General features: G+C 41.1%; 53 protein-coding genes (1 of these 53 cut by a window edge). 31 read left to right on the top strand and 22 right to left on the bottom strand.

Annotation, left to right across the window (positions count from 1 at the left end; all coding sequences use genetic code 11):
- The 7 genes from J4E06_RS12030 to J4E06_RS12000 all read right to left on the bottom strand — a co-directional run.
- A protein-coding gene (locus J4E06_RS12030; RefSeq protein ID WP_349524169.1) for a peptidylprolyl isomerase crosses the window boundary here: on the bottom strand, nt 1-774 show its 5' portion. Its footprint begins 159 nt before the window's first position; the window shows 774 of its 933 coding nt (coding positions 1-774); the start codon lies at nt 772-774; the stop codon falls past the left edge of the window.
- Nucleotides 775-968: 194 nt separating this feature from the next.
- Entirely contained in the window at nt 969-1346 is a 378-nt protein-coding gene (locus tag J4E06_RS12025) for a DUF302 domain-containing protein (protein ID WP_349524168.1), read from the bottom strand.
- A 9-nt stretch (nt 1347-1355) separates the two neighbouring features.
- Nucleotides 1356-2240: a helix-turn-helix domain-containing protein gene (locus J4E06_RS12020; RefSeq protein WP_349524167.1), complete on the bottom strand. Its 885-nt coding sequence runs from the start codon at nt 2238-2240 to the stop codon at nt 1356-1358.
- Nucleotides 2241-2524: 284 nt separating this feature from the next.
- Entirely contained in the window at nt 2525-2941 is a 417-nt protein-coding gene (locus tag J4E06_RS12015) for a DUF1348 family protein (protein WP_349524166.1), read from the bottom strand.
- Between the two features lie 71 nt (nt 2942-3012).
- The gene (locus J4E06_RS12010) at nt 3013-3480 is read right to left on the bottom strand and encodes a YHS domain-containing (seleno)protein (RefSeq protein ID WP_349524165.1); all 468 of its coding nucleotides are present in this window, start codon (nt 3478-3480) and stop codon (nt 3013-3015) included.
- A 23-nt stretch (nt 3481-3503) separates the two neighbouring features.
- Nucleotides 3504-4049, bottom strand: coding sequence for a carboxymuconolactone decarboxylase family protein (locus J4E06_RS12005; protein ID WP_349524164.1), 546 nt, complete (start codon nt 4047-4049; stop codon nt 3504-3506).
- A 364-nt stretch (nt 4050-4413) separates the two neighbouring features.
- Nucleotides 4414-5148 carry a cysteine hydrolase family protein gene (locus tag J4E06_RS12000; RefSeq protein WP_349524163.1) on the bottom strand — a complete coding sequence of 245 codons (735 nt, stop codon included), beginning with the start codon at nt 5146-5148 and terminating at the stop codon, nt 4414-4416.
- Nucleotides 5149-5554: 406 nt separating this feature from the next.
- Here J4E06_RS12000 and J4E06_RS11995 point away from each other — a divergent pair, with 406 nt between their 5' ends.
- Nucleotides 5555-5917, top strand: coding sequence for a hypothetical protein (locus J4E06_RS11995; protein ID WP_349524162.1), 363 nt, complete (start codon nt 5555-5557; stop codon nt 5915-5917).
- Between the two features lie 15 nt (nt 5918-5932).
- Here the strand turns inward: J4E06_RS11995 and J4E06_RS11990 are convergent, their stop codons facing one another.
- From J4E06_RS11990 to J4E06_RS11960, 7 genes are all read right to left on the bottom strand, one after another.
- Nucleotides 5933-7123 (bottom strand): PQQ-dependent sugar dehydrogenase, encoded by a 1191-nt coding sequence (locus J4E06_RS11990; protein ID WP_349524161.1) that lies wholly within the window; start codon nt 7121-7123, stop codon nt 5933-5935.
- A 193-nt stretch (nt 7124-7316) separates the two neighbouring features.
- A complete protein-coding gene (locus J4E06_RS11985) occupies nt 7317-7877 on the bottom strand; it encodes a DUF4251 domain-containing protein (RefSeq protein ID WP_349524160.1) in 561 nt (186 codons plus the stop codon).
- A gap of 67 nt (nt 7878-7944) precedes the next feature.
- Nucleotides 7945-8862: an EamA family transporter gene (locus J4E06_RS11980; protein ID WP_349524159.1), complete on the bottom strand. Its 918-nt coding sequence runs from the start codon at nt 8860-8862 to the stop codon at nt 7945-7947.
- A gap of 89 nt (nt 8863-8951) precedes the next feature.
- Nucleotides 8952-9284: a hypothetical protein gene (locus J4E06_RS11975; protein WP_349524158.1), complete on the bottom strand. Its 333-nt coding sequence runs from the start codon at nt 9282-9284 to the stop codon at nt 8952-8954.
- Nucleotides 9285-9447: 163 nt separating this feature from the next.
- Nucleotides 9448-10143, bottom strand: a complete 696-nt coding sequence (locus J4E06_RS11970; protein WP_349524157.1) for a YiaD family glycine zipper/OmpA-like lipoprotein — start codon at nt 10141-10143, stop codon at nt 9448-9450.
- Nucleotides 10144-10147: 4 nt separating this feature from the next.
- The gene (locus J4E06_RS11965; RefSeq protein ID WP_349524156.1) at nt 10148-10633 is read right to left on the bottom strand and encodes a lipocalin-like domain-containing protein; all 486 of its coding nucleotides are present in this window, start codon (nt 10631-10633) and stop codon (nt 10148-10150) included.
- A gap of 89 nt (nt 10634-10722) precedes the next feature.
- On the bottom strand, nt 10723-12702 hold the full coding sequence (locus J4E06_RS11960; RefSeq protein WP_349524155.1) for an alpha-ketoacid dehydrogenase subunit alpha/beta: 1980 nt from the start codon (nt 12700-12702) through the stop codon (nt 10723-10725).
- A 110-nt stretch (nt 12703-12812) separates the two neighbouring features.
- Here J4E06_RS11960 and J4E06_RS11955 point away from each other — a divergent pair, with 110 nt between their 5' ends.
- The 5 genes from J4E06_RS11955 (at nt 12813) to J4E06_RS11935 (ending at nt 16985) form a co-directional block, all read left to right on the top strand.
- Nucleotides 12813-13763 (top strand): isopenicillin N synthase family dioxygenase, encoded by a 951-nt coding sequence (locus J4E06_RS11955; RefSeq protein ID WP_349524238.1) that lies wholly within the window; start codon nt 12813-12815, stop codon nt 13761-13763.
- 7 nt (nt 13764-13770) lie between these two features.
- Entirely contained in the window at nt 13771-14100 is a 330-nt protein-coding gene (locus J4E06_RS11950; RefSeq protein ID WP_349524154.1) for a translation initiation factor, read from the top strand.
- A 143-nt stretch (nt 14101-14243) separates the two neighbouring features.
- The gene (locus tag J4E06_RS11945) at nt 14244-15176 is read left to right on the top strand and encodes a DUF1835 domain-containing protein (RefSeq protein ID WP_349524153.1); all 933 of its coding nucleotides are present in this window, start codon (nt 14244-14246) and stop codon (nt 15174-15176) included.
- Nucleotides 15177-15178: 2 nt separating this feature from the next.
- Nucleotides 15179-16066: a nucleoside phosphorylase gene (locus J4E06_RS11940; protein WP_349524152.1), complete on the top strand. Its 888-nt coding sequence runs from the start codon at nt 15179-15181 to the stop codon at nt 16064-16066.
- A 70-nt stretch (nt 16067-16136) separates the two neighbouring features.
- Complete coding sequence (locus J4E06_RS11935; RefSeq protein WP_349524151.1) at nt 16137-16985, top strand: substrate-binding domain-containing protein; 849 nt, start codon at nt 16137-16139, stop codon at nt 16983-16985.
- A gap of 81 nt (nt 16986-17066) precedes the next feature.
- On the opposite strand, the gene ung is transcribed toward J4E06_RS11935, so the two are convergent.
- Complete coding sequence (gene ung / locus J4E06_RS11930) at nt 17067-17732, bottom strand: uracil-DNA glycosylase (RefSeq protein WP_349524150.1); 666 nt, start codon at nt 17730-17732, stop codon at nt 17067-17069.
- Nucleotides 17733-17971: 239 nt separating this feature from the next.
- Here ung and J4E06_RS11925 point away from each other — a divergent pair, with 239 nt between their 5' ends.
- The 3 genes from J4E06_RS11925 (at nt 17972) to J4E06_RS11915 (ending at nt 24996) form a co-directional block, all read left to right on the top strand.
- The gene (locus tag J4E06_RS11925) at nt 17972-20143 is read left to right on the top strand and encodes an endonuclease MutS2 (RefSeq protein ID WP_349524149.1); all 2172 of its coding nucleotides are present in this window, start codon (nt 17972-17974) and stop codon (nt 20141-20143) included.
- A 631-nt stretch (nt 20144-20774) separates the two neighbouring features.
- Nucleotides 20775-23297, top strand: coding sequence for a cation-translocating P-type ATPase (locus J4E06_RS11920; RefSeq protein WP_349524148.1), 2523 nt, complete (start codon nt 20775-20777; stop codon nt 23295-23297).
- A gap of 241 nt (nt 23298-23538) precedes the next feature.
- Entirely contained in the window at nt 23539-24996 is a 1458-nt protein-coding gene (locus J4E06_RS11915; protein WP_349524147.1) for a Gfo/Idh/MocA family protein, read from the top strand.
- A 196-nt stretch (nt 24997-25192) separates the two neighbouring features.
- Here the strand turns inward: J4E06_RS11915 and J4E06_RS11910 are convergent, their stop codons facing one another.
- Entirely contained in the window at nt 25193-26755 is a 1563-nt protein-coding gene (locus tag J4E06_RS11910) for a thiol-activated cytolysin family protein (protein ID WP_349524145.1), read from the bottom strand.
- Between the two features lie 311 nt (nt 26756-27066).
- Here J4E06_RS11910 and J4E06_RS11905 point away from each other — a divergent pair, with 311 nt between their 5' ends.
- The 12 genes from J4E06_RS11905 (at nt 27067) to J4E06_RS11850 (ending at nt 38266) form a co-directional block, all read left to right on the top strand.
- A complete protein-coding gene (locus J4E06_RS11905) occupies nt 27067-28944 on the top strand; it encodes a tetratricopeptide repeat protein (protein ID WP_349524144.1) in 1878 nt (625 codons plus the stop codon).
- Between the two features lie 78 nt (nt 28945-29022).
- Nucleotides 29023-29928 (top strand): leucine-rich repeat domain-containing protein, encoded by a 906-nt coding sequence (locus tag J4E06_RS11900; RefSeq protein WP_349524142.1) that lies wholly within the window; start codon nt 29023-29025, stop codon nt 29926-29928.
- 94 nt (nt 29929-30022) lie between these two features.
- Nucleotides 30023-30157 carry a hypothetical protein gene (locus J4E06_RS11895; protein ID WP_349524141.1) on the top strand — a complete coding sequence of 45 codons (135 nt, stop codon included), beginning with the start codon at nt 30023-30025 and terminating at the stop codon, nt 30155-30157.
- 574 nt (nt 30158-30731) lie between these two features.
- Nucleotides 30732-31904, top strand: coding sequence for a Shedu anti-phage system protein SduA domain-containing protein (locus tag J4E06_RS11890; RefSeq protein ID WP_349524140.1), 1173 nt, complete (start codon nt 30732-30734; stop codon nt 31902-31904).
- A 155-nt stretch (nt 31905-32059) separates the two neighbouring features.
- Nucleotides 32060-32776 carry a putative endonuclease domain-containing protein gene (locus J4E06_RS11885; RefSeq protein WP_349524139.1) on the top strand — a complete coding sequence of 239 codons (717 nt, stop codon included), beginning with the start codon at nt 32060-32062 and terminating at the stop codon, nt 32774-32776.
- A 106-nt stretch (nt 32777-32882) separates the two neighbouring features.
- Entirely contained in the window at nt 32883-33470 is a 588-nt protein-coding gene (locus tag J4E06_RS11880) for a Crp/Fnr family transcriptional regulator (RefSeq protein WP_349524138.1), read from the top strand.
- Between the two features lie 65 nt (nt 33471-33535).
- A complete protein-coding gene (locus J4E06_RS11875; RefSeq protein ID WP_349524137.1) occupies nt 33536-34159 on the top strand; it encodes an FMN-dependent NADH-azoreductase in 624 nt (207 codons plus the stop codon).
- A 142-nt stretch (nt 34160-34301) separates the two neighbouring features.
- On the top strand, nt 34302-35045 hold the full coding sequence (locus tag J4E06_RS11870) for a DUF2268 domain-containing putative Zn-dependent protease (protein ID WP_349524136.1): 744 nt from the start codon (nt 34302-34304) through the stop codon (nt 35043-35045).
- Between the two features lie 29 nt (nt 35046-35074).
- Nucleotides 35075-36013, top strand: coding sequence for an MBL fold metallo-hydrolase (locus J4E06_RS11865; RefSeq protein WP_349524135.1), 939 nt, complete (start codon nt 35075-35077; stop codon nt 36011-36013).
- Between the two features lie 167 nt (nt 36014-36180).
- A complete protein-coding gene (locus J4E06_RS11860; protein ID WP_349524134.1) occupies nt 36181-37353 on the top strand; it encodes an alpha/beta hydrolase-fold protein in 1173 nt (390 codons plus the stop codon).
- Nucleotides 37354-37477: 124 nt separating this feature from the next.
- Nucleotides 37478-37753 carry a hypothetical protein gene (locus tag J4E06_RS11855; protein ID WP_349524132.1) on the top strand — a complete coding sequence of 92 codons (276 nt, stop codon included), beginning with the start codon at nt 37478-37480 and terminating at the stop codon, nt 37751-37753.
- A 105-nt stretch (nt 37754-37858) separates the two neighbouring features.
- Nucleotides 37859-38266, top strand: coding sequence for a thiol-disulfide oxidoreductase DCC family protein (locus J4E06_RS11850; RefSeq protein ID WP_349524131.1), 408 nt, complete (start codon nt 37859-37861; stop codon nt 38264-38266).
- 239 nt (nt 38267-38505) lie between these two features.
- On the opposite strand, the gene J4E06_RS11845 is transcribed toward J4E06_RS11850, so the two are convergent.
- Together J4E06_RS11845 and aroC are read right to left on the bottom strand one after the other, a co-directional pair.
- Nucleotides 38506-39831, bottom strand: coding sequence for a dicarboxylate/amino acid:cation symporter (locus J4E06_RS11845; protein WP_349524130.1), 1326 nt, complete (start codon nt 39829-39831; stop codon nt 38506-38508).
- Between the two features lie 56 nt (nt 39832-39887).
- Nucleotides 39888-40952 carry a chorismate synthase gene (gene aroC / locus J4E06_RS11840; protein ID WP_349524129.1) on the bottom strand — a complete coding sequence of 355 codons (1065 nt, stop codon included), beginning with the start codon at nt 40950-40952 and terminating at the stop codon, nt 39888-39890.
- A gap of 193 nt (nt 40953-41145) precedes the next feature.
- Here aroC and J4E06_RS11835 point away from each other — a divergent pair, with 193 nt between their 5' ends.
- Nucleotides 41146-42066 carry a UDP-2,3-diacylglucosamine diphosphatase gene (locus J4E06_RS11835; RefSeq protein WP_349524128.1) on the top strand — a complete coding sequence of 307 codons (921 nt, stop codon included), beginning with the start codon at nt 41146-41148 and terminating at the stop codon, nt 42064-42066.
- On the opposite strand, the gene J4E06_RS11830 is transcribed toward J4E06_RS11835, so the two are convergent.
- A complete protein-coding gene (locus J4E06_RS11830) occupies nt 42037-44952 on the bottom strand; it encodes an FAD-binding and (Fe-S)-binding domain-containing protein (RefSeq protein ID WP_349524127.1) in 2916 nt (971 codons plus the stop codon). The two genes, J4E06_RS11835 and J4E06_RS11830, sit on opposite strands and share 30 nt — an antisense overlap.
- 88 nt (nt 44953-45040) lie before the next feature.
- Here J4E06_RS11830 and J4E06_RS11825 point away from each other — a divergent pair, with 88 nt between their 5' ends.
- Nucleotides 45041-45538, top strand: coding sequence for a hypothetical protein (locus J4E06_RS11825; protein WP_349524126.1), 498 nt, complete (start codon nt 45041-45043; stop codon nt 45536-45538).
- 97 nt (nt 45539-45635) lie between these two features.
- Nucleotides 45636-46757 carry a DUF4369 domain-containing protein gene (locus J4E06_RS11820; RefSeq protein WP_349524125.1) on the top strand — a complete coding sequence of 374 codons (1122 nt, stop codon included), beginning with the start codon at nt 45636-45638 and terminating at the stop codon, nt 46755-46757.
- A gap of 184 nt (nt 46758-46941) precedes the next feature.
- Here the strand turns inward: J4E06_RS11820 and J4E06_RS11815 are convergent, their stop codons facing one another.
- On the bottom strand, nt 46942-47592 hold the full coding sequence (locus J4E06_RS11815) for a rhomboid family intramembrane serine protease (RefSeq protein WP_349524124.1): 651 nt from the start codon (nt 47590-47592) through the stop codon (nt 46942-46944).
- 52 nt (nt 47593-47644) lie between these two features.
- On the opposite strand from J4E06_RS11815, the gene J4E06_RS11810 reads away from it, so the two are divergent.
- The gene (locus J4E06_RS11810; RefSeq protein ID WP_349524123.1) at nt 47645-48562 is read left to right on the top strand and encodes a lysophospholipid acyltransferase family protein; all 918 of its coding nucleotides are present in this window, start codon (nt 47645-47647) and stop codon (nt 48560-48562) included.
- On the opposite strand, the gene glmM is transcribed toward J4E06_RS11810, so the two are convergent.
- The gene (gene glmM, locus J4E06_RS11805) at nt 48559-49947 is read right to left on the bottom strand and encodes a phosphoglucosamine mutase (protein ID WP_349524122.1); all 1389 of its coding nucleotides are present in this window, start codon (nt 49945-49947) and stop codon (nt 48559-48561) included. The two genes, J4E06_RS11810 and glmM, sit on opposite strands and share 4 nt — an antisense overlap.
- Before the next feature lie 91 nt (nt 49948-50038).
- Between glmM and J4E06_RS11800 the strand changes: the two genes are divergently transcribed.
- The 4 genes from J4E06_RS11800 to J4E06_RS11785 are packed head-to-tail and all read left to right on the top strand — an operon-like array spanning nt 50039 to nt 54280.
- Nucleotides 50039-50632 carry an acyl carrier protein phosphodiesterase gene (locus J4E06_RS11800; RefSeq protein ID WP_349524121.1) on the top strand — a complete coding sequence of 198 codons (594 nt, stop codon included), beginning with the start codon at nt 50039-50041 and terminating at the stop codon, nt 50630-50632.
- Entirely contained in the window at nt 50620-52302 is a 1683-nt protein-coding gene (gene ggt, locus J4E06_RS11795) for a gamma-glutamyltransferase (RefSeq protein WP_349524120.1), read from the top strand. Before J4E06_RS11800 ends, ggt begins: the two co-directional genes overlap by 13 nt.
- Before the next feature lie 12 nt (nt 52303-52314).
- A complete protein-coding gene (locus J4E06_RS11790; protein WP_349524119.1) occupies nt 52315-53232 on the top strand; it encodes an ATP-grasp domain-containing protein in 918 nt (305 codons plus the stop codon).
- A 52-nt stretch (nt 53233-53284) separates the two neighbouring features.
- Nucleotides 53285-54280, top strand: coding sequence for an SMP-30/gluconolactonase/LRE family protein (locus J4E06_RS11785; protein WP_349524118.1), 996 nt, complete (start codon nt 53285-53287; stop codon nt 54278-54280).
- 6 nt (nt 54281-54286) lie between these two features.
- Here J4E06_RS11785 and J4E06_RS11780 read toward each other — a convergent pair whose 3' ends face one another.
- Nucleotides 54287-55039, bottom strand: coding sequence for an XRE family transcriptional regulator (locus tag J4E06_RS11780; RefSeq protein ID WP_349524237.1), 753 nt, complete (start codon nt 55037-55039; stop codon nt 54287-54289).
- 183 nt (nt 55040-55222) lie between these two features.
- Here J4E06_RS11780 and J4E06_RS11775 point away from each other — a divergent pair, with 183 nt between their 5' ends.
- Together J4E06_RS11775 and J4E06_RS11770 are read left to right on the top strand one after the other, a co-directional pair.
- Nucleotides 55223-56485 carry a putative DNA modification/repair radical SAM protein gene (locus J4E06_RS11775; RefSeq protein ID WP_349524117.1) on the top strand — a complete coding sequence of 421 codons (1263 nt, stop codon included), beginning with the start codon at nt 55223-55225 and terminating at the stop codon, nt 56483-56485.
- A gap of 86 nt (nt 56486-56571) precedes the next feature.
- Entirely contained in the window at nt 56572-57348 is a 777-nt protein-coding gene (locus J4E06_RS11770) for a TIGR03915 family putative DNA repair protein (RefSeq protein WP_349524116.1), read from the top strand.
- Nucleotides 57349-57671 lie beyond the last annotated feature (323 nt).

Here is a 57671-nt window from a genome sequence, read left to right as displayed (position 1 = left end):
TACCTGTCCAACGCCCAATGCAAAATCTATGGGCTGGTTTCTTTTGTAGGAGGAATCAAAAATTTGACCGTTGGTCAATGCACCTTCATAATGTACGGAAACCGTTTTGCCCTTTTCCGCTTTGGCACCACTTCCCTTTTGAATGATTTTATAACGCAGTCCACTATCGGTCTTTTCAAAACCAGCGGCCAATTTTTCCATTTCAGCTTCAGCAGCAGCCTTTTGTTCGGCAATTCGCTTTTCCCTTGCTCCTTCAAAAACCCGAAAAGCTTCGATGGCGTTCCAGTTTTTGGCTTCGTCCCCTACCCTAACAATTTCCAAAGTTTCAATGGTATCGCCTTGGGCAATGGCATCTACAATGTCTTGTCCTTCTTCTACACGACCAAAGATGGTGTGTTTGTTGTCCAACCAGGGCGTTGCTCCATGAGTGATAAAAAACTGGCTTCCGTTGGTCCCCGGTCCAGCATTGGCCATGGACAGTACTCCGGGACCATCGTGCACCAAATCCGGATGAAACTCATCGTCGAACTTATAACCTGGATCACCAGTCCCGGTCCCGGTCGGGCAACCACCTTGAATCATAAAATCGGCGATTACCCTATGAAATTTAAGCCCATCGTAGTATGGTTTTCCTTGTGGTTTTACACTGTTTTCCATATCTCCCTCGGCCAGGGCAACAAAGTTGCCTACCGTGCCCGGTGTTTTATCGTAAGTAAGCTTTACCAGTATTTCTCCTTTGGTAGTATTGAACTTGGCGTAGATTCCGTCTTGCATTGTATTTGATTAATAGATTATTATAAAGCGATTTCTCGATTTTTCAAGGGTGCAAAGATACGGGATAAAGCGTAAGGTTAAAAGCTAGAATAAGGAGTATGGGCAAACTAATCATTAAAGAAAACCATAACCCACCAAAAAAAGCCTAAAAGCCTTTCTCCAACTTACATAAATATCCTATAAATTTTTAGCCTCTAAAAAGTAACGATCCCTTGAACCCGATCCAACAACTCGGCTGCTATGGAAGGGTCCAAATTATAATCCTGTAGACTGCCCACAGGGTTTTTAAAGCTCAGTTGGGTGGTTTGGGCATCAATTTCTTGTACTACCAATTTTAAGGGGATATCGTTTATGGCCAAGGGGTCGTTTTCCATGATCTGGGCAATGTATTTGGGCTCAAAAAAGAGCAATTGCCGCAATTGGGGTATGGTTACGCCATGTTTGGTCACAATGGCTTGGGTATCTATCTCGTGCAAGAGCAAAAAGCTATGCTCCACTATGCGCTGTTGTAAAGTTTTGAATACCTGACCAAAGGGCAAGGCCAGTATTTTGCTTATTACATGTGTTTTCATAAGTAAAGGTTACGCCATGGCAGCACGGGCAAAGCCCACGGTTTCGCGATAGGTTTTGGGAGAAATATCGGCATTGTTCTTAAAAAAACGGCTAAAATAGTGCTCGTCGTCATACCCGAGGTCGTAGGCAATCTCCTTTACCGTTTTGTTGGTGAGGTACAGCTCGCGCTTGGCCTCAATTATGATCCGTTCGCTGATCAGGTTGGTCATGGTCTTGTTAAAATGGTTTTTGGTCATTTTGGCCAAGGCCTTGGGGCTAATGTTAAGTAGATCGGCATACTCTCCGGCGGAGTGCTTGGTCTTGTAATGGGTCTCTATCAGGTTTTTGAGCTTCTGGAGGATAAAGGGTTCCTTTTCGTCCGGGGTGCCCTCCAAGGCTTCGGGCTGTTGCTTGGCCTTGGCGCGGGAGGCCGTGATCAAAAATATTTTAAGATAAGAGACCAATAGCTCGTATTGCGCCAGTTCCGATTTTTGAACCTCGGTGTACATCTGCTGCAATAGCAATTCAAAATTTTGGCACATATCCTCCGTAACACAGAGCATGGGTGGGCTGTAAATATTGTTAAAGAGCACCCCGTTGCAGGCCACTTGTTCGTGGTGCTTGTGAATACAGAAAAAATCGGGATGAAAATTCAACACCACGCCCTCCAACGGTTCTTCCTCGTCGAATGCAAAAGGTTGGTAGGGCGTTACGGCAAATAGGGTGTTTGGCGTAAACGTGTACTCCGTAAAGTCCACTTGCGCGGTACCCCTCCCCTTTTTTATCCAGATCAAGGAATAATAATTAAACCGGTGCGTATCGCAAAACTGGCAGCTATCCTCAAAAGTGGAAAGCTTAAATGCCAGGTTTCCGGTTTGTTCGTCGATGAGCGTGTTGGTGTTGTAGATGTTCATATATATATGTTATAAATCGAATACAAGCAATCAAAACTTGTCATTTCGAGTGTTTTTTTGAGCTCTAGGTCAAAAAATTGTATCGAGAAATCATTTTTGCGAACCAAAACCTTGTTCTCGATACTTTTTCCTTTTGAAAAAACTCGAAATGACGGTTTTCATCATACATTGTCAGGTCGATTCTTTCGACGGCGCTCAAGATAAACTCAAGTCGTGACCCCATTTATGCTATTTGGATTCAAGACTTCTCGACTGCGCTCGAAGTGACATAACTTCAAAATTAACTAAAGTCTTCTCACCGATTCATCTATCGGCAGATCGTTGATACTGGCATAGCGTTTTTGCATAAGCCCATGCTCGTTGAATTCCCAATTTTCATTTCCATACGCGCGAATCCACGCTCCTTTGGCATTCTGGTATTCGTATTCAAAACGAACTGCAATCTTATTGTCGGTAAAGGCCCATAGTTCCTTTCTTAATTTGTAGTTTTTTTCTTTTTGCCACTTTTCCGTCAAAAAGGAAACTACCTCCTCACGACCGTTCACAAACTGGGAACGATTGCGCCATTCGGTGTCCACCGTATAGGCTTTGCTTACTTTTTCAGGGTCTTGGCTGTTCCAGGCATCTTCTGCCAATTGTACTTTTTCCTTTGCAGTTTCCTCGGTAAAGGGAGGCAACGGGAATTTTTTTTCTATTTCCATGGTTGTGCTTTTTTTAAATTGAAAAAGGGCAGGACCTATGGCGGGGCCCTACCCTTATCAGCTAATTAAAACTACTTGCTGTTTTTTACTTTGGGCCATTTAGCATGTGCAGCTGTTTTAAGCTCCGTAGTGCGTTGTGCCCAGTCTTCGTAGGTATTGAAAGGCTCCCCGTTGAAGGGCCCGTTAAAGAACAGGTACAATTTTCCGTCGATTACCGTATATGTTTCCGGGTTGATGGGAAACTTGGCATCCTTTGCTCCTACACCCCAAGCGCAGTAGCCATCAAACTGAGGCAAATAGCTCTTAGGAGATTTTTTAAAGGCATTTTGATTCGCTTTGCTGGCAAAGTAATAGGTTGCCCCATGATGCTTTACCGCATAGCTTTTGCTGCCTTTTTGAGCTTCTCCAGAAAAATAGGAGACTACATCGTAACCACCAATGGCAAGACCATTATCGTCTACCGGTGGAGTCTGTGCCTGCACGCTGATCGCAGCAAACAACATCATTCCAAAAAGAAATAAATTTCTAAACGTTTTCATTTGTAATTGAATTTAAGGGTTAATTATACCGTAGCGGCTTCCACTACTGGGAAATCGATATCGGTGTTGGCCGTATTATTAAAATAGTTTGTGAAGATGTTCAAGGCTACGTGTGCCACGATCTCACCTACGGCGCCATCGGTGTATCCAGCGTCTTTAACAGCTGCTACGTCTTCTGTAGAAACGCGTCCGTTTTTAGCGATCAATGCTTTTGCAAAGTTTAAGGCAGCAGCAATTTTTGGATCTGCGTTCTCACCATCTCTTGCAGCACGCAAGGTATCCGTATCGATACCTACCAATTTTTCACCGATAAACGAATGAGCGGATAGGCAATAGTTACAGGCGTTGGATTCTGCTACGGTCAAAGCCAATAGCTCTCCCAATTTTCCACCTAAAGATCCTTTGCCCAAAATATCGCTTAGGTTCAAGTAACCTTCCAAAACCACTGAGGAGTTACCCATAGTTCTCATCATGTTGGGAACCATACCCAATTTACCTTGGATGCCTTCAAATAATTCTTTTGATCTTCCAGTTGCTTCCTTTGGATCTAATGCTTGTAAACGTGTCATAACTTTCTGTTTTATATTACTAATTCGTTTGTCAATTTTTGACATTACAAAGGTGCTGCGATGTAGGCTGGAATAAAATGGACAGATGTCGCAACTCCTTGGACAATTTTCCCTTTGGGAATTCAAAGCATTGAATAGCAAGCAAAAACATTGAAATGCGTCATTCTGAATTTATTTTAGAATCCCATCGAGTGGGGACCCAATCATTATGAGAACCTGAAACAAGTTCAGGTTGACGAAAACAGGCTTCTTGGACAATTTTCCCTGTGGATGTTAACCACCTGACCATCAATAAAAAAAACAAGGAGTCAAACCTAAGTTCGACCCCTTGTCACTCAACTGCAACATCACAAACACTTAAGTTTTACTTCATGTCGTGCATTTTCAATTCTTTCACCAATTCTTTTGTGGTGAAGACACGGCTTGAAATCATTTTATAGTTGGTTTGGGCAGCTGCATTACCATCCAATCCAGGTAGTTTGGCAGAAGCTGTAGCGTCACCCACTACGGCTACTTCAAAACCATTTTCTACCAATTCCCTCATATGTGATTCAGCACAAAGATTACCGGACATTCCTGCCAAGATTACTTTGTCCACACCTTGTTTTCTCAACTGTAAGGCCAAATCGTTGGACTCGGAACCGAACACTTTGTGAGGACTTGTAACCACTACTCTATCCTTGTTAATGTACTTTTTGTAACGAGGCAACCAATCGGCACCGGAACCTTTAAAACCTTTTACGTTCAATTGGTCCCCACGGTCGAACATGCTGATGTTGTGCATCAATTTTTCGAGGGTACCCTCAAACTTCCACACGTGATCGTGCTCGTAGTAGTAGTGGGGAGAAATAAATACGGGAATGTTGTATTCTTCGCCCAACTTAAAAATAGTCTCCAGGTTCTCTATGGTGTTGTTCTCCTGAACGCTCTCCCCCACGGCACCCCAGGCCACACCGTCGGGGCTAAGGAAATCGTTTTGTGGATCGGTAATTACAATGGCGGTAGTTCCGTCAATGATAAAACCTGGTTCTGGTAATTGAGCATGGAGCCCTGAAATGGTAATCATGAACACGGTAAGTGTTCGCATCAAATTTTTCATGGTATTTTTCTTTAACTGATTAAACTTAAATTTTGATGGGACAAAGTTGCGGCAATACCAAGCATGAAAAAATGGATAAAGTACGCCAGTGAATGGACAATTTTCCTTCAATTTGATTGCTTGTAAAATTTTGGTTGCTTCAAAAAGGGCATCCCTCAATTCAAATGGGGCATTCGTCAATTGAGTGCGCAAAATAATTGCGCATTGTGTAGATTGATCAAAAATAAGAGTATGACTACACTAGAAACGATAAACGCCTTACAGATATTTTGTTTGATTATGGTCGGCATCATTATTTTTATTGCTGGTTGGTTTGCCGGTGCGGAATGGTGGAAAAGAAAAACATTTTAATACAATACAGTAGCGGTATCAACGTTGGACAAACACCGAACCTACTTAAACGTACTTGACCATTTTTTGGAGCCACCCTAACATTGAAGCCGTTCTGGCCTATTTTGGCGATAGCCAGTACACCGTTAAAATAGATCGGTTGTGTACGGGTGAGATACGCTATCTCTGCTGGCACAAGAGCAACAGCATTTTGGCCAAACCCAACTTGATTCTTCGGAACGGAAAAATAAGGGAATCCCAAAACGGTGAAAGCGTGGAATATACCTTTTTGTGCGATGACCGGGTTTTTACCGTAGAATACATCGCCTCTAAACTAAAAGGTGGTACAGCTTACTACTTTATAGAGGTTATGGACAAGGACCAAAAAAAAAGTACCTGGAAAATGGAACATATGTCCATCCCCAAGTACCTTCGTTAATTATGCTGGAGTAATTTATCCTTTGTAGGTCACCCTGTAAATGGCATTGCCTTCATCATCTGAGATAAGCAAGGAACCGTCTTCAAGGAAGAGCAAATCCACAGGTCTGCCAAATGCTTCTTGCGACTCTTCGTCCAACCAACCATCGATAAAGGGTTCGTAACTCACGGCTTCGCCATTTTCTAGTTTTACCATGGTAATCCTGTAGCCCACTTTAGAGGAACGGTTCCACGAACCATGTTCTGCCAAAAATGCATGCCCTCGATAGGCTTCTGGAAACATGGGGCCTTTACCAAACTTAACACCAAGAGCCGCTACGTGCGCGCCCAATGGCTGTACGGGAGGTACAAAATCGGAACAGGGACGTTGGTCGCCATATTCGGGGTCCTTTACGGTTCCGCCGTGGCAATAGGGATAACCAAAATGCTGACCTGCTTCGGTAAGCTTGTTCAATTCCCCCGGAGGTATATCATCGCCCATCATATCCCTGCCATTGTCTGTAAACCACAATTCATCGGTATCGGGATGCCATGTAAAGCCTACGGTATTTCGTACGCCATGCGCCACAATCTCCCTATTTTTGCCTTCAAGGTCCATTCTGGTAATGGAAGCATAACGTTTGTCCACGGTTGCGCTATCGCAAATATTGCAGGGTGCTCCAACGGGCACGTACAATTTATCATCGGGTCCAAAAGCAATGTATTTCCAACCATGGTGGAACTCGGTCGGGTAATCATCATAAATTAGTTCAGGGTCCTGTGGATTTTCCAACTGGGATTCAATATCGGTATATTTGAACATCTTGCTCACTGCGGCCACATATAGATCACCATTTTTAAAAGCTACGCCGTTGGGCTGGTCCAAGTCGGAGGCAATGGTATAGTTTTCGTCCACCTTGTAATCACCATCCGTATCTTTTAGCGCATATACCTTGCCCTCGTTACGAGTGCCCACGAACAGCGTTCCATCGGCCCCCATGGCCATGGAGCGAGCACCCTCAACATTTTCGGCATAGAGTGCTATGCTAAATCCTTCCGGGAGGTTAAGGCGGTCCAAATATAATTGGGTGGAATCCTGTGATACCTCCGCATTATCCGTCACTTCTTCAGTAGATTCTTCTTCTTGATTTTCTTTTTTTCCGTTGCATGCCAAAATGCTTACTGAAAGCACCAGCATAACTATTGACCTAAAGGTCAAAGCGTACATTTTCATCGTTTTTATAGGTGTTTTGGTTTCTGAGACAATAAAGCTATAATAAAATATGGAAAGAACAGGATGATTGAGGGATGATGTCAATTTTCAGAACTCGAAAGTCAGATACTTTTACAGGTATCCCTTGAAGTTTAATCTTAACTTTGAGCTTTGACCTTGATTCTTACCCTTGCACCCCTTGCACGCACTATTCCTCCTCTTTGGTGTATTCGGAATAATCCCCCTGATACCAAATATTGTTTCGATGGGTACTGGAAATGCTCAATCTTGCCATTCCACCGGGATATAACTGCGCAATTACCTGAAACCCTTCGGTTTCGTGTTCGATATTGAATTGAATGGTTTTTCCCGTACCTTTTTTGTTGGGTTCAATGGAAAGGTCTTTGGGGACTCCCTCAAAATTGATTCCTGTATTATTTTGGTTGTACCCTCCTCCCATTTGGCGTTCCCCAAAATAAGGAAGGTCGGCTTTGACGCTATCGCCCATCATACGTAAATAACCGCCTGTACCGGTGATGTCTATACGGCTTACGGAACTGCCGGGAGGCAACATTCCAGCTGCGGCTATACTATTTAGGCTTTGGCTCGCCAAAGGCTGTGCCCATTTGGCTTTGATTTCGAACTGCTTATCAGAAATCATCTTTTCCATTGCAGCTATTTCCTCTGGAGTTGCAGAACTTTTAGTTGATGAGCATGCTAAGGAGGTCAGCAATAACATAAAAATACCAATGTTCAGTAAAGGCTTCATAGTTTTGAATATTAGCATCTTACAAGATACGAAATACATAAGTCAAATCGAGGTAAATAACGAGGTATTAACGTTTAAAGCGTTCAAAGATGGCCAAGGTCTTTTTGGTATTGATGAAATAGACCCCCGTTAAAAGAATGGCAGCGGCCACGATGGATTGTAGGGTGATTTTCTCATCCAAAAAATACCAACCCAACAGCAATGCCACAATAGGATTCACATAGGTAGATGTTGCTACCTTTTCGGGGGACACAGCTTTTAGCAAATAGTTAAAAGAGGTAAAGGCGACTATACTCCCCAAAAATATGAGCAACAGCATAGATAACTGCACCTTACCGCTCCAGACCGAGGGAGAAGTCCACTCTTCCCCAAAACCCAAACTCATCAAACTTAAAACAAGCCCGGCAAAAAACATTTGATATCCGGTGTTCACAAAATAATTATTGGGCAGGTCGGCATTGGCCACAAAAAGACTAGCGTAGGCCCAACAGAGCATGCAAAAGAATATCATGATCATACCGACAATGGATTCTTCCTGGGCAATAATTTGTTTTTGACTGACCAACAAATAAATACCGATAATGCCCAAAATCACCCCTACCACGGACATGGGTTGTATTTTTTTACCTTGTAAAATGCGCATCATTAAAAGAATAATGAGCGGTTGAGATGATATTTCCAGGGCGGCAAATCCTGTATCCACGTAGCGTAAGGCCCAGACCACCAATCCATTCCCAATGCTCAAAAAGAGTATTCCGGCAATTAAGGTGTTCAGTAGCTGTTTTTTAGTAATGCGAAGGGAAGTGCCCATGGCTTTGGCCAACAGAAAAATGCAAAGACCGGCCAAAGTAAACCTAAAACTGGCCAACATAAAGGGCTCCAGTTCCAACACTGCTATTTTATTCAATAAATACGTTGAGCCCCATATCACGTAAATGGCAAAAAAGGCCATGATCACCAGAGCAGAGTTTGAGGATTTTGCCATTTTATGGACCGTTTAGCTGCCCTGCAATATTACGTATGTTTTAGGTAAGTGTGTATCAAAATTTAGGCAATTTTCTTCAGTGGAATAACTTACCGTGGTTTTTGTAAATCTAATAAGTAGGAAGCAAAGTCACTTTCCAATTGTTTGAAAAGATTTAAATGATGGTTTAGCTCGTTGTGGTGCGCATCTGCCATATCCAATTCACGCTGCTTTATTTTGGACATCACTTTTTTTTGATGGCTTTTATAGTTTTGGATGCTTTTGTGTAATTCATAAAACTTTTCGAATCGCCGGGGACATTTGGGTTCGTAGGTGTAAGAACTCAGTTTTTCCAACAGGCGTTGAACCATTCTATTGTTTCTTTCCACCCGCACCAGTAGTTCTTGCTGCTTTTCTATATTATTTTGGGTGATATGTTCCATAGGTTTAAAGGAAATTGTAGAAGTAACAGATTGACGTCCTTTAAGTTAAATAAAATCTTGCAAAGGTTTACAGCTTAACCCATATTTAATGGTTTATTTAACATATCTGAACAAAAAGGCCCAGCAAAAGCCGGGCCACATCATTTATGTCTGTTAGTGACTTTTAGTTTCCAGTCTGCTCGCGAGCTTCCTCTTTAAGCTCTTCACTGGCTACAATAGCCAACTCTACACGTCGGTTCGCTGCTTTGCCCGAAGCTGTTTCATTGCTTTCCACAGGCTGTACTTCGCCGTACCATTTGGTGGTAAATCTTCCGCTGGAAATACCTTTGGAAACCAAATAGCTGGTCACCGCCTTTGCCCGGCGTTCGGAAAGACCCATATTGTATTCAGCAGCACCATCGCTATCCGTATGTCCTTCCACAAGGATATTGGATTTTGGGTACTCCTTAAAAATTCCGGCCAACTTGTCCAAGGTAGTGGCAGAAGCTCCTTTGATGTCAGATTTGTTGGTATCAAAATAAACACCGTTTTCTCCACTAAAGGTAACATTGATGCCTTCGCCTACCCTTTGCACTTCAGCTCCTGGGATTTCTTGTTCGATTTGTTCAGCTTGTCGGTCCATGCGGTTTCCAATGTAACCTCCGGCAGCACCACCCACTACGGCACCGATAATGGCTCCAAGGGCTGTATTGTTTCCGTCACCTACATTATTTCCGATAACGCCACCGATAACAGCACCGCTCCCAGCACCAATCGCAGCGCCTTTTTGGGTATTGTTTGCATTTTTGACAGCATCGCAACTAATTATAATCGTCAACGCCAAAAAAGCCGTTGCTCCTTTTAAAACTATATTTTTCATGAAATTATTTTTTTGAGAATTCGTAAACTATGGTCACAGGTTGACCATCAACCGATACATTGGAATTGAGCGTCATGGATTGTTCGGATAAACTAACAATATTCAAACGGTATCCGTACCCCCCAGAAATATCTTTTCGGTTTTCATCAATAAACTTGAATTGAAGTTGGCTTTGGTAATTCTGTTGTGGCTCTACCACAGACCATCTAAAATAGCGGTCCCCTCCTTGACAGAGTGAACTTTGGGCTATGGTATAGCGCCCAGTACTATTGTTGTCCCTGAAAAACCATTCGCTGTCTTCGAAGCAGATATCTTCCGCATCATTGAAGATGGTCGATTTAAAGTTTCCAGAGGCATTCTCGTAATACACGTTGTCCAAATTCCAAGTGCCGCTGAACAAATTTCGCTGTGCTCTAGCGTTTTTGGAGATGGAACATGATGAGACCAAAAGCCCCATCACTGTAATAAATAAAAGTGATCGTTTCATCATAAGTATTTAAGTTAATGTTCAAAACATATACGATTGGGGACGTATTTAAAGTTGTTAAAGTATCAAAAAATAGTTAATCCAAATAGTTTTCAATATTTAAATAGTGTTATCAATTCCGATTCAAATCGCTGCTTTGGCAAAAAATTTTCTTCCAATGATTTAGCAAAGGGCACCGGGGTTTCCAAACTGCCCACTCTTTTTACGGGAGCATCCAAGTATTCAAAGCAGTTTTCCATCACCATGGCCGATATATCGCTGGCCACACCTCCAAACAAAGTATCTTCTTGCAATATGATCAGTTTTCCGGTCTTTTTGACCGAATCATAAATTGCTTCGGTGTCCAAAGGTTGAAGCGTCCGTAAATCAATCAAATCCACATCGATTTCTGGATGCTTGTCCAGTGTTTCCATGGCCCAATGCACTCCTGCACCATAGGTGACCACGGATATGGAATTCCCTTCCCTTAAAATTTTCGCCTTGCCAAAAGGCAAGGTGTAATAATCGGTGGGCACATCGCCTTTAATACTTCGGTACAGTCCCTTGTGCTCAAAAAACAATACCGGGTTCGGGTCGTTAATGGCTGTGTTCAACAGTCCTTTGGCATCATATGGAAATGCGGGATATACTACTTTTAGGCCAGGCGTTTTGGTAAACCAGGCCTCATTGGTCTGCGAATGAAAGGGCCCCGCCCCTACACCACCACCGCAGGGCATTCGGATGACCACATCAGCTTTTTCGTTCCAACGGTAATGTATTTTGCCCAAATAGTTTACAATGGGGTTGAAGCCCGAGCTCACAAAATCGGCAAACTGCATCTCTACGACAGCCTTCATTCCATTGATGGACAATCCCATAGCTGCAGAAACTATGGCAGACTCACAGATGGGGGTGTTGCGTACTCGGCTCTTCCCAAATTTGGGAACAAACCCTTCGGTAATTTTAAAAACACCACCATAGTCGGCAACATCTTGCCCCATGATAATGAGCTCGTTGTGGCGAAACATGGATTGCTCCAAGCCTTGGGAAATGGCATCTACAAAACGTATATTTTCTGCTTGATTTGATTTAGATTCAATATTTTGATAATCAAAACCTTGATACACTTCTTTTAATTCTTTACTTTCAATCGAGGACACTCCGGGCTCATCAAAGGCCAACTGCAGATTCGTATTGATTTCATCGCTAAAATCAGCTTTGATTTCCGCAACCATTTCCTCCGTTAACATTCCTTCTTCCAACAAAAAACTTTCATAATTGGAAATCGGGTCTTTCTTCTCCCACTCTTTCATCAACTTGTCCGGAACGTATTTGGTGCCACTCGCTTCTTCGTGCCCCCTCATCCGAAAAGTTTTAAATTCCAACAGCACAGGTCGCGGCCTTCTTCGAATGGCTTTGCATAATTCATCCACTTTGGCATATACCTCCAAAATGTTGTTCCCGTCAATGATTCTGGATTCGATGCCGTAGCCCTTGGCCCTATCCGCCAAATGCTCGCAATTGTATTGCTCGTTCGTGGGCGTGGAAAGTCCGTAGCCGTTGTTTTCAATACAGAACAACACAGGTAAGTTCCAGACGGAAGCCACGTTCAGTGCTTCATGAAAATCCCCTTCGCTGGTTGCACCTTCACCCGTAAAAACGGCGGTCACTCGTTTTTTTCTGCGTAACATATCGGCCAAGGCAATGCCATCGGCAACCCCAAGTTGAGGCCCCAAATGGGAAATCATCCCCACAATTTTGTATTCCTGGGTACCAAAATGAAAACTTCGGTCCCTACCTTGTGTAAACCCGCTTTTTTTTCCCTGCCATTGGGCAAATAGTCGGTTCAATGGAATGTTTCTGGATGTGAATACCCCTAGGTTTCGGTGCATGGGAAGTATATATTCACTTTCCTTGAGCGCCTTGGTGACCCCCACGGAAATGGCCTCCTGCCCTATCCCGCTAAACCATTTGGAAATTTTGCCCTGCCTCAGAAGAATCAGCATTTTTTCTTCTATCATTCTGGGCTTCAGCATTGCCTTGTACAAATCCAACAACTTTTCCTGTTCCAAGCTGCCAACATGATACCTCATACCATAATTTTCTGTTGGATAAATGTAGTAAAAAGGCCTTCAAAACACCTTAAAATTTGAAAAGCTTCGCCTTTATTCCCTATTTTTGGTCTAACATCAAAGATGACGATATGAGTGCTATCCCAAGTGTGGACCTGAAAGATTTTGTTTCGGGCGACCCAAAAAGAAAAGAAAAGTTTGTCAAAGAAATAGGTGCTGCTTTCGAGGAAATCGGCTTTGTGGCGCTGAGCGGACATTTTTTATCGGATGAATTGGTGGAAAACCTGTATGATGAAATAAAAAAGTTCTTCAAACTGCCACAGGAAGTCAAAAATAAGTATGAGATTGAAGGCATTGGAGGGCAACGCGGGTACACTTCCTTTGGAAAGGAACACGCCAAAGGCAAAAAAGAGGGCGACTTGAAGGAGTTTTGGCATTTTGGTCAATATGTGGAAGGTAATCCGGCGTTGGAAGCCGAATACCCAGATAATGTGACGGTGGATGAGTTGCCCGATTTTAACCGTATTGGCAAAGAAACTTATAAAATGTTGGAGAAAACCGCGAAATATGTACTTCGTGCACTTGCCTTGCACCTGGGCCTGAAGGAAACCTATTTTGACGATTATATCAAAAACGGGAACTCCATTTTAAGACCTATCCATTACCCGCCCATTACCGAAGAACCCAAAAATGCAGTAAGGGCAGCGGCACATGGCGATATCAATTTGATTACGCTGTTGATGGGCGCCCATGGAAAGGGGCTTCAAGTAAAAGACCACGAGGGCAATTGGGTGGATGCCATTGCAAGACCCGACCAGTTGATGATCAATGTTGGCGATATGCTCTCCAGACTATCAAACAACCAGTTAAAATCGACGATTCACCAAGTGGTAAACCCACCAAAGGAGCTTTGGGGCACATCACGCTACTCCATTCCGTTTTTTATGCACCCTATAAGCGATATGCCGTTGAACTGTTTGGAAAACTGCATTGACGAAACGCACCCCAAAGCGTTCGATGACATTACCGCAGGAGAATATCTGCACGAACGATTGATAGAACTCGGACTGATCAAAAAATAAGCTACGCATGGATTTAGGAGACCAGCTCAAAAATTTATTTCCCGACCACGTTCCTGAAGACGAACCCAACAAGGAAAAGGAAAAACCTCCTTATTGGCTTCAAGAAGATCCCATTATCTGCAAATACGAGAAACGAAAGGGCAAGCCTATTACCATACTCGAAGGGTACAACGGAGCTGACAGTGATTTTAAAAAATTGACAAAAGACTTGAAAACGCTATTGGGCGTGGGGGGCAGCTTTAAAAATGAAACCATATTGATCCAAGGGGATTATCGGGACAAAATCATGGAATTCCTAAAGAAAAAAGGGTTTGCCGTTAAGCGCGTTGGCGGGTAATTTTCAATTGGGTAAAAACCGATCCGGTTTCCCCTTACATGTTAAAAACTCGCCCTGAATACCAATGTTTTGCGAAAAAATTTTTGTGTTGTTGCTTTAAACATTACTTTTATTCTTCCTAATCAACGAAAACTGAGCTGAAAATGAAATCACTGTTGCACATTACCAACGGGGACAGTTTCACGTCCAGATTACAGTCTTTACAATTAAAAGGGGATGTAATTACATGGAGAGAAATGCTTTGCGAAGGCAAAACTCTTTCCACTGTAGGAAGCGAATCTTTCTGGAAAACAAGGTTCGAGTTCCTGAACAAAAATTACAAAGTCTCCAAATCCTGGTTCATAGAAAAAACTTTAAAGGAATATAGGTCGTTATGCAACCACAAGCAACAAGATCAAATTGTACTTTGGTTTGAATATGACCTCTTTTGCCAAATAAATATGCTTGCCGTACTCAGTTGGCTAAAGCAACACCGAAGACACGCAGAAATCTCTTTGGTCTGCAGTGGTAAAATTGAAGGCTCCGACAAACTGTATGGCTTAAATGAACTCAGTGATGAAAAATTACTGGAGCTATACGACAACAAAAAGGCGCTTTCGCAGGACGATATCGAATACGCAGACTACATTTGGCAATTGTATTGCAGCGACAACCCTATTCGCTTGGAAAACCAGATTGCCAACAACGATTTTCAGTTCGAATACTTATCGGACGCCCTAAAAACCCATTTAAAGCGATTCCCGACCATAAAAAATGGACTTAACGACTTGGAGAATCATATTTTGGAAGTCGCCAAGAAAGAAAAGCCAAAGTCCAAAAAAGAATTGATGGGAAGTTTATTGAGCGACCAAGGTTTTTACGGTTTTGGAGATACACAGTACGATCGTATGATTTCCTCCCTGAAACCCCTTTTTAGTTCATTTGACCCCGTTAAGTTGACCAAAAAAGGGTTGCACGTATTAAAGCAAGAAACAAATTACTATTCGGAACTTCGTGATAATCAAATGTATTTGGGAGGCTCTTTAAAATATAACTTCCTATATAATACTGATTCCGACAGAATCCTTAAATTATAATAATGGACGCTTCCTTGGGCAGTTCAGAGCTTATTCTGAACCCTGATGGGAGCATCTACCATCTCAACCTTCTTCCAGAAGACATTGCCACGACCATTATCACGGTGGGAGACCAAGGTCGTGTGCAGGAAGTAACCAAGTACTTCGATTCCGTTGAGATAAGGAAAAGCAAACGAGAATTTACAACCCACACGGGTCATTATTCCGGTAAACGCCTTACCGTTATCTCCACAGGAATAGGAACGGACAATATAGACATTGTTTTTAATGAATTGGATGCGCTTGCAAACATCGATTTCACTTCTAGGCAAATTAAATCCCAAAAGACACGGCTCAATTTTATACGGGTCGGTACATCCGGTTCTCTTCAACCAGACATCCCGGTAGATACTTTCTTAATCAGTTCCGCCGGCATTGGGTTTGACAATCTATTGCATTTTTATGAGGCTGGACAAATCAAAAACAAAGAACTGGAACAAGCGCTGACAGAATACTTGGGTTGGGGAAAATATAACATCCACCCTTATGTTGTTGATTTTGATAAGGAGTTGGGTGCCGTTTTTGATTCAAATCATATACGATTTGGCATAACAGGTACAAATTCAGGTTTTTATGCTCCACAGGGAAGGAAATTAAGATTAACGCCTTCTATAACAGATTTTAACGAAAAGCTTGCGGGGTTTTCTTATCAAGGTACACGAATAACAAACCTTGAGATGGAGACAGCAGCCATTTACGGCATAGCAAAATTGCATGGACACCAAGCTGTTTCACTTAATGCCATATTGGCCAATCGGGCAACAGGGGAGTTTTCCAAGCAGGGGCATCGAACCATTGACAGGTTGATTCAATACACCTTGGAACGTATGGCCCAAAGTCAATTGGTATAATTTTTCAAAGCATTTTTTTTGAAGGATACCAAATGGAATCATAATTTTAAGACATAAAGTAGCAAGGTAAATGAAAACAGTGCAAATAATTGGAGTCCCCGAACATTTTAACCTTCCCTGGCACTTGGCCATGGAAGACAATGCCTTTGAGGACCGGGGCATACAATTGGAATGGAGTGATGTTCCGGAAGGAACCGGAAAAATGACCCAAATGCTTCAAAACAACGAAGCAGATTTGGGCATTATCCTTACCGAAGGCATGATCAAAAGTATTTCACAGGGAAACCCCAGCAAAATTGTTCAAGAATATGTCTCCTCTCCCCTTCTTTGGGGCATCCATGTAGATGCAAATAGCGAAAGAAATTCCATTGAGTCTTTAAAAGATGATAAAGTGGCCATCAGTAGAATAGGTAGTGGAAGCCATTTAATGGCCTATATCAATGCGCAGAACCAAGGATGGGACACAGAAAACCTAGAGTTTGAAATCATAAATAACCTCGATGGTGCCGTGGAAAATCTATCAAGTGGTTCCAATGCTTATTTTATGTGGGAACATTTTACCACCAAACCGCTTGTGGACAGCGGAATTTTTAAACGGGTGGGTGACTGCCCTACCCCTTGGCCTTGTTTTGTGATTGTCGCTTCGGAAGCATTTTTAAAAGAAAACGAAGGGGTACTCAAACACATTTTGGAAGTGATTAACACCTATACTTCAGAATTTAAGCAAATCCCGAGTATTGATAGAACGCTTTCCAACAGATACGAGCAAAAGCTGGAAGATATTCAGGAATGGCTGTCCAAAACCACTTGGGGACAAGAGCAACTTTCTGAAGCAACCATTAACGAAGTGCAATCCAGGTTGCTCGCCCTTAATTTAATTAGCGACATCAAAGACGCTTCGCATTTTCTTTGGAAATAGTTTTAAACATTATGAATGTCAGGTCGGCTTATGCCTAAACCACACCACAACAAGCTCTCGACTGCGCTCGAGATGACATTTTCACCAATCAATAGGCTCCTTGCCCATCTGCGCCAGCAACTTGTTTGTTTTGCTGAAGTGTTGATTACCAAACCACAATCCACGGTTGGCGCTCAAGGGTGAAGGATGGCCAGAGGTTAAAATATGGTGTTTGCTTTTATCGATCAAGGATGATTTTTTCTTGGCAAACCCGCCCCAAAGCAGAAAAACAACTCCTTCCAGCTCGTTGGACACCGTTTTGATCACCGCATCGGTAAATTGTTCCCATCCCATATTCTGGTGGCTGCCCGCTTGGTGAGCACGAACGGTAAGCGTAGCGTTCAATAAAAGAACACCTTGGTCTGCCCAGCGCTCCAGATTACCACTATCGGGATACGGTTTTCCAACATCGGTTTTAATTTCCTTGAAAATATTGACCAAGGATGGCGGATGAGGAATACCATCTTTAACGGAGAAACAAAGTCCGTTTGCCTGATTGGCCCCATGGTACGGGTCTTGCCCTATGATTACAACTTTGATTTCTTGGAACGGGCAATGGTCAAAAGCAGAAAAAATATCCTTACCCTTTGGGTAACAGGTGTTCTTTTGGTATTCCTTTTTTACAAATGTTGCTAATTCTTGGAAATAAGGCATTTCAAACTCATCGTTCAGCTGGATTCTCCAACTTGGCTCAATATTCACTTCCATGTGCTGACTTTACTTCTTTTTGGTCAATTTATAGATCAAGTACCCAATGCCTACAACAAAATGTAGTAAAATAACGCCGGCGATAATATAAATTACGGTGTTGTCGCTCCTCATAGGATATCGGTTTAAAGGAATAAATCAGGTATGCATCAAAAGTACGCATTGCAAATTGTTTTTGCCAGAGCGGTACACTTCAAAAACACTTCAAAATCCTATCTTTGCGCTGCTAGTAGAAAAAGATGCAAAACATTCACCCCAAAACACTTCAAGACTTAGAGTTCCCGGCAGTATTGACCCAAATCGCAGCGCGATGCAATACAGATTTGGGCAAAGAAGATGCGTTGACCATAAAACCGTTCCAACACAAAGAGGAACTGATGAAGGTTTTAGGGCAAACGTCGGAATATTTAGCCTCTTTTTCCAACGACAACCGTATTCCCAATCATGGTTTCGACCAAATCAATAGTGAACTGGGGTTGTTAAAGATTGACAACAGCACCTTGGAGATAGCCGGTTTCCGAAAAATCGGGGGAATCTGCAAAACCGTAGCGATTCATCAAAAATTCTTTAAAAAATTCAAGGAATACTACCCATTGCTTTTTGATAAAGTGAATGCTTTGGAACTTCATCCAGAAATTCCCGAGGCCATTGATGATGTCATCGATAAATTTGGGGAAATCAAAGATTCTGCATCGGATGAACTCATGTATATCCGCCGACAAATCAATGAAGTGCGCAGCAAGATCAATCAAAGCTTTAGCGCTGCATTGGGCCGCTATCAATCTTCGGACTTTTTGGATGAAATCCGAGAATCCGTTGTGGAGAATCGCAGGGTATTGGCAGTTAAGGCGATGCACCGAAAAAAAGTGAAGGGTACCGTTATGGGGACCTCCAAAACGGGCAGCATTGTTTACATTGTTCCCGAAGTCACGCTATCCTACACACGAGAACTCAATAATTTGGAGTTTGAGGAAAAAGAAGAGATTCAGCGCATTCTAAACAAACTCACCGACGAAATTCGACCCTATCGGGAGTTACTGCAAGAGTATCAAAAGCATCTTTCCGATACCGATATTACAGCAGCCAAAGCAAGATATGCCAATGAGACGAATGGTTTGTTGCCAGAAATCAATGAGGAACGCGAAATGTACCTTCGTGATGCATACCACCCATTGCTCTACCTTTCCAACCAACGAAAGAACGAAAAAACCTGGCCGCAGACTATAAAACTGCACAAAGAGAACCGAATTATTGTGATTTCGGGGCCCAACGCAGGTGGAAAAAGTATAACACTGAAAACGATTGGGCTGCTTCAAGTGATGCTTCAAAGCGGTATGCTCATCCCTGTGCACGAACGTAGTTCCGTTTGTTTCTTTGATAAGATATTGACAGATATTGGAGATAATCAATCCATTGAAAATCATCTTAGTACGTATAGTTACCGACTCAAGAACATGAACTACTTTTTAAAGAAGTGCAACGATAAAACATTGTTCTTGATTGATGAATTTGGTACGGGTAGTGATCCCGAATTGGGTGGTGCATTGGCAGAAGCCTTTTTAGAAGTTTTCTATGATCGTGAAGCCTATGGAGTCATCACAACGCACTATGCCAATTTAAAGGCTTTGGCCAACGAACTTCCTCACACCACCAATGCCAATATGCTATTCAACGCTAAAACATTGGAGCCCACTTTTCAATTGGTTTTAGGTGAAGCGGGGAGTTCCTTTACGTTTGAAGTGGCCCAAAAGAACGGCATCCCCTACTCCTTGATCAACAAGGCCAAAAAGAAGATTGAACGCGGAAAGGTCCGTTTTGATGCTACCATTGCCAAACTACAAAAGGAGCGTAGCAAAATGGCGGAAACAGGCTCCAAACTTAAAGATGAGGAAGCCAAGGCTCGTGAGGAAAACGAACGATTGGAGAAACTCAATTCCAAGATAAAATCCAAGTTGGAGAGTTACCAAGAAATGTACGACCACAACCAACGGATGATTCAACTGGGGAACAAATTGAACACAGCTGCGGAAAAATACTTTATAGACAAGAAAAAACGTCCGTTGATTTCGGAAATGCTCCGTATAGTGGAAACCGAGAACAGCAAACGTAAAAAAACAACCGCTAAAAAGGCAAAGGCCAAGCAACAGGAGAAAAAACAAGTGGCCGAAGAGCTGGAGCAAAAAATCAAGAAGGTTCGGGTAGAGAAGAAAATAAAAAAGAAAAAGGAAGTCCAGGCCGAAAAGAACAAACCCAGACCTGTTTTTAAAATCGGGGACCGCGTTCGCCTCATGGATGGTAAAGCCGTAGGGAGTATAGACACGCTTGAAAAAGGTAAGGCTGTAGTCAACTACGGTATGTTCACCACCAATGTAAGCGTGGATCAATTGGAGTTGGTGGAAGCTAAGAAATAACTCCATTGTCATTCCTGCGCCCCGTTCTGCAACGGGATAAAAAAGCAGGAATCCAAACGCATCCATATGTTGGCAACTTTTTATAAGTCAATGGGTTATCTTGTTGTTTTTGAAAGAATTTTCATCGAAATTTAGCCTTATGCCGAATTGGATTCGGTACTTGTTGCTAAAAATCAAATGGTACTGAACACAGTCGAAGTTTTGAAACGATATTTAGCTTATCGTTGTGAGCATGCCTAAATAACATATCCAACTAAGAATCATTTTTATAGTAACATAGATTATCTTTTCATTTAAAAATAAATATGACCTTTAAAGAGTAAATACAACGTATCAAACAAATATTCACCTAGTAATTGCCCATCTACTGATATTCGGTCCAATTTTGGAAGGATTTGTCCTTGCTTATGGTTTGGACAAAAAGCAATGAGATGAAAATTGCCGCTTATTGCTTATTTATTATTTCCTCAACTAGCGTAGGCATTGCTTACAGGTAAGTACAGGCTATTTGGGCTGACAAATAAGACATTCAGAAATTGTGAAAGGTGCAACTGCCCCAATAGATAATACAGAAAATGAAGGTGATGATGACAGCCAAATCAATTTCTAAACAATATAGCTAGCTTTAAAGATGTCTATAAAACAATTTAACATAAAAGGATTAGATAGCGAACAGGTCAACTTATCAAGAGAAAAGTTTGGAAGCAACGAGCTCGACTACAAGAAAGAAAGCAGCTTTTTAGATGTTTTACTTCGGATAGTAAAAGAACCAATGACCATTTTGTTATTGGTGGCCTCTTCTATCTATTTTATTAGTGGCGAGACGGGAAATGGCATTTTTATGGTCGTGGCCATCTTGTTTATCGTTTCCATTTCTTTATACCAGGACTCCCGTAGCAAAAATGCACTCGAAAAATTAAAAGATTTGTCGCAACCCCATTGCAAGGTCATTCGAGGTGGCACCCTTATTGAAATAAAAAGTGAAGAATTGGTGGTGGGTGATTTTCTGTTGGTAGAAGAAGGTACCTCAATAACCGCTGACGGAACCATAGTGCAATCCAACGATTTCTCTGTCAATGAATCCATACTTACAGGCGAATCGCTTGCCGTTTTTAAGGATAAAGACAAAGAGGATAACTTTATTTATAGTGGAACAATTGTAGCCAGTGGATTAGCCATTGCTGAAATTTCCGCTATTGGCAACGAAACCAAATTAGGCAAAATTGGAAAGAGCTTAGAGAGTATCCATGAAGAAAAAACACCTTTAGAAATTCAGGTGTCAAATTTTGTGAAATGGATGGCAATCGTTGGAGCTATCGTTTTTGTTCTTGTTTGGGTGATAAATTATTGGCAATCACAAAATGTATTAGAGAGTTTGCTTCATTCGCTTACTTTGGCAATGAGTATTTTGCCCGAAGAAATTCCTGTGGCATTCACCACCTTTATGGCACTCGGGGCTTGGCGTTTAATGAAGTTGGGCATTGTAGTTAAGCAAACCAAAACAGTAGAAACCCTTGGCAGTGCTACAGTAATTTGCACAGATAAAACAGGAACAATTACCGAAAACAAAATGAGTTTGGCCAAACTGTTTGTGTTTAAAAACAATAAAATTGTAAGCCCTGAGTCAACATTAAACGAAAGCGGTAAAGAGTTGATTGAGTTATCGATGTGGGCAAGTGAACCCATTCCATTCGACCCGATGGAATTGGCATTGCATCAAGCCTACAAAGACCTAAAACTAAATGATGAACGACATCATTATAAGCTCGTTCACGAATATCCCTTGGGGGGTAAACCTCCAATGATGACGCACATCTTTTCGGGAAGTAAGGGTCGCAAAATAATTGCTGCCAAAGGCGCACCCGAAGCTTTAATCAATGTATCTAATCTTAACGAGACGGAAATACAACAAATTCATTCAGCGATTGAGATTTTAGCAACAGAAGGATATAGAGTTTTAGGTGTAGGCGTTTCAAATTTTGTGGGTGAAGATTATCCTGATCAACAACAAGATTTGCCTTTTCAATTTAAGGGAATAGTTGCTTTCTATGACCCTCCAAAAAAGAACATTCAACGAGTAATGGAAGATTTTTATACCGCAGGCATACAAGTGAAAATTATTACGGGTGATAATGCAGCCACAACAGCTTCTATTGCAAAGCAAATTGGTTTTAAAGATTATGATAAAACCATTTCGGGTGATGAGTTGATGGCACTATCGGACAAAGAGTTGCAGAATCGGGTGATGGATACTGCTATTTTCACCCGAATGTTTCCTGAAGCCAAGCTGAAAATAATCAATGCTTTAAAATCTAATAACCAAATCGTAGCAATGACAGGCGATGGCGTGAATGATGGCCCTGCTCTAAAAGCGTCACATATTGGCATTGCAATGGGAAGGAAAGGAACTGAAATAGCCAAGCAGGCCGCTTCCTTAATTTTATTGGAAGATGACTTATCCAAAATGGTGGATGCCGTGGCAATGGGAAGAAAAATATATGCCAATCTGAAGAAAGCCATTCAATACATCATTTCTATTCATATCCCAATCATTCTCACGGTATTCATTCCATTAGCCCTCGGATGGATATATCCGAATATATTTTCTCCCGTACACGTCATTTTTTTAGAGTTAATTATGGGGCCAACTTGCTCCATCATCTACGAAAACGAACCAATGGAACCGAACACAATGGCGCAAAAACCAAAACCACTATCCACTACTTTTTTTAATTTAAAGGAACTTTCTGTTAGTATTATTCAAGGGTTGTTCATCACAGTAGGAACATTGTCTATTTATCAGTTTGCTGTGGCAAGTGGTTATAACGAAGCAATTACACGAACCATGGTTTTCACCGTTTTAATTACCGCAAATATTTTTCTCACGTTAATCAACCGTTCATTTTATTATTCCGTTTTAACGACCTTGAAGTATAAAAACAATATGGTTTTATTCATTGTCTTTATTACAATCGCTCTAGTGGGGTTCATACTTTATGTAAATCCCTTGACCGTATTCTTTGAGTTTGAGACATTGAATTCATATCAACTTTTAATAAGTGTTTCAATTGGCTTTATTTCCGTTATTTGGTATGAAATAGTAAAAATCATTAAAAGATTAAAAACAGATGTGAATAGAAAGACTAGCATATAACAACGGCTATACTTTATGCGGGCGAAAGTGGTGATATGAAAGTAATTACAACAAACAAACTTTTTGGTAAACGGACAGTGAAGTGCTTCGAAATTCTGCACTACGCATAGCCAAGACCGATAACGAAACCTCCCCTCCCATCTACCCTAATTTTACACCTATCATAAAATCCAGCCCAAGGTTCCCTTCATTTTTTCCTATCTTGTTTAGCAATTATAAAATCAAGCAACCTAAACAAACAATGAAAAAATCATCCCCCTCCTCCAGTAGAAGAAAATTTGTAAAAAATACCGCACTGGCCTCCAGTATTTTTATTGTGCCGCGCCACGTTTTGGGTGGTCCGGGCTTTTTGGCTCCGAGCGACCGCTTAAACATTGCCGCCATTGGCGCAGGCGGTAAAGGCGCCAGTGATATTGCCAATGCCTCGGTTGATGGTCGCGAAAATGTCGTAGCCCTCTGCGATGTCGATTTTTCAGGGACGGCAAAGAAATCCGTTGAGCGTTTTCCAAAAGCAAAATTGTTCAATGATTATCGTGAAATGCTGGATACCGTAAAAGACATTGACGCAGTCACCATTAGTACTCCAGATCACGTGCACGGCCCTGCCGCTGCCTATGCCATGGAACAGGGAAAGCATGTGTATGTGCAAAAGCCCATAACCCACAATATTCGTGAGGCACGAATGCTAACCCAAATGGCTCGGGATAAAAAAGTAGTGACCCAAATGGGGAATCAAGGAGCCTCCAATCCGCTATTGGGCTTGGTACAAAAATGGGTTGATTCCGGAGCCTTGGGCCGAATCACCAAAGTAGAAATATGGACCAACCGCCCGGTGTGGCCACAAGGCAATGCCATGCCGAAGCCGGACCCATCCAGCAAACCCGATGATTTATTTTGGGATTTATGGTTGGGGCCTGCTCCATTGCGTCCTTACACACCAAACCTCCATCCATTTAATTGGAGAGGCTGGTGGGATTACGGAACAGGTGCTTTGGGCGACGTAGGGTGCCATTTAATAGACATTCCCTACAGAACCTTAAAATTGGGATACCCTACTGCAGCGGAATGTAGTGTAGGAACTGTTTTCTCTCAAATGTGGAATCCAGATTTCCATCCAGAAGGTTGTCCACCTTCTTCGTTCATCACATTAAACTACGAAGCCACAGATAAAACAGCCGCTCCCTTGACCATGACATGGAGTGATGGAGGCATACGACCTTCCCATCCAGATATTATTCCTGCGGATAGCGATATTGGTGGGCCCGGGAGCTATAACGGAGTGTTAATACATGGAGAACACGGGGTTATTTCCACGAACATTAATGACAGCTCACCATTGACCCCTAAATTATACATGAGCAATGGTGTTACCGAGTTTGGTCCCGAGGTTGAGGAAATGACGGAACCCGAATATGGCCACCAACGGCAATGGGTAGATGCTTGCAAAGCAGGGTTTGGTAGCACGGAACATCAAGACCTAACTTCATCTTTTGATTATGCCGGCCCTATGACCGAAACAGTGTTGATGGGCAACTTGGCCATACGTAGCTATATGCTGCGTAGAGAAAATGATAAGGGCAACATGGAGTTCTATGGTCGTAAAAAACTACTCTGGGATGGGGAGAACATGAACATCACCAATTTTGATGACGCCAACCAATTTGTGACGCGAACCTATCGTAAGGGATGGGAAATGTAAATTTTTAAACCTTATAATATTTAAAGGGCCGCGTATTGTGGCCCTTTTTGTTTCTGGCATTTATAAGTTATATCTCATTTCGAGTAAGCGTAGCGACGAGAGACCCTTATTTTTATTCCCTATTTCAAGGGAATAAAAACAGCCGGCATCAAATGGTTGAACCCCACTTGAGCGGCCGACTGCACATTACAATTCCTTAGTCCTTACAATTGTTGTCGTAAGCTGAATTTTCAAAACCTGAAGGGTTATAAGCCCTATAACATTTCTTAGAGCCTACATAGCCCAACTCCTCATCAACGAGGTCGTTCCAACCAAAATTATAATAGTCAATGGTAACATCTACATTATATGCCCCGGGTGGCACCTGAAATTCCATTTCGGTTTCATCTTTTATGGTAATGAACTCACCTTTCTGCCATTCAGTATCGGTGGGCAAATCACTTCCTCCGTCATAATTGATTTTAACACGTATATTTTTCACATCGAAATCATTGATCACTTTAATTTTGTCGTGGAAATAGTCCTCAGCTGAACAAGTTGTAGCGGTGTAGTCCGTGGAGTACCCCATTTTGGCAATTTTATCATCCTTTAAATACTTAATGGTGTAGGCAATGGGAGCACCGGGGTTGTCCCTACTGTACAGGGCATTTTCACCACCGATTACATCATTGAGACTTCCCGGTCCTTCTTCAAGGCTTGTACCGGTAATAACTTGCGAAGCAACCTCTGCATTACCACCTATGGTCACTACACTAATAGTAGATTTTTCCAATACTTCCTCATAATCCGAATTTATATCGACCTCACCTTTTTTTGAAACCGCGGCATACTCCAACGCAGCAGCTAAATTGACGGTGGTAATAATTTCTTCGGCCTCCAATCGAATCATAATAATACGACCATAAGAAACAGAACTTACATACGCCGGTGGTGTGCCTGCATTAATTACAGATTCGATATCCGCTAGACTAACATCATCAGCAAATACGGATGCGGGACTTGCTGGCGACTCCATGATCACGTCATAAAACACTTGACGGTACAAAACGGCCGCTGTATTACTGGTTGTTGAAGTACCGTACTGAAATTGTCCCTCGAATGATGAACCTTTGGACCATTCGGCACTTACCCCCAAGTCGAGACTGAATTGTTGTGAAGAATAGGCTGTGGTTGATTCAAAATACGCATCCGAGTCAATTTCATAGCCCTGAGTTGCAATTTCACTGTTCCAGTATTCCAATACTTCATCAATGCTGGCATCCACATTGGTGAAACTCGGATTATCTACGGTGACATTCCCGCCTGAGCCAATTCCAGGTAAGAGCACCCTTAACTTGGCAGGGGCGCGAGGCACTTGTAACGGTTCTGGAACACCATCCAACATTCCCGAGTTACCTTTCACCAAAGCTCCTGGGTAAATCACCCCCAATCCGGGGTCAAAAATGGCAACGTTTTCAAAATTTGAACGAATATTGTAAGAATCCGTACTACAATTTACAGTTATACCGGCCGCTGTTCCGGCAGAACTGGCCAAGTTTTCTGAGCTAGTTCCGGTATCGGATTGTACGTTCAACATTTCATCCGGATTATAACTTAGATTGTTGAGGTAAGTTTTAATGTCTTCGGATTCCTCTTGTTCTTCACCTTGCTCTGGGCCAGGTTCGGTACTTTCTTTGCTGCAACCATTAATAATGGTCAGGGCTAAACTGAAAACCAATATATACATACCAGTTTTAAAATGTGATTGTGTTGTTTTCATAATTATTTGATTTTTGAGGTTCAACAGGCTCGAAATTAGAGCCATACGTTCCTCAAACCTATTTTTGGGCATGGACAAAGTATGGACAGCCACCATGGACGACACCCAAAAACTATATGGACAACCAAACTTCACCACCTATGTATTTCGTCGATTAACCATAACAAAATCAACATCTTAGGGAGTTATTGAAGTTAGAATTAGATTTAAAAAAAATAGATTTTATATGGACAAAGTCATTTTTAACATACAAGGAATACTACTATACAATGGATATAATAGGTATCTTTCTGAACCTCAACCAATATGATATGAAAACAATAACAACCTCGATTCTGTTTTTTTTACTTCCTTTTTGCTGGGCCACAGGTCAAAATAAAATGAATATTGACAGTTTACTATCGGTGTTGAACAATCAACCACTCGATACTATAAAGGTTAAAACGGCCAACAATATTGTCAACTATTATATGTATCGAAATCCCGACAAAGCGAAGGAGTTTGCCCGTATGGAGCTTCAATTATCCACAGAGTTGAACTATAATGAAGGAGTTTCACTTGCCTATTACCAGTTGGGAATTGTATACAACAACTTAGATAAATTGGACTCGGCGAGGTATTACTACAATTCGAGTTTGGACATTGCAGAAAGAATAGAAAACAAAGTACACATTTCACAGGCCCGGAGAGGTTTGGCCATTCTTGAATTTAGTCAAGGTAATTTAAATAAGGCCGATAGTATAAATAATATTGATCTAGACTTTACAATTAAGCAAAAAGACACTATGGGCACTGCTTTGGCATATGATTTCAAGGGCACAATCAATCAGAACAAAGGTTATTATTCCATTGCCTTAGCAAACGTTTTAAAAGGGCTGAAGCTTTTCGAAAAATTACAGGATTCCATCAGAATTGCAGATTCTTACAATCATTTGGCCACATTGGAGCACAATTTAAAAAATCATCAGATGGCCATCAATTACAACAAAAAGGCCCTTACCATTTATGAGGATTATAATGATACGTATTACCAAGCGCAAGCTCTAAACGATATCGGTGTGATGTATAAGTCTCTGAAAAATGAAAAAGAGGCCTTGAGCTATTTTGAAAAAAGTATTGTTAAATCCAAAACTGCCAAAGTTTCTGCATTGGAAGCTGCCGCTTTAACTAATATGGGGTCCACATATATTCAAATAAATGAATACCAAAAAGCCATTGAACACTTAAACCAATCCATTAAAATTGCATCGACCATCAATGCCAATAGACGAATAGCGATAGCGCGGAACAAACTGGCTGAGGCCTATATTTCTCTCGGAAAACCCAAACAGGCAAAAAACCTTCTAGCAGAAGTGAAAAAATATGCTCTTGATACGGACAATATGTCCATTTTAAAAAATGCCTTGAAGCTAGAAAGTCAAGCAAATGAGGCTTTGGGCAATTTTCCTTTATCCCTAAAGTCACACAAACAGTATTTAGAACTGAGTGATTCCCTATTGAATCTGGGAAAAATAAAGGAAATTGAAGAGCTACGGATCATTTTTCAGACCGAAAAGAAAGAAGCCGAAATCGCTTTGCAAGAAGAGGAAATTAATACCTTGAATGCAAGAGCCAAAGTAGACAAGCTTACCAAAGGACTCTACGCAGGAGGCATGGCCTCTGCCCTAGCCCTCTCCGGATTGTTGGTGTTCGGTTACCGACAAAGAATAAAGAAAAACAAGATTGCGCGAGAAAAGCAAGAGGAAATCTACAAACAGGAGATAGCCCACAAGAAGAAGGAACTCACCAGCCAGACCCTGCACTTGGTGCAAAAGAACACCTTTATCCAAGAGTTGATGGAGAACTTGGAGAACATCAAAAATTCCCCCGAAAAGTTTAAAATGGAGTTTAGGCGTATAGTAATGTTGCTCAAAAAAGAAAATGCCTCCGATAAGGATTGGGAAGTCTTTAAAACGTACTTTTCCGAGGTCCATAATGACTTTGACCAAAAGTTAAAAACCATTTATCCCGACATCTCCGAAAAGGAAATTCGCTTAGCGGCCTTTCTGCGTATGAATTTGACCACCAAAGAAATAGCCGCAACATTGAATGTGCTTCCAGACAGTATCCTAAAATCCAAATACCGATTGAAAAAGAAACTCGGCCTGCCAAAAGAAACCGACCTCAATGATTTTTTGAATGCTATTTAAAATTTAATGTAACATTTTTGATGATTTTGAGTCATATGGGTTCATCATCAAAAAACAATCAGAATGCTAATCTCTAAAATGGCAAATACATACTTTGCCTTAATTTTTATTTCTACCCTTTTTCTCGTTAGTTCATGTTCCGACGATAATTCTAGTGATAATTTGATAAACCATCAATATCTTTTAATTCCCGATAACCATTTTGAGCAAATACTTATTGATCAAGGCGTGGATACCGATGGCACTGTTAATGGACAAATGTTGCGAGAAGATGCCGAAAAAATCAGTCGATTGGATTTAAATCTTGACAGTCACTTCGGTGATATAGAAGATTTGACCGGTATCGAAGGGTTCACAAATATTACTTTTCTGTCAGCGGTCGGTCAAAAGCTTGAAGACATCGATTTAAGTTCCAATACAAAATTGGACACCTTGCACCTTCAAAACAATTATCTCACTACTATTGACTTAAGTAAGAACACCAATCTGATTTTAATTGAAGTATTGGTAAACGAGCTGCATACAATTACTGGATTGGAACATGCAAGTCAACTTAAAAAGCTGAACGTATCCTATAATTACATTGAAGATTTTAGCATTATAAATGAATCCATTGAACATTTGCTTATAAGCGATAACCTATTAACATTCTTCGATTCCACTGGAGCACCCCATCTAAAAAGTGTTTTGTTGACTACCAATCAACTTAGCTCCGTGGATTTAAGTTCCAATCCATCCCTGGAAACCTTGGTAATTTCAGATAACAATCTTGTAAATATCGATTTGAGCGCAAATATGGGCTTGACCTATTTTTATGCCTCTTCCAATATGCTGACAAGTTTGGATGTGAGCCGGAATACAGAGCTCATAGATTTACGAGTGGATAGAAACCCAGATTTAAACTGTATTAAAATACAGGACGGACAGGAAATACCTTCGGTGTCCTTATCCGAATACCAAGAACTCAACGAGTTTTGCGAATAAGAGTTCGGACAATAAAAACACCGTAAACTATGTACTGGAACTTTTGCTTTTAAAGGATATTTCGACAAACTTAAAACCTACAAAAGTCAACCCATTGAAAACAACCACCACCCTGTTGTCTTTTTTGGTAATGCTCCTGATGAGCGAAAGTACCCCAGAAACCCCGACCAAAACAGAAAATTTCACTTCCAACGAGTATCAGGACTTGGTCGAATTGTTCAAAGATTGACGAACATTTGAAAATCCTCCACTTTTGGATGGTGCTCTCGATAATACCATGTAAACCATTGAAAAACGTTGTCAAGGTTTCAAAGAATTGCTGTTAAGCTTACCGGCAATCGAAACCACAAACTGGTCCGTGGAAAATCAAGGGGATTGGATGATCGTCTGGGCCGAAATGAACGGCTACGATTTTAACCATAGGATTTTAAAACCTTGGGTTCGCGACCCTGCTTTTTACATAGCCCTTTGTGCTGAAAGACTTTTTTGACACTTTGAACAGTATCGGCGACATCTCTATTTCGTTGGGCCATTGGCAAATGACGGGTTCCAAGGAGCATTTAAAAACAATTACAGCGGAATAGCTCACTACCCTATAAGCCTGAACAGAAAACTGTTGATAGTTAATAACTTCTTACAATTCGGTGGGGTACCTTATTGATTTTGAGGGAAATTTCGGTGAAATTAGTAACGTATGATAAAATACATCGGTTATAAGCCATATGAGATGTAAATAGATGTGTTTTTTGCTTATATAAACAGGTTGGCAAGCATGCTTAGTCTAATCAAGAAATAAATTTTAAATGCTTAGAAATAAATCTAGAGCTGAAATAATAGACAATTTTAAATTAGAACAACTTTATAGTCACCAAATTGAAAATGGAAGGTTTTTCAAAGTCGTTTTTCCTGATGATGATACTGCAAAGGTCCAATTGTCCACTAAAACATTTATGCAAATCAAATTTCTACCTAGTAGAAAGGATATTGAAGGTATTGAAATATTAAAATTGGTGGGTACCGAAGAACGGCAAAAAATTTCTTTTTCAAAGTTTAATTTTGCTCAGTTAGAATTATTTTTAAATTTCATTAATGATCTTGACCTCAGTACAATTTCTGAGAGAAGGCTTAAACTAGCTGAGAATTCGCTTGACATCTTAGATCAAGAAACCAAAAAGAAAATTTCTACTCTTTTACAAGGTGACGAAGGCGCAGACTTAATTCAACAATTATTGGACAATGAGATTGTCACTGGTCAAGATATTGTGAACACTGGATATAGAAAAAACCAACTAAGAATATTTAAAAAATTGCTAAATGAAGTGGGGTATCTTGAGCAGTACAAAAAAGACGAGTCAGAAATATCACAGATAATTGCGCTAGGTGAAGAAAATGGTCTTTCAATTAATGAAAACTCAAAAGAAGAAATCACTTGGCAATACTTCTTTAATAAAAATCCTTGGATTTTCGGTTATGGGTTAAACTATCGTTTCCAGAACATTTTACAAAAAGAATTTTCCGCGTCAGATACAGATGGTGCAGGAAAAGAACAAGTAAATGCTGATTTTTTAATTGGTGATACTTACTACACAACCTTTGTTGAACTCAAAACCCCAAATACTGGTTTATTTGTAAATGCTAAAAGTGGAAAAAACAGATCAGGTAGCTGGAGAATTTCAAATCATTTAATTTATTCAGTTTCACAAATCTTAGAACAGAAAGCAGCAGGACAAATCAAATTAGAAAAACACCCTTTTGATAATGAAGGTAAAAGGATTACGCAAAAGGGTTATGATTCAAAATGTATTCTAGTATTCGGTAACATCAAAAAAGAAATTGAAGAATCAGATGATTCAGACAAAGTAAAAGAGATTAAAAAGAAAACTTTTGAACTTTACAGAAGAGATTCAAGAAATGTTGAGATAATCACTTTTGATGAGTTATACGATCGAGCTCATTATATATGCTATAAGGATTAACATAGCTCACAAAATAGCTCATCTAAAATAATAAGTATAGTCGAAGAAGTACCCATTTTAGATACTAAGAAAAAAAGGTAAGATGACAATCTTTATTTAATCAACCCAATTACTTATAACCCGAACGTTGACAATAATTTGAGAAAAACGAAAGATTGGAAATTTTAGGAAAACATTTTAGTACAAATCATAGCTATGAATATGATAAAGTAGAATCACCAATTGAACAGATTCTTCTTAATCATTTAACAAAATATCTGTCTGAAGAAACGGAAGTAATTGTTCAACTTCCGATTAAAACAATCAGTGGAAATTTCAGAGCAGATATAGCTTTAAAATTTAATGATAGAATTATAATTTTAGAATGTGATGGAGAGGAGTTTCACACAAAAGAATTCAATGAATGGTATGACGAATGGAGAGATACGTTGATTTTATTTCAAGAAAGAGCAGAAACAATTTATAGAATTAAAGGAACTGACATTTACAACAATATAAATTCTATTATTTATTTGATTTACAATTTTGAACCAGAGTTTTTTAATGCAGAGTATGGGGAAAGACTACCTAAAAAAGAAATAAATGATGAATGGGGAGAAAAGAGAATCAATTACATTTTCATAAATGACGATGGACAGGAAATTCAATCAAGCGTTAAGGTTAAGAGGAAGAATTTAGAATCAGATTTTGACAGGTTCTGGTTAAAATATGTTTTGTACTCCCTTATTTATCCCGAAAAAGATATAAAGCAGTTGATTGAATTAATGAAAGAGAAACATTACGAAACCAATAAACTGATTTTAATGCTAAATGAAAAGTTTCCTGAATTTAAAATTGAGGATATAAAATTATTACTGAGGATAAAAGAATAAGAACTACTGCCAAAATGAATCCTATAATTCATTGTCCCCTCCTCCCCTAAACTAAATTCCCTACTTTTAAGAAAACAAACTCATATAGGCAAGACCATTGGTGCATATGGATATGAAAGAGGGACTCATTACATCAATTTCCAAATACATTAGCTTAAGTTCCGAGGAAGCCCATTTAATCGAAACGTTTTGGACCAAGAAAGAACTCGATAAAGGGGATTATCTGTTAAGAAATGGGCAAACCTGCCGTACCGATAATTTTGTGGTGAACGGCGCATTAAAGGCTTTTTACATCAACCCCGAAACAGGAAAGGAAGAAATCCTATATTTAGCAATTGAAAATTGGTGGGCAACGGATATCGATAGTTTCCAAAAACAACAACCTTCCGTCTACAACATTCAGGCCATTGAGGATACCTGCCTGTTACAAATAAGCCACGACTCTTTTCAAGAAATGCTAAGGCAGCTACCAAAACTTGAACGCTTTTTTAGAATCATCCTGGAAAATTATCTAGGGAGTTTACAGAAAAGAATCATCTTAAATAAAACGCTTGACGCTGAACAACGCTATTTGGAATTTTTGGAAAACTATCCCAAAATCGCCGAAAAAGTACCCAACTATCTCATTGCTTCGTATTTGGGCATTTCTGCTGAATTTTTAAGCAGAATTCGAAAAAAAATCGATGCATCTTGAACTAGGTCAATTTTTTTCACTTTCTGGATTCGGAATTTTGTCTCATAATTAAAAAATCATGAATTATGAACAAAGTATTGATCATCAACGCAAGTGTACGAAAGGAAAGATCGCACAGTAGAAAGCTAACACAACTATTTGAAGAAAATTGGAAAAAGAAAAATCCGAACGACCTTTTTACCCACCGAGAAGTAGGCCTGGAAACAATTCCGCCCATCAATGAAAAATGGATTGCAAGTGCATTCGTGAAACCCAGTGAAAGAACACAAGAAAACCAATCAGGTGTTGCCCTTAGCGATGCATTGGTAAAAGAGTTTAAAGCACATGATATTTATGTTTTGGGTACGCCCATGTACAACTGGTCCATTCCGAGCGGACTAAAGGCTTACATCGACCAACTTATGCGAATCAACGAAACCTGGAAATTCCGTTCAGGCGAACCAGACGGGGATTATGTGGGTATTCTTGAAAACAAGAAAATGTTCATACTGTCCAGTCGTGGTGACACAGGTTATGGGGAAAAAGAAAAAAATGAACACATGAATTTCCAAACAACCTACTTGAAGTTCGTTTTTGGAATTATGGGCATAAAAGACATTTCGATTATATCTCTGGACAATGAAGAGTTTGGTGGAGAATTATTTGAGAACTCTAAAAAGGAAATCTATCAAAGGATTGAACAGCTATAAAAACTGCTGCCGACAGTGGCCATAATTCATGTAACTGTTCTTCTTTACCTTTCGGTTGGCAAGAAATGACTCTTTTTAAGCTCCGTTTTCTCTAGATGTAACAAATTTGCTTTTAAAGAGTCTACAAGGAAAACGAACATCAATGAAATCAATCAAGATTCTATCATTCCTTCTTGCACTACTAGTCATTAGCAATTGCAAAAACACTTCGGACGATACGGAACCCACAAGTTCCATCATTACTTTTAAAGAGGACACAACCCCATTTACAGCTCCACAAAAAGAAATGATTCGTGAAGTGGTCCTGGAATCGGAAAAAGAAATCCGAAGCTTATTGCCTACCCTTCCGGACAGCATAAACGTATCCTTGGAAATTGTGGATTGGGACCTTGATCAGGTCGGAGGTGTTACCGGGCGCACCGAAACCAATTCACCTCCCGTGGTACTTATCCAAATATCAGAAAAGTTCCCAGGCGGTGTGACCCAAGCAACGCAAACGGCATTAAAGCATACCATTTTTCACGAATTTCACCATTTATCGCGTGGTTGGGCCATTCAGGACAATGTTTATGGTCCGGGCATATCCATAGCGGCCATAAATGAAGGCCTTGCCGTAGTGTTCTCCGAAGAATATACTGGTGAAAGCATGGAAGCCGATACTCCACCAGAAGCAGCGATTGCAGAGCAATGGGTTGAGGAGATTAGGTCGTTGCCCATCAATGCCAACTATCAACATTGGATGTTCCAACACCCCGATGGTAGACTGGCCGTAGGATACCGAACCGGAAACTATCTCATTCGAAAAGCTATGGCCAAATCCGGCAAAGATGTGCTTGAACTCAGCGAGCATACTCCCGATGAAATCTATAAAATGGCGGGGTTTTAAATACTTATTAACTACCTAAAAGCAGAAAATTGACCAAGAAATTCCTTTTTGTCCTCCATATTTTTCTATTTGCGTTCAATACTTCTTCGGCAGGGCATACTCAAAGTGGTTTTGTAGTTTCCGCCATTGCCGAAAATGTGTATAGCATCATTTCACCAAACATTGGATTGCCCACGCCCAAAAACAAGGGTTGGAATTCCAATGTTCATTTTGTGGTCACCCAAACAGGCGTACTGCTTTTTGATTCAGGATCATCAGAATCCATTGGCAACAACATCAAAAAAGCAATCAAAACAGTCACCGACCTTCCCGTCCGATGGGTGGTCAATTCACATAGCCATGCAGATCATTGGTTGGGGAATGCTGCTTTTTCGGACACCGTTGTTGAAATAGTTGCCAGTGAACAAGCGGTAGGGACCATGAAAAAGTACGGCGAAGAAGATGTGCAATTTTATGCGAAGGTGACCAATGGCACTATTGGACCCACACAACTCATGTATCCCAATGTGATATTGAAACAAGGAGAGAAACGTAATTTCGGCGGCGTGGATGTGGAATTTCTATTTGGTGATAGTGGACATTCGCCAGGTGATCTTTTGATGTGGCTGCCCAAACAGAAAATCATTTTTGGAGGAGATGTATTGAGTTCCGATTGGATGCCAATGATCACCGATCACGGCAATATACCCAAGTTAATTGATTCCCTTCATGAATTTGCGGAGCTAAGCCCCGACATTGTATTGACAGGACATGGAAACCCCACCAAAGGTATATCAGTCATTCGTGATGCGGAATTTTTGGCAAGCGTTTGGGAGCAGGTTGGTTCAGATTATAAAAAGGGGTTAAAGCCAAATGAAATTTTAATTCAAGTCAAAGCCAAACTAGACTCAAAATATAAACTGCTATATAAAGATTTCGAATCGGAAATTGAGCGCTATGTAGAACTGATGTATCGTTTGCAACAATAACAACTTTCTAAAAAAACACAAATCACCACGTATAAAATCAATTCCCATTACATCAATTCGTTAAATAATACCGTTGAAATTTTCATGCAATTAGTTTTTCTAACTTAGCACCCCAATCAGCATTACCAATCTTATCCAAGACCGATTACAATCCTAAAAAACAAAGAATGAACAAAAACCTCATTGTACTATTATTCATATTCATTGGTATTGGCCACCTTTTATCACAGGAGACCGAATCAATCATACTTGGAACAAAACATAGGCTCCACTCCAATATCTTGGATGAAGACCGGGAATATTGGATCAGTCTCCCCGACTCTTACGACGATACCAAAGCCGCTTATAAAAGCTATCCTGTGCTCATAATTCTCGATGGGAACATACATTTTAAGAGCATTGCAGGAATGGTAAATTATATGAGCTCCGATGCGTACCGAAGCTGGAAAATACCAGAAATGATCGTGGTAGGTATTCAAAATGTAGATCGAAGAAGAGATTATACCCCTGACAAAATAATCACCGTTAGGGAAAACAATTCAGGTGGTGGTGAAAAATTTCTAAGCTTTGTGGAAGAGGAACTGATTCCAGAACTGGAACGCAAGTATAGGACCGAGCCCTATCGAATTCTATTTGGACATTCGTTGAGTGCGCTGTTGGCCACACATGCCTATATGAAGGAAAAATCACTTTTCAATGCTTTTATAGCCGCAGATCCTAGTATGGGTACTTGGGACTCGGAAACCATGGACCAAAAATTGGAAGCCGTAACCAATGAGTCCTTTAAAAGGTTCTTCTATGTGGCTACTGCAAACTGGGGAAAGCGAAATATCAGAAATCGCGATCGCCATGTAAGATTATACGAGGGATTGAACAGTAAATGTGAAGGTTCATTTCCTGCCAAATTGGAGTATTTCGAAAATGAAAACCATGCTTCTGTACCGCCAATTGCTTTTTACAATGGAATCTCCACCATTTTTGAAGGCTATGGCATTTCGTATCGTGATGTGCAGAGCAAAAATCAATTGATTCAGCATTTTCAGGCGATTTCCCAGCGACTTTCATGGGATTTCAGGCCACCGGAAAATTTGGTCAATCAATTGGGCTATGGCTTGCTTCGAAGTAGAACTAAAAGTGAAAAAGTAAAGGCCTTGACCTATTTTATCTTGAATACGGAGAATTTCCCCAAGTCATATAACGCATTTGATAGTTTGGGAGAAGCCTATGAAACTTTGGGCAATTCCAAAAATGCACTGATCAACTACAAAAAATCCCTTGAACTGAATTCAGATAATTCACATGCTCGAATGAAAATAGAGAACTTAGAAAGAGGGAAATAGTAAAGGTTTCCAATATCGATCCTTGAGTACGTACAAATTTACACGTTAAAACTCTATCTTTTGTGTTCCACGCATCCATTGAATTCGAAACACGTGCAGCATAATTGACCAACTTAAAAAACTATTGACAAACAGGGATGAAGATGAAATTATCACCCTGATTACTGAACAACCTGCCGTTTTGGATGAACTGGACGAAAGTGAAAGCACAGGAATAATGTTATTGGCTTTAAATGCCAACTATCAACATTGGATGTTCCAACACCCCGATGGCAGGCTGGCCGTAGGATACCGAACTGGAAACTATCTCATTCGAAAAGCTATGGCCAAATCCGGCAAAGATGTTCTTGAACTCAGCGAGCATACTCCCGATGAAATCTATAAGATGGCAGGGTATTAAACCCGCTAAAGGTAAGTCTCATCTACAAGCTAGGCTTTGATAACACGCTGTCGTATCTTTGTGAAAAAGTAATTGGATTCCTGCCTGCGCAGGAATGACAGCTATATGGAAAAGGGTAAAAAAATAATCTTGTTCGACGGGGTTTGCAACCTCTGCAATAACTCGGTTCAGTTTGTGATCAAACGAGATAAAAAGGATATATTCCGTTATGCGGCACTGCAAAGTGAGATCGGTGAGCAATTGGTTAAGCAACGTCAGATAGACACGAGCAAAGTGGATTCCATCATCCTCATAGAACCAGGGGTGGCTTATTACACCAAATCTGATGCTGCCCTCGAAATTGCACAAGACTTGGGTGGGATATGGAAATTGTCCGCCATTTTTACATGGATTCCCACCTCCATCCGAAATAGCATTTATGACTTTGTAGCCAAAAACCGTTATAAATGGTTTGGCAAACAAGAGTCTTGTATGATTCCTACGCCGGAATTAAAGTCAAAGTTTTTGGGGTAGTACTTCTCGGACTCCTGTCCTCTAAAGGCTGGCAATTTTACTCCAAGTGACCCATTTATAACTTATCCCTTGTCAGTTCGAGTGTTTTCTATGAGCGAAGTGAAGGGAAAACGTATCGAGAACCCTCACATGGTGAATATTTACAACTTTTACCAAGAAAGACTTCACGATACAATTTTCTTCGAACATCACTCGAAGTGACATATTAGCTTTTCTAGTTATAAAGGATAAAGTCGTGATTATTTAACATCATCATAATTGTCGTCCCACTCCTCTGGATGGGGGTCGCCCAATTTACCCACTGATTTTGCCACAACCATCGAGACAGTAGCGTCACCTGTAACATTTACCACGGTTCGGCACATATCCAACGGTCTGTCCACGGCAAAGATCAAGGCTAGACCAATCGCCAATTTATCTGCAGGGAAACCAATGGACTCCAATACGATTACCAGCATCACCATTCCTGCACCGGGCACTGCAGCCGAACCAATGGAGGCCAACAAGGCCGTCAACACAATGGTCAACTGATTACCTAAAGTAAGGTCAAAACCAAGGGCCTGTGAAATAAACACAGCTGCTACCCCCTGGTACAAGCTGGTGCCATCCATGTTAATGGTGGCTCCTACGGGCAACACAAAACTGGATACTTCTTTGTCCACCCCAATATGTTCCTCTACCCTTTCCATAGTCACGGGCAAGGTAGCAGCACTGGAACTTGTAGAAAATGCGAGCAATTGTGCTGGACTTATTTCTTTTAAGAACCAGAACGGGTTCTTTTTGGTAACAAGACCAACAATGGTTGCATAAAAGACAATCATTAACGCAAGTCCTAAAAGAACGACACCTGCATATTTAAGTAGCGCCAATAATAAATCAGGGTCACTTGATGAGACCACTACCCCCGCTAACAAAGCAAATACAGCATAGGGAGCAGTCAACATGATCAAGTCGACCATTTTCAGGACCACATAGTTTAGTGAATCAAAGAAATCTTTCAGTGGTTTTGCTCTTTTCTCTCCAATCAACAACATGGAAATACCCAAAAATATGGTAAAGAAGATAACCTGAAGCATCAAAGCATTATCCGTCATTGCCGCCAAGGCATTGTCGGGCACCATATCTTCCAAAAATTGCAAGGGACCACTATCCTTTTGGCGGGAAGCCTCTTCCAGTTTGGAGGTAACCTCAGCGTCACCAGCATAGGTATCCGTAAGCTTGGTCACCGTTTCTTCGGAAATTCCGCTTCCTGGATTCATAATGTTCACCAAAACAAGTCCTATAGTGATGGCGACCACCGTGGTAACAATATATATCCCAATGGTCCGAAGACCAATATTTCTAAATTTTGAAATGTCCTTCAGGTCCGAAATCCCTTTGACCAAAGATGCCAAAATAAGCGGTATGGCAATAAGTTTGAGGAGTTTTACAAAAATGGTCCCTAAGGGCTGAATCCAATCATTTACAAATTCCTTACCCCAACTAAGTTGGGTCATTGCAAATCCAAAAAGAATACCAAGTAGCATCCCGATGAGGATTTGCCAGTGCAATTCCAGTTTCTTCATAAAGTAAGATTATGGAGGAAAGATACTTTATTGATTGGAAACCTCCTAACGTAGGCCTAGATTTTGTTGGTACGGGCCAAAAGCGAATAATCAGCTAAGACCAATGCTGCCATAGCCTCCACTATCGGCACCGCCCTTGGCACAACACAGGGATCGTGCCTTCCTTTACCTTGAGCAGTCACTTTTTCGCCTTCCTTGTTGATGGTTTCATAAGATTGTAGCACGGTGGCAACGGGTTTAAAGGCAACACTAAAATAAATATCCATCCCATTGCTGATCCCACCTTGCACACCGCCACTGCGATTGGTCTTAGTGGTTCCATCGAGATTAAATGCATCATTATGCTCGCTCCCCTTCATGGCAACTCCTGCAAAGCCGCTTCCAAACTCAAAACCTTTTACGGCATTGATGGAAAGCATCGCCTCACCCAAACGGGCGTGCAGTTTATCAAAAACGGGTTCGCCAAGACCAACTGGTACATTTTGAATGACGCAGGTGATAACACCCCCAATGGTATCCCCTTCTTTTTTAATGGATTTGATGTAATCTTCCATTTTCTCGGCCATTTCGGTGTCAGGACAACGAACCGCATTGAATTCAATTTTGGAAAAATCCAATTCTTGATAGGGCTTGTTCAATTTCATCTCCCCAACTTGAGAGACAAAGGCGTTTATTTTAATATCGCTCAAAAATTGCTTTGCAATGGCACCAGCCACTACCCTGCTCGCTGTTTCACGGGCAGAGCTTCTCCCCCCACCTCGGTAATCACGGAAACCGTACTTTTTATCGTACACATAATCCGCATGCGAAGGTCGGTACGAGTCTTTGATGTGCGAATAATCCTTGGACTTCTGGTTGGTGTTGTGAATGGCGAAACCAATGGGCGTACCCGTGGTTTTGCCTTCGAACACTCCTGAATAAATTTCAACCGTATCGGGCTCCTTACGCTGGGTGACGATAGTAGATTGTCCAGGTTTTCTTCTATTGAGCTCCGCTTGAATTTTTTCCATGTCTAAGGGTATCCCTGCGGGACAACCATCAATAATGCCTCCCAATGCCTTTCCGTGAGATTCACCAAAGGTGGTGAGTTTAAAAAGTTGTCCAAAAGAATTTCCTGCCATTCGGTATAAAAATTAAGATGTATCAAAGGTAGATGTTATAAATCTAATTCAAAAACAGTGTTTTGACTTAATGTTATTGTAACATATTCGGTTTTTGGGTGATGATTTTTTAACAATATCCTCATGAATTAATGACTTCGATTTGGTTTCTATTTTATTCCTACCGTTTTATTTTGTACTAAACCTTATCAGATTGAAAAAAAGGAAGATAGAATTGGCAGTTGTATCAGATGTTCACTTGGGAACTTATGGCTGCCATGCGGAAGAACTCATTACATACCTCAACAGTATCCAGCCTAAAAAGCTCATATTGAATGGCGACATTATTGATATTTGGCAGTTCAGCAAACGTTATTTCCCGCCATCCCACCTTAAGGTGTTGAGAAAGGTCATCGGAATGGCATCCAAGGGAACTGAGGTTTACTATGTCACTGGAAATCATGATGAAATGCTTCGCAAGTTTAGTGATACTTCAATGGGCAACTTCAAGGTTGTGGATAAACTGGTGCTTAATCTTGATGGTAAAAAAGCTTGGATTTTTCACGGTGACGTGTTCGATGTCTCTATCCAAAACGCCAAGTGGCTGGCCAAGCTCGGTGGGTATGGCTACGACCTTCTTATTTTGATCAATAGTTTCCTGAATTGGTGCTTGGCCAAAATGGGACGAGAGAAATATTCCTTGTCCAAAAAAATAAAAAACAGCGTCAAGGGCGCCGTCAAGTACATCAACAACTTTGAAAAAACGGCTGCCGATTTGGCCATAGAAAATGGTTACGATTATGTGGTCTGCGGACATATCCATCAACCCAAAAAGGAGATTTACGATAACAAATATGGTAGTTGCACCTATTTAAATTCTGGTGATTGGGTGGAAAACCTGACCGCTTTGGAATATTCGTTCAAGCGGTGGAGAATCTATCATTACAACCACGATAAGCTCTCCCCTTTCTTTTTGGATGAAGATTTGAAGGAAATGGATATGAACGAACTTATTGCTTCCATAACGGACAAAGAAATCAATATTGAAAACATGGCCCAAGAACACAAAAGCGAAGGGGAAGAAGAAAATATTGACAACGATTTTTTAGATGACAAGGGCCTGTCGCAAGATTGAAACGGGGTGCAATGCCTCCCTTTTCGTCCCATCCTTTATTTGATGCCTACAACTTGTGCCGTTTGCTGCGATCAAAGTGTCTTCGGAACTTTTCTTCACGGCAGGGAACAACTTCAACCCTCCTACTTGCATACTTACTTCGTAATGCTCTTTTTCATAGCCAAAAGAACCGGCCATACCACAACAACCGGACGGTATTATGGTGACTTTATAATTTTTTGGCAGGTTTAGCACATCAAACGTAACTTTTTGATTGCTCAACGCTTTTTGATGACAATGCCCGTGAATTTTTACGGTTCTCTCTTCTTCCGTAAAGCTGTCCGATGAAATATGGCCTGCTACAATCTCAGCTGCCAAGAACTCCTCGATCAAAAATGAGTTTTTGTCCAATTTTTGCAATTGCTCTTTGTCATCGTGCAAGCGCTGGTACTCATCCCTAAAAGATAAAATGGCCGAAGGCTCCAAACCTACAATCGGTGTGCCTGCATTTAAAATCTCTTTTAGATTTTCCATATTTTGAGCCACCAATTTTTTGGCCTGCTTCAAAAATCCTTTGGAAAGATAGGTTCTACCGCTTTCCCCATAGAATAGTTCCACATCGTAGCCCAACTTGCACAATAGTTCGATGGCATCTTTACCAATTTGAATGTCCAGATACTTTACAAACTCATCCACGTAAAGCACAACTTGCTTTTTAGTAAGGTCGGTGCGCTTTACCTGATGCTGTTTCAGATGATTTTTGAAATTGAATCGCCCTACCTTTGGTAAATTTCGTTCTGGTGCAACCCCGACGGCTTTTTTTAGCATACCCCCTATGGCTTTGGATTCGTATATCCAATTGGTGATGCTGGAAACTTTACTTCCCAAGGCATTCAACTGTGTATTGTGCGCAAACAGTTTGCTTCGCAACGAATATCCGTTCACTTCTTGATAATGATACAGGAACTCAGCCTTTAATGCAGCAACATCCACATTGCTCGGACATTCACTGGCACAGGCCTTGCAGCTCAAGCACAAGTCGAATGCACTCTTGAGTTCTTTATGGTCGAAACGGTTGGATTTTTCGGAAGTGGTCAAAAACTCACGTAAGGCATTGGCCCTACCGCGAGTGGTATCCTTTTCATCTTTGGTAGCTTGATAACTAGGGCACATCGCCCCGTTCATATGGTGGCTTTTTCTACAATCGCCGCTGCCGTTGCACTTTTCGGCAGCTTTCAAAATTCCTTCACTATCCGAAAAGTCCATCAAGGTCTTAACCTCTGGTTCTTTGCGGTCAATCTCATAACGAAGCGACTCATCCATCGGGTAAGCATCCACGATTTTACCTGGATTGAGCACCAAATTGGGGTCAAAAAGTGTTTTCACCCGTTTCAGTAACTCATAATTGGTTTCACCTATCATTAAAGGAATAAACTCCGCACGCACAATACCATCACCGTGCTCACCGCTAAAGCTCCCATTATATTTTTTTGTGAGTTTTGCCACATCGGTAGTGATGCTACGGAACAACACTACATCTTCGGACTTTTTTAAATTGAGAATGGGGCGCAAATGCAATTCACCTGCTCCAGCGTGGGCATAATACACCGCGTCTTGGTTATATCCTTTCATAATTTGGGAAAACTCCCCTATAAAATCCTTGAGGTCTTCTAAGGCAACGGCCGTATCTTCAATACACGCCACCGCTTTTTTATCTCCTACCATATTTCCCAACAGACCCAGGCCTGCTTTACGGAGCTCTATGGCTTTGTTGATATCATCCCCGTATAAAATAGGATTGGCATAGCTCAATCCGGACTTTTCCACAGTTTTTAAAAGCTCGTCCAACTGTTTGTCCAAATCTTCTTTAGAATCTGCTTTTACCTCCAACATTAAAATCCCGGCCGGGTCTCCTTCCACAAAAAAACGATTGGCCAATTGGGCCCTGTTGTTTTTGGTGCAGTCTAAAATAACCTTGTCCATCATCTCGCACAGGTGCAGATTGTGTTGCATCACGGGAGCTACATCATTTAAACAATCTTCCAGGGTTTTATAGTGGGTGGCCACCATAGCGGCGTATGGAGGCGGTAAATCATCGAGCTGAAGTGTTACTTCGGTTGTAAAAGCAAGTGTGCCCTCGCTTCCGGACAATAATTTACATAGGTTGAAATCAGTTTTGTCTTCTCCAAAAATGTTGTTTTTCAGCAATTCATCAACGGCATACCCCGTGTTTCTTCTGTGGATGCTGGGTTTTGGGAACTCAGATTTTATATTCTGCTGTGTTTCGGGATTGGATAGTTCTTCAAACAGCTTGTTATAAATTTTAGATTCCAGCGAATCTCCTCTTTTTTTTTCTTCAAATTCCTTTTTGGATATGTCGGAGAAGTAAACATCGCTTCCGTCGGACAGTATGCATTGCATGGCCAAAATTTTGTCTCGCGTAACGCCATACTGGATGGAAGTAGTTCCCGATGAATTGTTCCCGACCATTCCCCCGATCATACAGCGGTTGGACGTAGAAGTGTTGGGGCCAAAGAAAAGACCGAATGGTTTTAAAAATTGATTCAGCTCGTCACGAACCACACCTGGCTGTACCGTAACTTGCTTTTTGTCCTTGTCCAGACTAATGATTTTGGTAAAATGCCGGCTTACATCCACTACAATGCCATCCCCCACACATTGACCCGCCAAAGATGTACCCGCCGTACGCGGAATAAGACCGACTTTATTTCTGTTCGCAAAAGCGAGCAACGCCTTTAAATCGTCAACAGTTTTTGGGTAGGCTACCGCTGTTGGTAGCTTTCTGTATACCGAAGCATCTGTAGCGTAGATGGCTTTGCTCAACTCATCAAACAACAACTCACCCTTCAATGCTTCTGAAAGGTCTTTTAACAAATTTTTATCCAATTCGGAATACTTTTTGGGAACTAAAACTAGTTTTAGAACGTAAATCTATTACAAAACTATCTCTAATTTTTAACTTAACGAGAACCTCATGAAGATTACCACATTATTTTCAGTATTTTTTTTGTTTGCAACAGTAAGTCTTAGCGCACAAAGTATTTCTGAGCATGCCTTGGGATTACGTTTGGGCGATAGCGATGGCTTTGGAGCTGAAATTTCATATCAAAAATCAATTGGAAGATACCACCGTGCCGAATTTGACCTTGGTTGGAGGGACAGTAGGGAATTCGATGCGTTTAAACTGACGGGGGTCTACCAATGGATTAGGCCGTTAGACGGCAACTTTAACTGGTATTACGGCGTTGGTGGTGGATTGGGCAGTGTAGATTTTGAACCCAATCCAAATTTTGATAACGACAACGACGGGCTTTTTGTCTTTGCCGCTGGTGATATCGGTGTGGAATATAATTTTGATATTCCATTGCTCCTATCATTGGATTTTAGACCAGAAATTGGTTTGGTTGGTTACAACGGATTTGACAATGATTTTGACTTTGACATTGCCTTGGGCATTCGATACCAATTCTAAATTAAGAACATTTTACAACAGACCCTTGGCCCAATAAAAGCCAGGGGTTTTTTTATGCCGTAAGTATTGAATACCTTCGCAACTTAAACTTTTAGAAATGAAAAGATTTTTTGTCATATTATCGGGAGTCTTGTTTTTGGCTTCATGTGGTTCCGAGCCAAAAGGATATGAAATAAGTGGAACCATTACCGGCGAACCTGAAAATGGAACCATGGTTTTCTTAAAAACAACGGATTCCATCAATCAATTGGTTGATATTGATACCGCAACCGTGGAAAACGGCTTGTTCCGTTTTAATGGTAGTCAAGATGAGCCTAAAATGTACTATCTCTTTATGGACAAGGTTCGTGGAAATGCACCTGTTATTGTAGAGAACGGAAATATCGAAGTGGAGTTCCAAAAAGATAGCATAGGTATGGCCAAACTTAAGGGGACCGAGCAAAACGAAATTTTCATGGGCTTTCTGGAAGAATCCCGAAATTTATCTGAGCGCGCAAGGTCTATGCAAGACGATATGCGTATGGCAGCTCAGGAAAGGGATACCGCAACCGTAACCGCTTTGCGTGAGGAGTTTATGGAGTTCCAAGATGACGCAAAGAATTTTAATATCAAATTTGTCAAGGAAAATCCCAATGCTTATATCTCCGTACTTATAATTGGAAACCTAATGGCCACAAAAGCTGCTCCTGCGGATGAAATCAAGGCCATGTTCGAAGGACTGACCCCAGAAATTAAAGCAACCGAACCTGCACAGAAAATTGCGGAACAGTTGGAGAATTCAAAATCCACCGAAGTTGGTGCGGTTGCCCCTGATTTTTCAGCTCCCACTCCAACTGGTGATATTTTGGCCCTTAGCGATGTTACCAGTAATGCCAAACTCACCTTGGTGGACTTTTGGGCGGCCTGGTGCAGACCATGTCGTGCTGAAAACCCCAATATCGTATTGGTTTACAACAAATATCACGAAAAAGGTTTTGACGTTTTGGGTGTTTCCTTGGACAATAAGGAAGAGCACTGGAAAAATGCCATTGAATCCGATGGTCTGGAATGGAATCACATTTCCAACTTACAACGTTTCCAAGACCCCATTGCCCGTTTGTATAACATCAACGCAATTCCCGCAGCATTTTTACTGGATGAAAATGGTGTTATCGTAGCAAGGGATTTGAGAGGACCAGCTTTGGAACAAAAAGTAGCTGAGATACTCGGAAAAAGCTAAAAAACAACAATATTTTATAGTGAAGAAGGTCTTGAGGTATTCAAGGCCTTTTTTGGTATATGAAATACGTTCGAGTGTCATTCGCGCCTGACACGGAATCCACTCCCTTTAAATTGTACACTACCAAATCTATTATTTGGATTCAGGGTTTTAATCTAAAAAAAGCCTTGGCTCTTAGTTTCATCTAAATCTTCCCCATTTTATCCAACACAAAGAGTATGATGATCGGGATGGCCAACAACACCACGATCAAGGTATCCGTAACAAAAAGTTCCGGTTTAAACAGTAAAGTGGTTGCATAGCCTCCAATCGCCCCACCAAAATGCGCCGTATGCCCAATATTGCCCATTCTGCTCTTCATACCCCAAATGGAATACAACAAATAAGCGATACCCAACACATATGCAGGAAGCGGAATCGGAATGAACATAATGCCCAACTGCATATCGGGGTTTAGCAATATGGCAGCGTAAAGCACGCCCATTACAGCCCCACTGGCGCCAACGGCACTGTAAAAAGGTTCGTTTTTATGAAAAAACAGGGCCAACAGACTTCCCGCGATTAAGCTAACAAAATAAATGATCAAAAACTTAATGGAACCGAACCAACCAATTACCACTGGTGCAAAAAAGTAAAGGGTAAACATATTCAAAAACAAATGTGAAATGTCTACGTGCAAAAAGCCCGAAGTCACCATTCTCTCCCTTTGACCGGCTTGTATGGCACTGATACCGAACTTGTATCTATCAAAAAAAGCCATATTGTTGAATCCACGGAGGGAAACCAGAACATTGGCGGCCATTATGGCAATAGTAGCGATATGTAAATTGAGCATGTAATACTAGTTTGGGTTCAAATATAGCTATATTTGCACACAAGAATTACCTATGCAGCTAGTAGTTTATATCCTTGTTTATCCTTTGCTCTGGTTGATTTCCAGACTACCTTTCAAAATCCTTTATTTAATTTCTGATGGTGTCTTTGCACTCCTTTACAATGTGGTAGGATACCGTAAAAAAGTGGTGCGCAATAATTTGTCCCTTGCTTTACCGGAAAAGTCAGAAGAAGAACGTTTGTTGATAGAAAAGAAATTCTACAAGCATTTCTGTGATATGTTCTTGGAGATGATAAAGACCTTGGGGATCACCAATAAACAAATGAAACAAAGATATGTTTTCACGAATGTTGAAGTTTTTCAAAAATTGGAAGATGAAGGAAAGCATATCATGATAATGATGCCTCATTATGCAAGCTGGGAATGGGTTTTTTCACTAAATTCCATGGTAAGATCAAAAGCATATGCCATTTATCAGCCTATACAGAACAAATATTTTGACAAGTTGGTTCGTGATATACGCAGTAAATATGGAACTACACTGATCAAAACGTATGAGAGTCGAGATATTATTGCAAAGGCAAAAGAAACGAACGAACTAATTACGGTCGGTATCATCAGTGACCAATCCCCTATGCTGCAAAGAGCTCGACATTGGGCAAAGTTTATGGGTGTTTTGGTGCCCATACACGTTGGTGCGGAAGAACTCTGTAAAAGCCACGGGATGATTCCGGTTTATCTTAAGGTAAAAAAAGTAGGTCGTGGATATTATGAAGCCACGTTTAAAGTTTTAGCTGAAAACCCTAGCGAAATAGCGGATTATGAGATTTCTGAAGCTTTTATGAAAGAAACAGAAAAAGCCATTCGAGAAGCTCCGGAATATTACTTTTGGACGCATAAACGCTGGAAACATATGGGCAAAGCCCCGAAAGAGTTTCAGCAAAAGTCCGAAAAGGCAGTTAACGCTTAGATTCCTGCCACTTCCTTGATTTCACCAATAATGCGGTCGGCCAAACCATCGGCTTCCTTCTGGGATTTTGCTTCGGTATAGATTCGGATAATAGGCTCCGTGTTCGATTTTCTAAGGTGTACCCAATTTTCAGGGAAATCAATTTTCACCCCATCAATGGTTGATACCTCTTCATCCTTGTACTTGTTGTGCATGACATCCAAAAGCGCATCAACATCCAAGTCGGGAGTCAATTGTATTTTTTTCTTGCTCATAAAATAGCTTGGGTAACTGGCACGTAGCTCAGCCACAGTTCCACCTTTTTCGGCCATCAACATTAAGAACAAGGCAGTACCTACCAAGGCATCACGTCCATAATGACTTTCTGGATAAATAATTCCACCATTCCCCTCGCCACCAATTATGGCATTGTTGGCTTTCATTTTGGTCACTACATTCACTTCTCCGACCGCTGCAGCTTCGTAAGTGCCTCCATGCTTCTCTGTAATATCCCTCAAAGCTCTGGAAGATGATAGATTGGAGACGGTATTGCCTTTGGTCTTGCCCAATACATAATCGGCACAGGCAACCAAAGTATATTCCTCGCCGAACATTTCCCCATCATCGCTGATAAATGCCAAACGATCCACATCGGGGTCCACCACAATACCAAAATCGGCCTTTTCTTCCACTACTTTTTTACAGATGTCGCCCAAATGTTCTTTTAAAGGCTCTGGATTGTGCGGAAAATGCCCGGTTGGTTCGCAATAGAGCTTCACTACTTCAACACCCAATTCTTCAAGTAGCTTCGGTATGGCAATACCTCCTGTAGAATTTACACCATCTACCACTACTTTAAACCCTGCTTTTTTTATGGTATCGGCATCCACCAAGGGTAATTCCAAGACTTCATCAATATGAATGTCGATATAAGAATCATTTTTAATGATTTCCCCCAAATCATCGACCTCTGCAAACTCAAAATCCTCTTTTTCGGCCAAGGCCAAAATCCTTGCCCCCTGCTCAGCATCCAAAAACTCCCCTTTCTCATTCAACAATTTAAGGGCGTTCCATTGTTTTGGATTGTGACTTGCCGTTAAAATGATGCCTCCATCCGCTTTTTCCAAAGGAACGGCAATTTCTACCGTAGGCGTTGTGGAGAGTCCCAGGTCGATAACATCAATACCCAACCCTACCAAAGTGGAAACCACCAAGTTTTGGATCATCTCACCCGACAAACGCGCATCACGCCCAATTACGACTTTCAATTTCTCTTTTTCGGAATATGTTTTTAACCAACTACCATAAGCTGCTGCGAATTTAACTGCGTCTAAAGGTGTTAGATTATCGTTGGTGCTGCCGCCAATGGTCCCTCGAATTCCAGAAATTGATTTGATCAGTGTCATAATTGTTAAAAAAGTTTTTGCAAATATAGGGGGCCACATTCGATTCCATGTTTGGAATTTGTAAATTTCGACAGAAAAGGAATTTGCCCCGATGAACTTCTTAGCGCATATCTATCTTTCTTTTGATGATAAAGAAATCACATTGGGTAATTTCTTTGCGGATCATATCCGTGGAAACAAATACAAACATTTTCCTGATAAAATCCAAAAAGGTATTCTGTTACATCGAGAAATAGACACATTTACTGATGCCCACCCCATAGTAAGGCAAAGCAGCAAACGTCTCCATAAAAATTACAGCCATTACAGCAGGGTGATCGTGGATATTTATTACGACCATTTTTTGGCCAAAAATTGGAGCAGTTATTCCAATAGACCTTTGGCCGAGTACGTAGAGGATTTTTATGACCTCTTGGAAGATAACTACGACATACTCCCCATCGCCACCAAACGTATGATGCCTTACATGATTGCAGACAATTGGCTGCTCAATTATGCCAATTTAGCCGGAATTGACCGCGTGCTCAACGGAATGAACCGACGGACCAAAAACAAATCCAGAATGAATTTTGCTATTCTGGACCTTGAAGAACACTATGTGGATTTTGAAAACGAATTCACTTTATTTTTTGAAGAATTAATACCTTTTTCCAACCAAAAATTTATTTCACTATGCGAAGACTGATACTCCTCCTCCCCCTAATCTTTTTTATTAATTGTAAACAACAACCAGCAACACCTACTGGACTGGTGGCTGAAAAAGCCATGGTGGTTTCTGCACGTGAAGAAGCCTCCCAATTGGCCGTGAACATCATGAAAAAAGGTGGAAATGCCTTTGATGCCATGGTGGCCACTGAACTTTCTTTGGTTGTCGCCTATCCGTTTGCAGGAAGTGTTGGTGGCGGCGGATTTATGGTCTACCGAAAAAATAATGGCGAGGTCGGCGGAATCGATTATCGTGAAAAAGCACCCTTGGCTGCCCATAAGGACATGTATCTGGATTCTCTAGGCAACGTAATTCCTGGTTTGAGCACATCGGGCGGGACTGCAGTAGGAGTGCCGGGCACAGTGGCTGGAGTGATTGAGGTGCACAAAAAGTTCGGGAAACTTCCCTTAAAAGATATTATTGAGCCCATCATTACCCTTGCCAACAAAGGTGTAGTGGTCTCTGAAAAGCAAGCGGATAGACTTGCAGGGTATCGTGAGCAATTTATTGAGGCCAATGGAGACAGTACCAAATTTGCAGGCCCATTTGTAAAGGGAGACACCATAAAGTATCCCGCTTATGCCAAAACGCTTAAAAAAATCATGGAAGAAGGGCGCGATGGTTTTTACAAAGGCGAAGTAGCCCAAAAACTGGCCGCATTTGTTCAAGAAAACGGCGGTTTGATCACCGAGGAAGATTTGGAAAAGTATGAAGCAGTTTGGAGAGACCCGATTGTTTTTGACTATAAAGATATCAAGGTTATTTCCATGAGTCCGCCCAGCAGCGGTGGGGTTACCATCAACCAAATATTTAAAATGATGGAGCCTTATGATCTATCAAAATTTGGACATAACTCTGTTAAAGCCATTCAATTGTTCACGGAAGCTTCGCGAAGAGCTTATGCGGATAGGAACTTCTATTTGGGCGACCCCGATTTTGTGGATATCCCCTACAATATGCTTTTAAACGATGATTACATACAGGACAGAATGGCCAATTTCTCTTTTGATAAAGCAACGCTGTCTTCCGATGTAAGCCATGGGGAAGTAGAAATTATCGAAAGTGCACAAACCACCCACTACTCCATTGTGGATGATGAGGGTAATGCCATCTCGGCCACATCAACGCTTAATGGAGGATATGGTTCCAAGTTGTATTGTGCTGAGCTTGGGTTCTTCCTAAACAACGAAATGGACGATTTTAGCGCCAAACCGGGCGTCCCCAATATGTTTGGACTTATCGGTGCCGAAGCGAACAATATTCAACCAGAAAAACGTATGCTCAGCAGTATGACACCGACCATCGTGGAAAAAGACGGGAAATTGTATATGGTTGTAGGTACTCCCGGTGGATCTACCATTATTACGGCAGTTGCCCAGACCATTCTTAATGTATACGAGTTCAACTTGAGTATGCAGGAAGCTGTTAATGCCCCTCGATTCCACCACCAATGGTTGCCCGATATGGTAATTTTTGAGCCTGAAGGTTTTTCGGATGAGCTCAAGGAAGCGTTAAAATCCAAAGGATACATCATTAATGAAGAGCGAACGCCCATTATAGGCAAAGTAGACGCGATTCGTGTGTTGCCCAACGGAAAATTGGAAGGGGGAGCAGACAAAAGAGGTGATGATACTGCTGTAGGATATTAATTTTTTTACTCTATGAAATATGATGTTGTTGTTTTAACGGACCATCGTTACGTGGCTCCAAAAACGAAAACGCCCTATATTGAAAATGTGCTTCAAGAAGACCGACTGGTTTTAGAAGCCTTGACAAAGTTAGGGCTTAAAGCTACCCGTAAATCCTGGGATGACCCCGATTTTGATTGGTCGATGACCAAATATGCCCTGTTTAGAACCACATGGGACTATTTTGATCGTTATCCAGAGTTTTCCAGATGGTTGGAAACAACCGCAAGGAAAACAACGTTTATCAACTCCAAAGAACTGATCCATTGGAATATTGATAAACATTATTTGAGCGATTTATCAAAAGCGGGGATAAATGTTCCCAAAACGGTTTTTTTGGAAAAGGGTTCAAAAATCTCCCTTGCCGAAGCAGTGGCCAAGGCAAAATCGGGCAAAGGTTTTAACGCCGATACCTATATTCTGAAACCCTGTGTTTCTGGAGCAGCACGTCATACTTATAAAATAGAAAAGGATGAGATTGCCGATCACGAGGACATCTTTCGGAAATTGGTAACAGAAGAGGCCATGATGCTTCAGGAATTCCAGCAGAAAATTGTTTTGGAGGGAGAAATTTCCATGATGATTTTTAACGGGGAGTACACGCATGCCGTGTTGAAAATTGCCAAACCGGGGGATTTTAGGGTTCAAGATGATTTTGGTGGTACGGTGCAAGACTATGTTCCGGACCAAGAGCAAATATCCTTTGCCAAAAGTGTGGTAAATGCCGCTCCTGAGCTGCCCATATACGCCAGAGTGGATATTTTTAAGGACAATAATGGCAATTGGGCCTTGGCCGAGCTGGAAATTTTTGAGCCAGAACTGTGGTTCCGCCTTAATCCCCCTGCAGCAGATAACTTAGCAAGAGCCATAAAGGATACCCTATCTGCCTGAATAAACCATAGTTTGGTTCAGCTATAGTTTTATATTTATATAAATTTTAAAAATGAAAAACTTAACGCTTCTACTATGTATTACAGCCTTAGGGTGTTTTGCGCAACAAAAGATCACAGGCAAGCTAGTGGCATTGGACGACGCTTTTTTTGATTATGTCGATAAAGACGCCAAAGTAGAAGTACTGGCAGATGGCTTTATCTGGTCGGAAGGACCTGTATGGGTCAAAGATGGTGGGTTTCTGTTATTTTCGGATGCTCCCCAAAACACCATTTTTAAATGGAAAGAAGGGGTAGGAATCACTGAATTCTTAAAGCCTTCCGGCTACACTGGTATTCTACCATATGGACGGGAGCCTGGAAGCAATGGATTGATCATAAACAATAATGGTGAATTGATAGCCTGCGAACACGGGGACCGAAGAATATCGCGTATGCCCCTGTCGCAAGGTGGAAAAATAACGGTGGCCGATACGTGGGAAGGAAAACGTTTCAATAGCCCAAATGATATTGTGCAAGCTTCGAATGGGTCCTATTATTTCACAGACCCGCCTTACGGGCTACCTCAACAGGAAAATTCAGAAATGCGAGAAATTGATGCTTTTGGGGTATTTAAAATCGCTACGGATGGCAAGGTCGATATGGTGGTCAATAATCTTGCACGGCCGAATGGTGTGGCTTTGTCTCCCGACGAAAAAACGCTTTATGTGAACCAATCGGATTCAAATGCTCCGTACATTATGGCATACACCATCAAAAATGATGGCGCTCTGGATGAAGGGCGAATATTTTTTGATGCCTCAGCATTGATAAAAGAAGGGTTGATAGGTTCTTTGGACGGCCTTAAGGTAGCGCAAGATGGAACTATTTTCTCCACAGGACCGAGCGGAATTTTGATCATAACCCCCGAAGGAAAGCTTTTGGGACGTATAGCTACCGGACAACGTACCGCTAATTGCACCTGGGGCGATGATGGCTCGGTACTTTATATGACCGCCCATAATTACTTGATGAGAATTCAAACCAAAACCATGGGGACTGGTTTTTAAATGTTCTTATTTTGCAATCTGCCTTTTTAACTCCTCCATCGATTCTTGAAGCTGTTTCAGCAAGCCTGTTTCGGTGGTAGCATCTACGTTAAAAGTTAGTTTGCTGCTCACCTCCCAAATTTCTTGGATTTGAAAGGGTTTGATTTCATAGGGCGGATAGGTCTCGTTCAAGGAAACCAAAGTGATATTGTTGGAATTGGGCTTCCGTTCAATTTTCTTTACCATCACGGAGTCCTGAAGCACCACCACATACATTTTATTGGGGCTCACATGATCAATATGCTCAATGGCCCGTGCCAATACCCAATCATCGGGTCGCAGATTTGGCAACATACTGTCCCCTTCCACTTGAAAACCACGATAGGTGGCATTTCGGAATTCTGGAATCGGCATATCAAAAGCGGGCAATTGTCGATACCAGCTAGTGTCGGAGATGTTCTGCGGATATCCTGCAGCAGCTTTGGCATTTACCATCACCATGTTATCGTTATCGGAATTATCAACAGTAACCACTTTCGGAATAACACTGGTCTTGGAAGTGTCCAAATGTTTTTGGTCACTTTCACCGAACAACCACAACGGGTTTATTTTGAATTGTCGCAAGAGTTCCGAAACTACCTTTCCAGATAATTTGGTTCTCCCACGTTCAATATCGGCCGTGGTATTCTTCACGCCCAATAATTTGGCAAACTCGGTTTGCGTGTATCCAAGCTCCCTGCGGATATCGGTAAATCTTTTTAAGGTTATTTCATTTTCCATCATCAAGTCAATAATGTCATGTCCAGCGCAGTCGAGACATTTTGCAGCATATTGATCTCAAAAGCAATGATAAAGACAATCTATTCCCAAATATAGGTGTTTTGGATTATTTCCAAAAATATTTATGGATTATTTCCAATATTTGGAATATATCCATATATTTGATTGGAATATTTCCAAGTTATGAATTTTGATAGGATACGCGAAAAACTGAACATTTTGGCAGATGCTGCCAAATACGATGTCTCCTGTGCCAGCAGCGGAAGTAACAGAACCAACCAGAATAAGGGCTTGGGCAATGCTTCCAAAATGGGAATTTGCCATAGCTATACGTCAGATGGGCGTTGCGTTTCCTTGTTAAAAATCCTGTTGACCAACCATTGCATTTTTGATTGTGCTTATTGTGTTACCCGAAAAAGTAACGATGTACCAAGGGCTGCCTTCAAGGTTCAGGAAGTGGTTGACCTCACTATCAATTTTTATCGCAGAAATTATATTGAAGGCTTGTTCTTGAGTTCTGGAATATTCAAAAGCCCTGACCACACTATGGAGCGTTTGGTGTCCGTTGCTAAAAAACTGCGGGAAGAGGAGAATTTCAATGGCTATATCCATCTGAAATCAATTCCCGGTGCGAGCGATGAGTTGATGTACGAAGCGGGTCTCTACGCCGACCGTCTTTCCGTAAATATTGAAGTACCCACGATATCTGGTTTAAAATTGCTGGCACCCGATAAAAAGCATGAAGATTTTACCAAACCGATGGAAAAGGTGAAAAATGAAATCGTACGCTACCAATCGGAACGAAAAGTCATTAAGAACATTCCTAAATATGCACCGGCAGGCCAAAGTACTCAAATGATCGTGGGCGCCTCAGGAGAGTCGGATAAGGATATTATGTATTCGGCAACCTATTATTACAAAACATACAACATGAAACGGGTATATTATTCAGGATATGTGCCCGTAACCCATGACTCCCGCTTGCCGGCCATAGGCTCACAAGTTCCCATGTTGCGTGAGAACAGATTGTACCAGACCGATTGGTTGTTACGATTCTACGGGTTTTCCGTAGGGGAAATCTTGAACAATCAGTACCCCAACTTGGACATGGACGTGGATCCGAAGCTTTCGTGGGCCTTGCGGAACCTGCATCATTTTCCTGTGAACGTGAATACGGCGGATAAGCATCTTTTGGCTAGAATTCCGGGAGTTGGAATGCGGTCTGTGGATAAAATAATAAATGCTAGAAAATTTAGGAAACTGAACTGGGACCATCTCAAAAAAATAGGGGTGGCCCTCAACCGTGCCCAATATTTTATGGTTTGCGAATCCCGCAACTGGGAACGTCGTGACTTGGATGCGGAGAAAATAAAGGGAATGATTCTGCAAAATTCATCCGGAAAATTTCGGAATCAGTACAGTACGCAATTGTCATTGTTCAATTAGCAAGGGAACTATATACAATAATGTCACCTCGAGTTGTCATCCTGAGCGCAGTCGAAGGAATTTGAGAGGTAAAAAACGTAAACGTTATGAACACTTCAACAACCTTAATTTATGACGGTAGTTTTAATGGATTTTTGACCGCCGTTTTCGTCGCCTTTGATGAAAAAATCAATGTGGCCGACATTCAAAAGAACAATGAATCTCAAAGTGGTTTGTTTTCGGAGACGGAAACCGTGTTTACCCATGTAGAGAAGGCCAAACGGGTCTGGAACGGCATCCGTAACAAGAGCAATAATGCCATATCCAACGTGTACTTTGCTTTTTTGAGCGAAGCGGAAGGTGTGGAAATGATGCTCTATACTTATATTCAAAAGCTAATGAGGACACAAAACCGGAAGTATTTGGACTATTCTGATAGTACGGTACTACATATTGCACAATTGGCTAAAAAGGTGAGTCGCGAAAAACATCGTATGGAAGCCTTTGTTCGCTTCCAGTTGACCAAAGACGATATTTATTTTGCCAACATTGAACCCGATTTTGATGTTTTACCTTTAATATCAAAGCATTTTCGTGACCGCTACGCGGACCAAAAATGGTTGATTTATGACGTAAAGCGCAAATATGGCATCTATTACGATTTGGAACATGTGGAAATGGTGTCCTTGAATTTAAAGGATATCCACCATAACAAAACCATGAAAAGTAATGCCTTTAACAGCGAGGAATACAAGTACCAAACCCTGTGGAATGATTATTTTAAAAGTACCAACATTGCATTGCGAATCAACCCTAAATTGCACACGCAACATGTACCCAAACGGTATTGGAAGTATTTGAGTGAGAAAAAAGAGGCGGTTTAAAATAATTAGGTATGTAGAATAGACATAGTATTTTCTTATAATTATATGCAATATTTCCTAACTCGATTTTAAATCATGTTTTTATGAATGAATTTTGGGCAATTGGACAGAGGCTAAAATCGAAAGATTGCCTAAATATGTTTAGGCCTATTTATCAATTATGAAAGTTTATGCGACAAAGTACAAAGGGAAACTTTTGTATGTTGATGGGCTTGCTGGAAGCAACTTAAAATAAGGAAATCAGGAGAATCATTAGGGAATTATAGGACCTTGGTTGGAAGAACTAGAAACTTATCTTGGAATAACTACAGATGAAATTATCG

The sequence above is a fragment of the Allomuricauda sp. NFXS6 genome (assembly GCF_040148835.1).
Taxonomy (GTDB): domain Bacteria; phylum Bacteroidota; class Bacteroidia; order Flavobacteriales; family Flavobacteriaceae; genus Flagellimonas.
This window is presented reverse-complemented; position numbering and strand designations above follow the sequence as displayed.

Coding starts and splice junctions, on each gene's coding strand:
- J4E06_RS12025 (WP_349524168.1), bottom strand. CDS start 1,346: ATGAAAACACATGTAATAAGCAAAATACTGGCCTTGCCCTTTGGTCAG.
- J4E06_RS12020 (WP_349524167.1), bottom strand. CDS start 2,240: ATGAACATCTACAACACCAACACGCTCATCGACGAACAAACCGGAAAC.
- J4E06_RS12015 (WP_349524166.1), bottom strand. CDS start 2,941: ATGGAAATAGAAAAAAAATTCCCGTTGCCTCCCTTTACCGAGGAAACT.
- J4E06_RS12010 (WP_349524165.1), bottom strand. CDS start 3,480: ATGAAAACGTTTAGAAATTTATTTCTTTTTGGAATGATGTTGTTTGCT.
- J4E06_RS12005 (WP_349524164.1), bottom strand. CDS start 4,049: ATGACACGTTTACAAGCATTAGATCCAAAGGAAGCAACTGGAAGATCA.
- J4E06_RS12000 (WP_349524163.1), bottom strand. CDS start 5,148: ATGAAAAATTTGATGCGAACACTTACCGTGTTCATGATTACCATTTCA.
- J4E06_RS11990 (WP_349524161.1), bottom strand. CDS start 7,123: ATGTACGCTTTGACCTTTAGGTCAATAGTTATGCTGGTGCTTTCAGTA.
- J4E06_RS11985 (WP_349524160.1), bottom strand. CDS start 7,877: ATGAAGCCTTTACTGAACATTGGTATTTTTATGTTATTGCTGACCTCC.
- J4E06_RS11980 (WP_349524159.1), bottom strand. CDS start 8,862: ATGGCAAAATCCTCAAACTCTGCTCTGGTGATCATGGCCTTTTTTGCC.
- J4E06_RS11975 (WP_349524158.1), bottom strand. CDS start 9,284: ATGGAACATATCACCCAAAATAATATAGAAAAGCAGCAAGAACTACTG.
- J4E06_RS11970 (WP_349524157.1), bottom strand. CDS start 10,143: ATGAAAAATATAGTTTTAAAAGGAGCAACGGCTTTTTTGGCGTTGACG.
- J4E06_RS11965 (WP_349524156.1), bottom strand. CDS start 10,633: ATGATGAAACGATCACTTTTATTTATTACAGTGATGGGGCTTTTGGTC.
- J4E06_RS11960 (WP_349524155.1), bottom strand. CDS start 12,702: ATGAGGTATCATGTTGGCAGCTTGGAACAGGAAAAGTTGTTGGATTTG.
- J4E06_RS11955 (WP_349524238.1), top strand. CDS start 12,813: ATGAGTGCTATCCCAAGTGTGGACCTGAAAGATTTTGTTTCGGGCGAC.
- J4E06_RS11950 (WP_349524154.1), top strand. CDS start 13,771: ATGGATTTAGGAGACCAGCTCAAAAATTTATTTCCCGACCACGTTCCT.
- J4E06_RS11945 (WP_349524153.1), top strand. CDS start 14,244: ATGAAATCACTGTTGCACATTACCAACGGGGACAGTTTCACGTCCAGA.
- J4E06_RS11940 (WP_349524152.1), top strand. CDS start 15,179: ATGGACGCTTCCTTGGGCAGTTCAGAGCTTATTCTGAACCCTGATGGG.
- J4E06_RS11935 (WP_349524151.1), top strand. CDS start 16,137: ATGAAAACAGTGCAAATAATTGGAGTCCCCGAACATTTTAACCTTCCC.
- ung (WP_349524150.1), bottom strand. CDS start 17,732: ATGGAAGTGAATATTGAGCCAAGTTGGAGAATCCAGCTGAACGATGAG.
- J4E06_RS11925 (WP_349524149.1), top strand. CDS start 17,972: ATGCAAAACATTCACCCCAAAACACTTCAAGACTTAGAGTTCCCGGCA.
- J4E06_RS11920 (WP_349524148.1), top strand. CDS start 20,775: ATGTCTATAAAACAATTTAACATAAAAGGATTAGATAGCGAACAGGTC.
- J4E06_RS11915 (WP_349524147.1), top strand. CDS start 23,539: ATGAAAAAATCATCCCCCTCCTCCAGTAGAAGAAAATTTGTAAAAAAT.
- J4E06_RS11910 (WP_349524145.1), bottom strand. CDS start 26,755: ATGAAAACAACACAATCACATTTTAAAACTGGTATGTATATATTGGTT.
- J4E06_RS11905 (WP_349524144.1), top strand. CDS start 27,067: ATGAAAACAATAACAACCTCGATTCTGTTTTTTTTACTTCCTTTTTGC.
- J4E06_RS11900 (WP_349524142.1), top strand. CDS start 29,023: ATGGCAAATACATACTTTGCCTTAATTTTTATTTCTACCCTTTTTCTC.
- J4E06_RS11890 (WP_349524140.1), top strand. CDS start 30,732: ATGCTTAGAAATAAATCTAGAGCTGAAATAATAGACAATTTTAAATTA.
- J4E06_RS11880 (WP_349524138.1), top strand. CDS start 32,883: ATGGATATGAAAGAGGGACTCATTACATCAATTTCCAAATACATTAGC.
- J4E06_RS11875 (WP_349524137.1), top strand. CDS start 33,536: ATGAACAAAGTATTGATCATCAACGCAAGTGTACGAAAGGAAAGATCG.
- J4E06_RS11870 (WP_349524136.1), top strand. CDS start 34,302: ATGAAATCAATCAAGATTCTATCATTCCTTCTTGCACTACTAGTCATT.
- J4E06_RS11860 (WP_349524134.1), top strand. CDS start 36,181: ATGAACAAAAACCTCATTGTACTATTATTCATATTCATTGGTATTGGC.
- J4E06_RS11850 (WP_349524131.1), top strand. CDS start 37,859: ATGGAAAAGGGTAAAAAAATAATCTTGTTCGACGGGGTTTGCAACCTC.
- J4E06_RS11845 (WP_349524130.1), bottom strand. CDS start 39,831: ATGAAGAAACTGGAATTGCACTGGCAAATCCTCATCGGGATGCTACTT.
- aroC (WP_349524129.1), bottom strand. CDS start 40,952: ATGGCAGGAAATTCTTTTGGACAACTTTTTAAACTCACCACCTTTGGT.
- J4E06_RS11825 (WP_349524126.1), top strand. CDS start 45,041: ATGAAGATTACCACATTATTTTCAGTATTTTTTTTGTTTGCAACAGTA.
- J4E06_RS11820 (WP_349524125.1), top strand. CDS start 45,636: ATGAAAAGATTTTTTGTCATATTATCGGGAGTCTTGTTTTTGGCTTCA.
- J4E06_RS11815 (WP_349524124.1), bottom strand. CDS start 47,592: ATGCTCAATTTACATATCGCTACTATTGCCATAATGGCCGCCAATGTT.
- J4E06_RS11810 (WP_349524123.1), top strand. CDS start 47,645: ATGCAGCTAGTAGTTTATATCCTTGTTTATCCTTTGCTCTGGTTGATT.
- glmM (WP_349524122.1), bottom strand. CDS start 49,947: ATGACACTGATCAAATCAATTTCTGGAATTCGAGGGACCATTGGCGGC.
- J4E06_RS11800 (WP_349524121.1), top strand. CDS start 50,039: ATGAACTTCTTAGCGCATATCTATCTTTCTTTTGATGATAAAGAAATC.
- ggt (WP_349524120.1), top strand. CDS start 50,620: ATGCGAAGACTGATACTCCTCCTCCCCCTAATCTTTTTTATTAATTGT.
- J4E06_RS11790 (WP_349524119.1), top strand. CDS start 52,315: ATGAAATATGATGTTGTTGTTTTAACGGACCATCGTTACGTGGCTCCA.
- J4E06_RS11785 (WP_349524118.1), top strand. CDS start 53,285: ATGAAAAACTTAACGCTTCTACTATGTATTACAGCCTTAGGGTGTTTT.
- J4E06_RS11780 (WP_349524237.1), bottom strand. CDS start 55,039: ATGGAAAATGAAATAACCTTAAAAAGATTTACCGATATCCGCAGGGAG.
- J4E06_RS11775 (WP_349524117.1), top strand. CDS start 55,223: ATGAATTTTGATAGGATACGCGAAAAACTGAACATTTTGGCAGATGCT.
- J4E06_RS11770 (WP_349524116.1), top strand. CDS start 56,572: ATGAACACTTCAACAACCTTAATTTATGACGGTAGTTTTAATGGATTT.